We start from the raw sequence: 57,671 nt of genomic DNA on the forward strand, positions 1-57,671 counted from the left end.
TTATTACGGACCACATCCAGCGCCACCATCGTCGGCAGGCCGGACGTATCGAGAATTTCCGGGGTCGGCAGCGGCAGTTCAGCCAGAAGTTTATCGGTCCGTGACGTTTCCGCTGTCGGCGAGGGAAGGGTGGTTGTAGCCGCCTTTCCGCTCGCGCAGATGACCAGACCATGATGGATCCGGGTCAGCAGCGCATCGGCATGCGAATCACGCCACAGCAGTCCACCACCGGCGATGGCAATGACTGACAGCCCGATCAGAACGTTCCGACGGCAGGAACGGGTCAGGAAAGACCCCTTCCGTTTCTGGTCGTCTATGGAGTCCTGTATGTCAGGATCAGGCATGAGCCTCTTCCTTTTTACGTTCACCCGCCATCGCCGCAGCCCTGTCGAGATCGACAGACAGCACGCGACTGACACCGCGTTCCTGCATGGTTACGCCGTAGAGCCGGTCCATATGAGCCATTGTAAGCTGATGATGTGTCACCACGAGAAAGCGTGTTCCTGCTTCGTTGACCATATCGCCAAGCAGCGCGCAGAAGCGGCCGACATTGGCATCATCAAGTGGAGCGTCGACTTCGTCCAATACGCAGATCGGAGCCGGATTGCAGCGAAAGACTGCAAAAATCAGAGATAGGGCCGTCAGTGCCTGTTCGCCACCCGAGAGAAGTGACAATGTGGCAAGCTTCTTACCCGGGGGCTGGGCATAGATCTCCAAGCCAGCTTGCAACGGATCGTCGCTGCCGACAAGACCTAGATGAGCACGTCCTCCGCCGAACATGCGGGAGAACAGGGACTGGAAGTGATGGTCCACCTGCGTGAAGACCGCCATCAGGCGCTCACGTCCCTCCTTGTTGAGGCTCCCGATCGATCCGCGCAGCCGGGCTATGGCGGCTTCGATCTCGCCATGTTCGCGTCGGATGACTTCGATCTGCTGCTCGGCTTCCTGCGCCTCGATATCGGCGCGTAGGTTGACCGGACCAAGCTCTTCCCGTTCACGGGTCAGGCGGGAAATCTTGCGTCGAAGCCCGGTTTCCGCGGATTCCGTGAGATCTCCGACCGGAGCCGTGGGAGGTTCGGGCGTCTCGGCCAGAAGCTGATCGAGAATGGCCTGAGCCTGCTCGCTCTTGCCTTCACTACGGAGCAGATTTTCCCGAGCGGTCGCCAATTCGCCTTCGGTCCGACGGCGTGTTTCCTGCGCGTCCTTCAGCCGGTTCTCGGCAGATTCTCTTGTCGCGTTGGCCGTCGCAAATTTTTCCTCGGCTTCTGTCAGCGTGGCCGCAGTCCGCTCACGAAGCTGGCGGGCTTCATCAGGCAGAGCCGTCAGGGTCTGATGGTCGGCGGAGACAGCATCAAAACGAATTTGAGCCTCAGCTAACTGCTCTTCGGCAGCCTTGGCGCGGCTGGTCCATTCCGACAGAGAATCCCGAAGTGCGGTTTCCCGACTGGTCAGTGTACCGACCTCAGCGAGAAGAGCGGCGCGCGCTTCTCGACCAGCCTGCTCTTCGCGACGCAGCTCAGAAATCTTTTCACGTAATGTTTCAATCGGGTCTGAAGCCTGATCGTCGAGCACTGTCGCCGCACGGGCTGCTTCTGCCGCCTCAAGCGTTTCGGCTGCTTCGTTCAGTTCGACACCAAGTGCCGCCAGACGAGGTTCCGTGGCCGACAGGCGCGAGCGTATCTCCAGCGCCTTTTCCTGCATGGCGCGATGAGTGGCTTCTCGCCCGGTCATTTCCTGACCAGCCGCCTCAAGTTTTGCGCGAGTAGCGGCAGCCGCCTGTTCAGCTTCCTGAGCCGTTGTTTCTGCATTTTTCAGTGCGGTAGCAGCCGATACGGGATCGGACGAGGCTTCCAGCGCCAGACGAGCCGCTTCGACAGTTTCTTCCGCCTTGACCCGTTCGGAATCGAGGCGGGCCAGTTCGGGCAATATGGTGCCAAGACGGGATTCGGCATTTCCGTGGCGTGTCTCGGTTTCCTGCTGCGCCCGTCGCGTCTGCTCGAAGGCTGCATCCGCCTTGCGACGGGTTTCGCGTGCGGCAGATTCAGTCTGAGTGGCCTTCTGGTCGCGAGCCTTGGCTTCCTCATGTGCCGTGCGAAGTGTTTCCGGTGCTGGAAGCGCCTGCTGTGTGGCCTGTGCGTCTGCGACGGCCTGTTTTGCAGCGACAAGAGCCTGTGCTGCCCGTTCACATTGCGGGCGCACGGCGTCCAGTCTGGCTCGGGCGGCTGCGTGACGGCGTGAAGTCTCTGCTTCCGTCGTCCGCACTTTCCCAAGGGCTCCTTCGACCGCAGCACGGTCCATACGAGCCTTGCGGACAGCTTCAGCCGTCGCATTGCGTGCCTGAGCAGTCTCGGCTGCTTTCTGCTCCACTACGGGAAGATCGGTCGCTTTCTCGTCGAAACGAAGTTGCGTTTCCTTGAGGATGCGACGCTGAGCCAGTCTTTGCGCCGCTGCACTCGGCTGACCGGCGGTGATGCGGTAGCCGTCCCAGCGCCAGAAAGCGCCATCACGCGTGATGAGTGACTGTCCGGCCTGAAGTGCGGAAACCAGCGAATCGCCTTCCGCCACGGTTGCCACGAGCCCGGCCTGTCCAAGAGCACGGGCGAGGGCAGGCGGCGCTGATGCAAGAAGAGATAAAAGCGGCGTTGCTTCTGGTGGCAGCGCTGGCGGTGCAGTCAGTGGCCCCAGTGATGTCCATGAGCGTGGCGCATCTGGCGCGACAGCCGCATCCGGCGCATCCAGTCCCTCAGCCAGCACCGTTGCTAGGGCGATTTCCAGTCCATCTGGAATATCCAGTTGTCCGGAAATGGGGCTGGCTTCGTCATCCTCATCATCGGCACCGAGAGCCTGCGACAACCCTTCGATCTGCGCTTTCAGACGGGTCAGTTCGGCTTTCAGGGCTCCAAGTGCGGCTTCGGCTTCCTGTGCGTCTTTTGCTGCTTGCGTGGCGGCCTCTTCCGCGTTGGTAAGAGTCAGTTCCGCATCAGTCAGGCGTTTTTCTTCCGCCGCACGAGCGCTCTGGGCCTGCTCCAGAACGGAATCCGGCACGGCGTTCTGCTCAGCCGCCGCCAGTTCCCGGGCGAAAGTTGCGGCTTCCTGCTCGGCGCGTCGTAGAGCAGCTTCGGCTGACTGAACGGCTGCTGCGACTGAGGCGCGGGTGGCATTGTCCTCCTGCATACTTCCACGCGCTTCGACCAGCGCAGTGGACGCTGCGGCCCGTTCAGTCTCGGCTGCTTCCAGTGCGGCGACAGCCTGTGCCCGTGCGGCTTCTGCATCGGTCACGGCCTGCGCCAGCGCGTTCCTTTGCGTATCAGGGATCAGTTCGCGTTCTGTCTGCTCCTTGCGCTGAGCCAGTGCGTCACGGTCCTTGCAAAGACCGTTGAGAGTGGCCGTTGCCGTTGCAAGGGCCTTCTCGCATTCGATGTGTCGGGTTCTGGTTGTTTCCGCAGCGTTACGGGCGATGGAAAGAGCGACCTGTGCTTCAGACCGTTTCTGTGCAGCTGCATCCGCCTCTTCCCGGCAGGCTGCCAGAGTTGCAGCGGCCTGCTGAACGGAAGCCTCTGCCTCCGTCAGCACATCCTGTGCAGGCAGTTCAGCCTGCAACGTTTCGATCTGCTTTTTCAGCGCGGCATGATCTTCGGCAAGACGGGTATGGCGCAGGGTTGCAGCTTCAAAAGCGGCCTGCGCCTGTTCGGACCGCGTGCGCGCCGCAGTCGCCTCGGTCATCAACCGTTCCAGCGTTTCAGAGGCGTCCTGTAACGTCGCTTGAAGACCGGTGAGCTGGGCTTCCGCTTCCGCCTGTCTGTCGGGCAGGCTGGCTCGAGCGGCCTGAACAGCCGCCATATCTTCCTGCAGGCGTGTGAGTGTAGCGGATGCGTCTTCAAGTCGGGACTTGGCGGCATCCCGATCTGCTTCACTCTGCCGGAGCCGTTCTGTGGCGGCTTCTGCAGCTTGCGCGGCGCGTTGCTCTTCAAGCGCCACGCCTTCCGCTGCGACTCTCTGACGTTCCAACGCTGTGCGGGCAAGTTCAGCGGCTTCACGAATGGCCGGAAGCGCCTTGTCGGCTTCATAGTCCGCAAGAACCGCAGTTTCGGAGGCTTCTTCGGCGGCAATCAGGACAGTACGGGCCTGCACGGCAGCCAGTTTGGCCCGTTCAACCTGCTGTCGGGCACGCGCATGGAGCAAAGCCAGCAGGGAGACTTCGGCGTCACGCAGATTGGCGGACAGTTCCCTATAGCGGGATGCCTGTTCGGACTGGCCTGTCAGTCCCTCCAGCCGGCTTTCCAGCTGGGTGCGGAGGTCTTCGGCTCGGGTCAGATTGGTTTCGGTGGCGCGGAGCTTGAGTTCGGCTTCATGCCGCCGCGCGTGCAGACCTGTGATACCCGCAGCTTCTTCCAGAATGGTGCGTCGCTCTTCGGGGCGGGCACCGACCAGCATGGCGACACGGCCCTGACTGACCATGGCCGAAGACCGAGCGCCAGAGGCGAGATCGGCAAACAGCGTCTGGACGTCGCGGGCGCGAATGGCCTTGCTGTTCAGGCGGTAATCGCTGCCGGAACCCCGCTCGGCGCGGCGAGACACTTCCAGATCGTCCTGTTCGGCGAATGGGCCGGGGCCAAGCCCCTTGGCGTTTTCCAGAACCAGCGTGACTTCGGCGAGGTTGCGGGCAGGGCGATTGGTCGTTCCGGCGAAGATGAGGTCATCCATCTCGCCACCACGCAGCGAGCGCGCCGAGCTTTCACCCATGGCCCAGCGCAGGGCTTCGACAACATTGGATTTACCGCAGCCGTTCGGCCCGACAATACCGGTCAGACCGGGGAGAATATCCACGGAAACCGGGTCGGCAAAGCTTTTGAAGCCCGCGATACGAAGCTGGACGAAGCGTGCGCTCATCCAGCCCCCCGGGCAGATGCGTGAGTGTCAGACACGATGGTTGTGGCGTTCGCCGTCAGAGCGTCAGTCTGGCTGAGGGTTCAGCCGCCAGCCGCAATGACTTTTTTCTCGAACGCATCATAGGTCAGCTCACCCTGACGATAGACCTCGTTATTGAAACGGAAGGCCGGGGTGCTGTCGATCTTGTAGTCTTTCTCGGCGCGTGTCTGCTCGGCGAGAATGGCGTTCTGGAACGCGACGTCGTTGACGGCAGTGTCAAATTCAGCCGGTGACATGCCAGCAAGACCGGCCATCTTGCGAAGCTGTTCTTCCGGATTGACGTTCTCGCCATAAGCCCAGCGGTCGAGATTGGAGAAGAGCGAAGTCATGAAGGGCTCATACCGCTCAAGCGGCAGACTGCGGGCGACCTGCGTGGCCATGAGGGCCGTGCGATCAAGCGGGAAATCGCAGAAAACGTAGCGGATGCGACCTGTGTCGATCAGTTTCTTACGAATTTCCGGAAACACATCCAACTCGAAGCGGGCGCAATGCGGACAGGTGAAGGAGAACCACTCTTCAACCACCACCTTGGCGTTCGGGTTGCCGAAGGCGCGCGGAGCCATGCGGGGGTCGGTTGTATCAGCGGCCAGTGCCTGACCGAGCAGATTCGGTGCGATCGTGGCCGGAACGGCGAGTGCTAGCAGGGCACGGCGTGTAAGCGACATGACATGGAACTCCGCAAAAACTGGGCCACTCAAGAAAACTGCCGGAGGTCATGACCGGTCTCATGGGAGAACGTCAAGCCCGCACGGACCATCAATAGTCGTGAAATGTTACAAAGTATTGTCGTTGTTCTGGTTTTCGCCGCAATTCTGGGGCAAACTCGGAGAGTTGGTTCCGCTACGGTGGAACCTGATTTTTGAAATGGCGCTGTAATGAAAAAACTTCTCTCTCTTTCCCTCGCGGCCGTGATGGCTGTCGGTGTGGTTCCGGTCGCGCACGCCAGCGAACCCGGCGGTTGCATCAAATACGGTGCTGCTGGCGCTGTAGGTGGCCACGTAGCCAATCACCACGGAGTGCTGGGTGCTATGGGTGGCTGTGTGACCGGCATGTATGTCCGTCACCGCTACCGCAAGGAATCCCGTGCCAAGGCCGCTCTGTATGACAAGGAGCATCCGGGCGCAAAAGGAACCTACGCCGAAAAAGCCACGGCCTATGACGTGGAACATTCAACCCAGCCGGGAACAATGAACCCCAGCAACAGCGCTCCGCAGAACAATGGTCCGGCTCCTCAGGGGCAGCCTGCTCCAGACGCGACCCATATGTGATGCCAGTCTGTGTGGCGGCTTCGGCTGCCACACAGACTCACTTTTACTGAGTGTCCGGCGTGCGAATGGCGTGTTTCTGCCCGTTCGGATCGCTGACCGCGCTCAGGGACGGCTCAACATAGTCCGGTCCCAGCGGAACCTTCCCATATCCCCCCGGAATATCGAGCACGTATGTTGGCCAGGCCAGGCCGGTCACGCGCCCTCGCAAACCCGCGAGAAGTCTGCGTCCTTCCTCGATGGGAACATGGAAGCGGGCCGTGCCGGGGGCAGGGTCAAGCTGGTGCAGATAGTAGGGCTTCATCCGGCTCTCAACCATGGCCCGGAACAGGTCTTCCAGCGCGGCTTCGCTATCATTGACGCCACGTAGAAGAACCGACTGACCCAGAACGGGAATCCCTCTGCGCTGAATTTTTTTCAGAGCTTCACGTCCAGCAGCACTGAATTCCCGCGCATGATTGGCGTGAACCACCATCCACACCGCCTTGTCCGCATCCATGGCGTCCAGAAGCGCGTCCGTGATTTTCTCGGGCGCGGCCAGCGGGACGCGACTGTGAATCCGCAAGGTCGTGACATGCGGAATGGACGCCAGTTCCCGCATGATATGCTCAAGCCGTCTTGACGAGAGCATCAGCGGATCACCGCCCGTCAGAATGACCTCCCGAATGGCGGAGTTTTCCCTCAGCCATTGAAACGCGACAGCCAAAGCCTCTTCGTCGAGAAGACCGCCATCAGGCCCGACATGCTCGCGCCGGAAACAGAAGCGGCAGTAGAGCGGGCAGATCAGCAGCGGTTTCAGCAGGGCGCGGTCGGCGTAGCGATGGACGATCCCCGGCACGGGTGACAGGGCGTCGTCACCGATTGGATCGGCGAGTTCATGCGGGGCCGTGACCAGTTCATCCGGGGAGGGAATGACCTGCAAGCCGATGGGGTCATCCGGTGTTTCGATCAGATCCGCAAAAGCAGGCGGAATGGCAGTGGCATATTTCTCCGCAACCTCTCCGATGGCAGGCATGGTGCCGTGCGTCACAAAGCCGGCGTTCACAAGTTCTTCCGGTGTCCGGAGTGTTCTTGTGTGGGCTGAATTGAGACCGGCGGCAGAGAGGCGGGAGAACGACATGAGCCGCTTCTAATGGTTTCGCAGGCTTTCCCGCAATATTCAGGCAACGAAACTGTGGTTGGCTTGCGGCAGTCCGACGGCCGCGGCATCAGTCGCTGCATGAAAAGGCGAGGGAGCACAGGCATGAGCGAGAACAGGGCACAAGAGGATACCGCACGCATCGCGGAACGCCTGCCGCTGCTACGTCGTCGTGCCCTGATGATGCAGGCAGCGAGAGCGTTCTTTGACGGCCGGGACTATCTGGAAGTTGAGACACCTTACGCGGTGTCCACTCCCGGTGAGGAAGTGCATCTCCACGTGTTCGCCACGGAACGGGAAGCGCCGACCGGTGAACGGGAGGCTCTTTTCCTGCACACAAGCCCCGAATTTGCGATGAAGCGCATTGTCGCGGCGACGGGGCAGAAAATTTTTCAACTGGCGCGGGTCTGGCGCAATGGAGAAGGCAGCGCCCTGCATGCGCCCGAATTCACCATGCTGGAATGGTATCGACCGGGTGCGGGTCTTGATGATCTGATGGACGAGACGGAAACGTTTGTTCGCACACTTCTTCCTCCCACCGTCCAGCGTGATGGATGCGTGATCCCGATTACGGAGCCGTTTGAGCGGCTTACCGTTGCGGAGGCCTTTCAGCGTTATGTTGGCGCGGATGTTCTGGCGACAGCCGATGATGCGGAAGCCTTGGCAGCACAGGCTGGCGCTGTCCTGAGGGCGGATGAAGCGTGGGAAGATCTTTTTTTTCGACTACTGCTTGAGCGGGTGGAGCCTGTCATCGGGCGAGACAGGCCGACCTTTCTCACCCACTGGCCCGCCAGTCAGGCGGCTCTGGCGCGTCGCTGTCCAAAAGACCCGCGCGTAGCACTCCGATTCGAGCTGTATATTGGAGGCGTCGAACTGGCGAATGCCTTTGAGGAACTGTCCGACGCCAAAGAACAGCGGGAACGTTTCGATAGTGACAGGAAAAGGCGGGCGGCCTTATATCCAGAGCGACCAGACTGGAAAATGGACGAAAATCTTCTGGCTGCGTTGCCTTTCTTGCCGCCAACATCGGGTATCGCGCTGGGATTTGACCGGCTGGTGATGCTGGCGACCGGAGCGCCGCGTTTGTCAGATATCTTGTGGATGGGCTGATTTCGCGCAAGCATCCTGTCCCAATAAACTGTAGCTACCCTCTCCAGCCGGACTGTGCGGGAGAAATGATCGGGGAATTTGTTATGATCATCCGGCGTATAGGCACGTCTCTGACGCTTACCTCTCTGATGCTGGTCTCCCTGACAGCCTGTTCAGGTCCAACAAAGGAGCAGCGTCGCCAGCTCGATGCTCTGGTGGGCAAGACGGAAGTAGACGTCGTGCGTGCCTTTGGCGTGCCGACACGGACCTTTATGGCCAATAACCACCTATTCCTCGCCTACATAGACAACCAGACCGAGTACTATCCCGGCAGCATGGGCTGGGGTTGGGGCTGGGGCGGTCCAGGTTGGGGCGGTGGCTGGGGTGGTTGGGGCGGCATGGGAGGCTGGGGTGGAATGGGCGGTTGGGGCTGGGGCATGGATGGTGGCTTCCCTCCAAGCTATTACAACTCCGTCTGCCAGACCACGTTCGAGCTGTCTGACGGACTGGTTCGTGGATGGACCATGCGGGGCGATGGTTGCTGATTGTCTCCACTTTCCAGAGACTTGAAAAAAGGAGTAAGTCTCCTTTGCGGTCTGGCGAGGGATTTACAGATACGAAACCCGGACCCCATAGAGAGTAACAGGATAGCCACCCGCCGAGGGCGGGGGCGTGGGATTTGGAACGGGGATATATCAGGATGCGGCCAGAGCGGGCAGTGCAGTGGGGCGCAGCAGGCGCTGCTATGGTGATGGCGCTGTCCGTCGGAGGATGCCAGAGCAAGGCACGACAGGATTCCTACAAACAGGTAGGCAGCGTCTGTTCCTTCATGGCTCCAACCGTCTCGGGCACCAGAAACTATACCCCGGCCAGCGAGAAAGAAGCGCCTGACAGCCGGATTGCCTACGCAGATCCGGAAACGCCGATTTACTGTGACCGCCCCATTTCGGAATCAGTATCAGCGGCGATTGAACTGGCGAATTATGCTCAGGCGCTACATGTTTCAGGCTATTTCGCTGTTCTGCAGCAAAAAGGCCCTTACACGGTCTTTGCCATCCCCAATGAGCCGCTGGCGAAATACTCCGCGCAGTTCCAGAACGGATTGCTTGATCCGGCCAATCGGGCCTCATTGAAAGCGCTGATTTCCTATACAATCGTTCCGGGTAAATGGCCTGTAAAGAAGATCAAGGATCTTCTTGCCAAGTCGTCTACGCATGCCTTCAGTCTGAATACGCTTGCTGGAATTCCGCTGACCTTTTCGCTCGACCCGGCAACTGGACAGCCTTTGGTCAGCAATGCAGCGGGTGCCAGTAATCATCTGTGGGTGACGGGCGTGCCCCAGTCCAATGGTGTCCTGTATTTTACACAGTCGACGCTGGCGCCTGTCTTTCCGCCTCAGCCTGTCGTGAATCCTGCTGCTCCCAAGGGCATTGTGGCGGCACCCTTGCCCGCGACACACTGATTTCAGTTGCAGACTGGTCCGACGTGACGTGAAAACGACACGTCGGATTGAAACCATCAGTGAATGGTTTCAGACAGGGTGTCTTTCTATCCCGATCAGAACGCAGTCTCTACTCGACTGGTGCGAAGGTCATCTCTGGCTGTGCCTAGGCCTGCTTCCGAGAGGCTTTTGCTGAAGTGTTTTTGAATACCGCATGAAATCGGCTTTGCTGAAAATACAAAAAATATTTTTTAGTATCAGACTGTTGTCTTGATATCTTTGCTTTGTTTCTGAGGTGGATATCGAGATATTTCCAGCGCTCTGATCTGTTCGACGAAGCGATTGGTGACCGGGAAAAGGTTCCAGCAATACACAGAAGCCATCCAAATGATGCAATCGACATCATCCGGATGTGGCTTCTGATACCTGTTGATCAGGCGTTTACGGCGGCCTCAATCCCGGCACGAACAGCATTGAGCGCCGCGTCAGCTGCGCCGACATCCGGACCGCCTGCCTGCGCCATATCACGACGACCGCCGCCGCCTTTCCCACCGAGGGCCGCACTGGCAGCCTTGACGAGGGACACGGCATCAATCCCCTCCGGCAGCGCAGGATTGACGGCCACCACGACGCTGGCTTTCCCGTCTGCTGTCGAGACAAGAGCCACGACGCCTTCGCCAATCTGTTTGCCGATTGTGTCAGCCAGCCCTTTCAGCTCCTTGGCTGGGGTTTCGCCGACATTGCGACCGGCAAAAGAAATGCCCGCGATCTTTTCCACTTTGGTCGCATCGCTGCCACCAGCTGCCAGCTTGCGCTGGAGATCGGAGATTTTTCGCTCCATGATCTTGCGCTCTTCCAGCAGTGTCGCAAGGCGTTCTGGCGCTTCTGCCACGGTCACTTTCAGCATCGCAGCGATTTGGGAGAGGCGCTCTTCATTGGCCACAGCCACGGCTTCTGCTGCGGAACCGGCCACAGCCTCGATCCGTCGAACACCTGCCGAAACGCCAGATTCCGACGAGATCCGGAACAGGCCGATGTCACCGGTGCGGCTGACATGTGTGCCGCCACATAGTTCCACGGACCACGCAGGCTTGCTGCCGTCCGCATCCTTGCCGCCCATGGAGACGACGCGCACTTCATCGCCATATTTCTCACCGAACAGAGCCATCGCACCTTCAGCCGAGGCTTCATCCGGCGTCATAATACGGGTTGTGACAGCCGTGTTTTCCCGAATGCGGGCATTCACTTCAGCCTCAATCTCGTTCAGCTCTTCCTTGGTGATCGGGCGAGGCTGGCTGACATCGAAACGTAGGCGGTCCGGCGTATTGAGGCTGCCTTTCTGCATGACATGATCGCCCAGACGACGACGTAATGCTTCATGCAGGAGATGGGTCGCAGAATGATGCGCGCGAATGGCGGAACGACGGGTGTGATCCACCTTTGCCGTGACTGCCATGCCCGTTTTCAGAGTGCCTTCTGTCACGGTGCCATAATGCACCAGAAGATCGCCGAGCTTTTTCTGGGTGTCGGAGATGGCCACCTTAACACCCGGTGCTTCGATCTCACCGGTGTCGCCAACCTGTCCGCCGCTCTCGCCATAGAAAGGTGTCTGGTTGAGAAGGATGGCGACTTCAGTGCCCGGTCCAGCAGATTCAACACTGACGCCACCCGCGGCAATAAGCTGGACTTCTGCCTGAGCTGTTTCAGTGCTGTAGCCAAGAAATTCGGTCGCGCCGAACTTGTCGCGTGCCTCAAACCAGACAGTCTCGACGGCTGTATCACCGGAACCGGACCATGCTGCACGGGCGCGATCCCGCTGCACTTTCATGGCGGCTTCAAAGCCCGGGACGTCCACCAGATGACCGCTTGAGCGCAGGGCGTCTTGCGTCAGATCAAGTGGGAAACCAAACGTATCATACAGCTTGAAGGCAACATCGCCCGGCAGGGCACCGCCAGCTGGCAGTTTATCGGTTTCTTCCGTCAAAAGCGAAAGGCCACGTCCAAGCATCGCCTTGAAGCGCTCTTCTTCACCGCGCATCGTCTCGCGGATCAGGGATTCCGTCTGTCCGAGCTCTGGATAGGCCGCCCCCATCTGCTGGATGAGGGCAGGAAGCAGCTTGTAGAAGACAGGCTCCGACGTGCCCATCATGTGTAGATGGCGCATGGCGCGACGCATGATGCGACGCAGCACATAACCGCGGCCGTCCTTGGAAGGCAGGATGCCATCCGCGATCAGGAACGCCGAGGAGCGCAGATGATCGGCCACAATGCGGTGGCTCGCCTTGAACTGGCCGTCAGCAGCCTGGGCCGTCACCTCTGCGGAAGCCTCGATCAGGGCTCGGAATGTGTCGGTGTCGTAGTTATCGCGCTTGCCCTGCATGATGGCGGCAAAGCGCTCAAGTCCCATGCCGGTATCAATCGAGGGACGGGGAAGCGGCGTGCGCGTGCCCGGTGGGTCCTCGAAGAATTGCATGAACACGAGATTCCAGATCTCGACAAAACGATCTCCGTCTTCGTCGGGAGAACCCGGAGGGCCGCCGAACACGTCGGGACCGTGATCGTAGAAGATTTCCGAGCAGGGGCCGCACGGTCCGATATCGCCCATACGCCAGAAATTGTCCGAGGTCGGTATGCGGATGATGCGTTCATCTGTGAGACCGGCAATCTTGCGCCACAGGCCTGCTGCCTCCTCGTCTTCCGAGTAGACGGTGACGAGGAGTTTCTCTTTCGGAAGACCGAAGTCTTTCGTGATAAGATTCCAGGCCAGCTCAATCGCGCGGGGCTTGAAGTAATCCCCGAAAGAGAAATTACCCATCATCTCGAAGAAGGTGTGATGCCGGGCTGTATAGCCGACATTGTCGAGGTCGTTATGCTTGCCTCCGGCCCTTACAACCTTCTGTGCCGTTGTGGCGCGGGAGTAGGGGCGTGTCTCCTGACCTGTAAAGACGTTCTTGAACTGCACCATTCCAGCGTTGGTGAACAGCAGCGTCGGGTCATTACTGGGAACCAGTGATGACGAGGGGACGATCTGGTGGTCGTTGGACGCAAAATAATCCAGAAAAGCGGAGCGGATTTCATTCGTTGTTGGCATGGTGCGGAAAAGCGTCCTGTGGCGGCGGCTGCCGTCTGTCATTCACGAATAGACGGTGAGCAAGTTCATTGTCTGGTTGGGAAACTGTAGCGCAGACGTGGCGGGCAGGGAAAGATGGCTAGGGATGACGACCGGATGATGGCGTCTCATCCTCCAAAGGCTGTGGGAGTTCTGCATCAGCCATGCCGGCTGAAATTTCTGCGAGATCCATCACCGACTTTGGAGCCCGTTCGCGGAACACGAGTCTTTCACTTAGTTTGAAATTGGCCGTCATCCCAGCAAGCGCGCCTGCAGCGAGCGCCACAACGGGATGGTGCACGCAAAAGGGTGACAGAAAGAAAAGTGCATAAACCGTGCCGCGATTCAGCAGAAAGCCAAAGCTGTTGGCCGAGAGAAAACGCAGCCACTGAAGAACGGGATGATCGTGACGCCCGACGTCTCCGAAAGTCCAGAAGCGATTGATAGCCCAGTTAAGACTGGCGGCTACAAAATAGGCTGCAAGGGTGGCTGCATTGAGCCCGATGATATCCCGCAGCCCGTAAACGGTGCCTGTATCCCAGAGAAACCCGAGACTGCCGACTACTGCGAATCTAAAAAGACGCAGGAATGAGGACTTTCGGTCAGCCATAAATTGTTCCTGAGTACAAATAAGACACAAAAAAAAGGGTGCCTCGAAAGGCACCCTTCTTCGTAGCGTTTCCTGAAAGATCCGGAAATGGATCAGTGCAGGATGATTTCCACGCGACGGTTCTGAGGCTCACGAGTGTTCGGGCCTGTCGGAACCAGCGGGTGGGCTTCGCCGTAACCATGGATGTCGATAGCCGAAGCCGGCACACCGTCACGGATCAGCTCAGCTTTGACGCTGTCTGCACGACGGATCGAGAGACCCATGTTGTACTTCGCACCAGCAGCGCCACCACGAGCCGACGAGTTATCGGTGTAGCCGTTAACTTCGATGCGGGTCGTCTGAACGTGCGTGGAAGCCTGAGCTGCCTCTGCAACGATCTGGCGAGCGCGAGCCGTCAGGTTGGCCTTATCCCAGTCAAAGAAGACGAGGTAGGTACGAGCTGCCTGCGGAGCAGGGGGAGCAACGTAAGGCTGAGCCGGCGGCGGCGGGGGAGCCGTGTCGAATGCATAACGCAGACCGACGATGAACTGGTGGTTGAAGCGATGATCGAAGCCAGTGTTACCACTGCCGATCTTCGCGCCGCCAGGAGCATACGCTGTGGTCTTGAACGCACCGTCAGAGTAGGTCTGACCGATCATGCGGTATTCGGTTGTAACCTGCAGACCCGGAACACCCGTGTCGTAAGCCGCACCAACGATACCCTGATACGCGAAGCTGCCGTTCGTTCCGCCCAGACGCGAGCGTGAGCCGTTGGCGAAGTTCGAGTCAGTCGGGTTGTAGTGCTGCCACAGGTAACCGGCACCAACACCGACGAACGGTGTGACAGGTGCATCGATACCGAACTGCTTCAGGTCGATGTCATACAGGACGTTGACAAGGCCACCATAGGACTGGTCGCTGCCACGCGTCTTGTTGTTGGCGACACCAGCACCGTTGCGGTGGTTGATTTCGGAGTAGTTGTAAACACCCTCGACCTCAACGCGCAGACCGTTGCCGAAGCCCCAGCCGAATGCACCAAAACCGGTAAAGCCGTTCTGGTGACGGTACTTGGAGCTGACCGTGCTCTGTGAACCCGGATCCCATGTGCTGGCATGCTGGGTCTGTGTCAGATCATAACCACCGCCGACGTTGACGTACGGTCCGGTGATTGTTGTTGCGGAAGCAGCGACCGGCGCTGCTGCCATCAGTGTTGTTGCGAGTAACGCACTGCGGAGACGCATTTTTTCGTCCTCATTTATCAACTGTTTGGGCTGGACCGATGAAGTGCGGTCCCTTGCCCCTACAGGCTGTCTAAAAGCCCTATAAAACGATGGGTTCCGTGAATGGAACCCACCTGATGAGGCTTTCGCCTATTACACGCCATAAGCGTGATTTATATGCAACAGTTCATGTTTGGGACATGAACTCTGTATTGTTGCAAATGGGGTATGACCTCTCGTTTTTCTCCGGCCCGGACGTCTGTACATGGCCGGTTAATGAGAGTTTTGTAACGACCTATGTGGCTTTCAGATGTCAGTTCCACGGCCAGCGTGTGTCTGCATCGCATCTGCTGCACATCCATCTTCCACAAGAACATCATGAACCGCCTGCGCCGGAACATCCCGGCAGGTAAACGCCTGACCGATTCCCCGGACCAGAACGAATTTGAGTTTGCCATCCTGCATCTTCTTGTCCCTTGTCATATGGTCAAGAAGCGTGCGGGCCTCAAAGGTGCGGCCAAGCTGGGAAATTCGCGCTGGCATGCCCGTTTCATCGAGATGAGCCGTGACCCGATCAAGGTCAGCCTGAGGGCAGTAGCCCAGACGAACGGAAAGCATGAAAGCCAGACGGAGGCCGATGGAGACTGCTTCTCCATGGAGAAGCGTGCCATTATAGCCCATCTCCGCCTCAAGAGCGTGACCAAACGTGTGGCCGAGATTGAGAAGCGCGCGGCCGCCTTCCGGTTTCTGCTCGAACTCATCGTCAGTCACGATGGCTGCCTTGAAAGCACATGCTCGCTCGACGGCTTCAGCCAGTGCATCAGGGTCCTGTGAAATGACAGACGCGCCATGTCGTTCACACCATGTGAACAGATCCGCATCGCCGATGAGACCAGCCTTCACAATTTCGGCATAACCGGCCCGGATCTCACGGACAGGTAATGTTGCGAGGCTGGAAACATCCGCCAGCACCATCGCGGGCTGGTGAAATGCGCCGAGCAGATTCTTGCCCCAGGACGTGTTGATGCCGGTTTTGCCGCCGACCGAAGAATCAACCTGTGACAGCAGGGTGGTGGGCATCTGAACAAAAGACAGTCCACGCAGCGTGGCGGAAGCGACGAATCCTGCCAGATCTCCGATCACACCGCCGCCAAGAGCGATGACTGTGGTCTTACGCTCGACTTTCCGTTCCAGAATGGCGTCTGTCACACGCTGGAATTCGCTCAGCGACTTCGACTGCTCACCCGGTGGAACCACGATCGTCTGAACGGCGAAGCCTGAGTCGGCGAGAGATTCCAGCAGAGGATGGAGATACAACTCGGCCACAGTCGTGTCGGAGATCACGATGACACGTTTCTGTGGCAGCACAGTCGCAAGCAGGGCCCCTGCACGTTCTATCAGGCCGGTGCCAATGATGACTTCGTAAGGGTTGCGCTCAAGCCGCACGGGGAGGCGACGTGGGCGGTGATTGAGAGCCAGCGCCTCGATGACGCGGGTTGTGGCGTTGTCCACGTTGTCTTCTCCACATTGCACGATGATATCAGCTTCAGCGTAAACCGGATGACGGATGATCATCAGCCGTTCCAGCACGTCGCGGGGTTTGGTGCCGTTCAACAGAGGTCTGTGCGTGCGTCCGCTCACCCGTTTCAGCAGGACATGCAGCGGGCAGCGCAGCCAGACCGAAATAGCGCGCTCCCGAATAAGAGCGCGGGTCTGCTCGTTCATGAAAGCGCCGCCACCCGTGGCGATCACGCGGGAGGGGCCATCGATCAGGCGTTTCAGAACCCGTCGTTCGCCGTCACGGAAAGCCTCCTCGCCGTACAGACGGAAGACATCGTTGATCGAACAGCCTGCAGCCCGCTCGATTTCGGCGTCGGCATCGACAAATCCGAGTCCGAGGCGCTGGGCGAGGCGACGGCCTATGGTTGATTTTCCGGCTCCCATCAGGCCGATTAGCAGAATGCTTCGGCCGCAGAGAGGTCCAAAGCCGGTGCTGCTGCGAACCGCGTCCAGATTGAGCGGCAGGGCAGGCGCGGGCTCCGGGACCGTGTCCGGAGGCGGGGAGGGAGGCAACGCAGGCGTCTGCTCAGGCAGGACTGCATTCCCCCGTTCAGGTAAGAATGGGCGTGACATGGCAGTTATCGTAACATAGAGCGGGCAAACACACGTCATCATGGGAACGCGGCGGATATTACCGGCTGCGGGACTGAAAGAATCGAGGCTGAAATGCGCCGAATCGTCCTTATCGCAGCCGGAGCCGCTGCTGTTGTCATCTGTGGTGGCATTCTCTCTCTCGGAGTGTCGTCGGGTCCACCGGCAACACAGCAAATGGTTCACAAGGAACTCTCTGTGGCGAGCCTGACGGCAGCCTCCCAGCCCGCGCCTGTCTCCGTGGTGCCGCCGCAGGCTGTGGTCCCGGCTCCGACGCCCGTGCCGCCTGCGGCACCTGTGGCTTCCCCGGCAGCTGCGCCCGCAGCAGTGGCACCAACACCAGCGCAGTGAAATTGAACAGGCCGAGTGCACAGATTCCGTGAGAATGGCTTGCCAGTGTGAGGCTACGAAAGCCCGTCTCAATGACGCTGTTTCAACGGCAGGGACTGGATCGTGACTGACGATTCAGTCGATTCGTTTCTTGAGATGCTGGCGGCTGAAAGAGCCGCAGCACCAGCAACCCTTGCTGCCTACACACGGGATCTCGAACAGTGTAGCGAGGCGCTCGGTGCTGAAGGCGAGACGCTGGCTACGGCTTCCGTGGAGGCTCTGCGCCGGTGGGTCGCTGAAATGGCGTCAGATAAACTGGCGCGTCGTACGATTGCTCGCCGGATTTCCTGTATCCGCCAATTTTATCTCTTTCTGCTGCGTGAAGGGCGGCGGCCGGATAACCCTGCCAGTCAACTCGATGCGCCATCGCCGCAGCAGACGCTTCCCAAATTCCTGACGGAAACCGAAGTGTCGGCCTTGATCGACGCTTCCACTTGTTCACCGGACAACAGTCCCGCACAGCGGCGCCGTCTGTTGCTGGGTCGCGCCGCACTGGAGCTGCTTTACTCGACCGGATTGCGAATCTCTGAATTGCTCGCGTTGAGACGGGACATGTTCCGCGAGGACGTCCGAATGCTGATGGTGCGCGGCAAGGGCGGGCGGGAACGTCTTGTCCCTTTGTCCGACCCGGCCCGCGACGCTGTTATGGTCCTGCTGCTGGAAGATGAGGCAAAGAAAAGTCTCTGGCTTTTTCCCGGTCGCACTCCCTTGCGTCCGATCACCCGACAGGGTTTCGACAAGATTCTGACTGACATCGGTTCGCGGGCAGGAATCGATTCCGCACGATTGTCGCCCCATGTGCTGCGTCATTCGTTTGCGACTCATATGCTGGCGCACGGAGCGGATCTTCGGGTGCTACAGATGCTGCTGGGGCATGCTGATATCGCAACCACCCAGATCTACACTCATGTACAGGCAGACCGCCTGCGGGCTGTCGTCGAATCGCATCATCCGCTGGGAAAACCTGCTGTCGAGGCGGGTGACGCAGATGGGCAGAGTCTCATGCAAAAAGAGGCTAGCGGGAAAAAACCGTAAGAAAGAGCTGGTGAGGGAAATCAGCACGCTTGGAATTGTCTGTGAGTGTGCTATCGGCGTCGACCATGCGTCAGTTTCTGGATTTCGAAAAACCGGTCGCCGAGCTTGAGACCAAGATCGATGGCCTTCGCAGCACCGCCGCCGCAGCCGATGGCGGGAGTGATGGCGTCAGCATCTCTGATGAGATCGGAAAGCTTTCCGATAAGGTCGAGAAGCAGCTTCGCTCGCTCTATGCCAAGCTCACCCCGTCGCAGAAGGTGCAGGTTGCACGTCATGCGCAGCGGCCCCACACCCTTGATTACATCAAGGGACTGATCACCGATTTCACGCCACTTGCCGGTGACCGTCAGTTTGGCGATGACAAGGCCATTATTGGTGGTCTGGGTCGTTTCAACGGTCAGTCCGTCGTGGTTATCGGCACCGAGCGCGGTTCTGATCTGGAAACCCGCTTGCAGCATAATTTCGGCATGGCGCGTCCGGAAGGCTACCGCAAAGCCATTCGTCTGATGGAAATGGCCGGGCGTTTCCGCCTGCCGATTCTTACATTCGTGGATACGTCTGGCGCATGGCCCGGCATTGACGCGGAAGCGCGTGGTCAGGCGGAAGCCATCGCCCGGTCGATCGAAACCTGCCTGACGGTGCCTGTGCCTCTGATTTCGACCATAATTGGCGAAGGCGGTTCCGGCGGCGCTGTTGCTCTGGCTACGGCTGATCGGGTGCTGATGCTTGAGAACGCCATCTATTCGGTGATTTCACCGGAAGCATGTGCTTCGATTCTCTGGCGTGATCCGAAACAGGCAGCAACAGCAGCCGAAGCATTGCGTCTGACGGCTCAGGATCTGAAGAAGCTTGGCCTGATTGACCGGATCATCGAAGAGCCGGTGGGAGGCGCGCAGCGTGATCCTCAGTCGATGATCGAGAAGCTTGGTCAGTCGATTGCGGAAGAGTTAATGCCGTTGCTGAGTGAAGGCGCTGCGGTGCTTATTGCCCAGAGACGTGAAAAGTTTCTGGCGATGGGACGTAGTGCGCTCAGTTAAGTTCCCAAGCTGATCAGCCATAAAGAAAGGCCCGGAACATTGTGTCCGGGCCTTTCTGCGTTTTATGGCATTCTGAAAGTGCGGATCAGGCTTTGGGTTCGCCCTCTATCGGCGTTTCTCCGGTCGCTGCGATGAGGTCGTGGATTGCCTGCGAAGCGGCTGCGAGATTAGCCGGGTCGGAACCTTTCGCTACAAGAGCGACGCCGCCACGACCGTCGGCCCTTTTGAACGGATAAGAACCGAGATCCAGATCCGGATAGCGATTCTGCACCGCTTCCAGAGCAGCGGCGATGACGCTCTCATAGATGCCGAGCGCGTACCATGTTTTTGACTGGATCGGCTGTCCCCGTCGGAGCGTCGGACTGACGGCATGGAACATGGCCTTCATGATGGAGGGCACACCGGCCATGACATGCACATTGCCGATGGAAAATCCCGGTGCGATGGAAGCTGCGTTCTTGATCGGCGTTGCGCCGCGCGGCAGCATCGCCATCCGCTGACGGGCCGTCGTGAACTGATCCTTGCCGTAATGGTCTTCCAGCAGCGCAGCACTTTCCGCATGCAGTTCGAGCGGGACACCAAACGCTTCAGCCACGCAGGCTGACGTGATGTCGTCATGGGTCGGACCAATCCCGCCGGTCGTGAAGACCTGATCGTAACGCGCCTTCATCTCGTTGACGGTGGCGATGATCGTCTCCCGCACATCCGGAATGATGCGGACTTCCCTAAGTGGGGCACCGATATCACCAAGCTGGATTGCCAGAAAACGGATATTGGCGTCCTGCGTGCGCCCGGAAAGAATTTCATTGCCGATGACGATAAGAGCGGAAGTGGGATTCATGACCGGATATCTCGTTTTCTCATACACAGTGAAGACAATCAGGCGTCAGGCAGTCAAAGAAGATCACGCAGAAAGGGAATAACAGGAATATCGGCGGGCGGCATGGGATACTGGTCCAGTTCCTCAGCCTTCACCCAGGCCAGTTTCTGTCCCTCGCGCCCTTCCGGATGGCCCTGCCACTGTCGACACAGATAGATCGGCATCAGCAGATCGAATTTTTCATAACTGTGGGACACGAAGGTGAAAGGCGCAAGGCAGGCGCGGCTGGCGTCAATGCCGAGTTCTTCATGCAATTCCCGGATCAGAGAGGTTTCCGGAGCTTCACCCGGTTCCATTTTGCCGCCTGGAAACTCCCACAATCCTGCGAGCGTCTTGCCTTCGGGGCGTCGGGCCAGAAGAATTCGGTTGTTCGCATCAATCAGAACGGCTGCCACCACCAACACGAGGCGGCGTGGTTCTTCCGCCTGTCCAGTCGATGAGTTGTTTTCTGCAACGGGATCGCTCTGGTGAGCGGTATCGAAGCTTTCACGGGATGCGCTGAACAGCAGGACATTCACATTGCCGCCGCGTGCGGTGAATGTCTGGGTGGCCGTGCCTGTCTGCCTGAAACCGAGCTTGTTCAGCACGGCGACGGAGGCGACGTTATCCTGCGCGACAGAGGCTTCGATCGTGTCGACAGGAAGGTTCGCAAAAGCCCAGCTACAGAGACGGTCGGCAGCCAGAGTGGCGATGCCCTGTCGCCAGTATTCCCGCCCGATCCAGTAACCCAGTGAGCCGCGATAATGGCCGTCAGTCTGGCTCAGCGTCAGGCCGATGCACCCGATGACCGCGCCTGCCTGATTTTCGATTGCAAAGTGATATGCCGTTCTGGCTTCGGCCTGCTGGACAGTGCTGGCGATCCAGCGTTCGGCCAGATCGCGAGGGTAGGGGAACGGCAACCGACTGAGCATCCGGATGACGTTCCAGTCGTTGACCTGCGCGTGAATGGCCCCCGCATCATCAGGACGGAGGCCTCTCAGGCAGAATGTTCCAGCCATCAGCCTTGGCGGTTCGACCGGAAAAGTCACTATTGCCTCGATATTGTCAGGAAACGGAAGGAGTTGCGGCGTTATCTTTCTGAGGTTTCCTGCTTCGCTGACGTTTCCGTTTTGGCGGTGTCGCGGTCCGTGGGGAAGATGTCACCGTTTTTTTGCCAGAGCCGTCAACAGCGCTCTGGCTTGTCGGCGCGTTTGCGGCTGTCGTGGAAGCGACAGATTTGGCCGCTGGTGTCGGTGCATCCGGAGCTTGTGCAGGGGCTACGGGCTGCTCAGTCTTCCTGCAGGACGTTCCCGCACAGGCTGCGGGCGCATCCGTCTTGCTGGCATCCGCTGGAACACCACATTCGGCCAGAAGCGCGCGTAGACTGTTGATGACCGGGAAGACCTCAAGATTGTGGTCGCCGCCCAGATCTTTCCATGCCTGCTGCTCAAGCTCGACGATTTCACGGTCTTCCGCAAAAATCCGCTCGGTGAACGCAATCAGGAAAGGCCAAGCGAGATCGAGCAGGCCCGGAATGCCCGGACGTTTTACTGACAGAAGACCGAAGGTGCGGTTCGTCAACTGGTCCTTGTCCTGTGGCGTGTAGGCGATCCACAGATCCATCACCGGCGCTTCATCGCCCGTCTGGATATGCAGTGTCTGATACGGATAGGTCGTGCGGATCGTCATGACGTCACGATCCTGATGCTTTGCTGAGGCATCACGACGCTCGCCGAAGATCAACGCCTCGCCAAGCGGCTGCTTGCCACCGGTGCGGGCAAAGGAGTAGCGCGCCTCGACAAGGCCCGGCTCACGCTTCTGGCCGAGGAAACGGGGACGCATCTGGCCCATCTGCTTCATGTGCATGAACTGATGATTCATATCCATCAGGTTCTCGTGCATGAAGCTATAATGGCAGCCGACTTCCTGACCAAAGCGGCGCGTCTTGTAGGCCGGATCATCGACGCGGGCGAGCGTGGCGGGGAGATGTACTGTCTTGGCTTTCTCAGGATCGCCGGGAAACACGAAGATCAGGCCATCCTGCTCGATCACAGGATAGGTGCGCACGCCATTCGGGAGCTTGCCCTTGCCGAGATAGGGCACGTCAATGCATCGACCGGAGCGGCCATATGCCCAGCCGTGATAGCAGCACTGAACAGACTGCCCTTGCACACGCCCTTTACTCAGGGGAACCTGTCTGTGCGCACAACGGTCCTCAAGAGCGAAGATATTGCCTTCTTCAGGCCGGATCAGTGCGATGGGCTGGCCAGCGTATCGCACGCCGATCGTCTTGCCGCGCTTCAGTTCACGCGACCAAGCCACAGGATACCAGAAGTCGGGGTCACAATGGACACGCCGCAGATCGACAGTCTGATTACGCTTTGCTTCAGGAGCTGTTTCGCAGGAGGTTTCGAAGTCTTCTGACAGTTCGGTCGTGGTTGGCTGATCCATCGTATGTCTGCTCACATCTCATAAAGCACAGCATGCACTGTTTTTCGTAACGGTATAAAAAATAAAGTCATTTTCCTATAGCACTTCCATCCTCGCGGTGAAGTGAGGCAGATCAACAGGAAAGATTTTGTAAACTTATTGACTCCCGCTTTTCAGCGATGCCGTCAGGTCATCCATGAACTGTGCCGCGACACGGCCGGAGCGATTGCCTCGCGTGACAGCCCATTCATTGGCGCGAGCACAGAGATCTTCGTCCGAAATCGCCAGCTTGCGTTCTTTTGCATAGGCTCTGACCATATCGAAATAAACGTCCTGCGCACAGACATGAAAGCCCAACCAGAGACCAAAACGGTCAGACAGCGAGACTTTTTCTTCTGTCGCCTCGGAAGGATTGATCGCTGTCGCCCGCTCATTCTCGATCATGTCACGCGGCATGAGGTGGCGGCGGTTTGATGTGGCGTAGAACAGCACATTTTCCGGTCGTCCGGCGATGCCGCCGTCGAGCACCGATTTGAGCGCCTTGTAGTCCGCATCCTCGCGCTCGAAGGACAGATCATCACAGAACACGATGAAGCGGCGGCTGGAAGTGCGCAGCAGATCCATCAGGTCGGGGAGAGTGCCGAGATCCTCACGTTCGATCTCGATAAGGATCAGGTGCTGGTCGGGAGGAAGCGTTGCATTGATTTCGGCGTGACACGCTTTCACAAGGGAGGACTTCCCTGTGCCGCGGGAGCCCCACAGCATCGCGTTGTTGGCTGGGAGGCCTGCTGCGAAATGCGCCGTGTTGTTCAGGAGCAGCTGTTTCTGGGAATCGACCCCCTGAAGCAGTTTCAGAGCGACGTGCGATACGGTGCGGACAGGAGAAAGTCTGCCGCGCTGGGGCTGCCAGATGAAGGCGTCCGCACTATCCAGACCGTCCAGTGATGCCGTTGCCGGTGCAAGACGTTCCAGCGCGGAGGCGATACGTTCCAGAACGGGCATGATATCTGTTGTCATCTTCATTTCCGAAAAACAGGCCTGAGACAGAAGGCTGTGACATAAAGCAATGGTTGACGCGTCGCGCCCAAAATCTATGGTCCCGGCGTATCAGTCGGCTATGGCTGACCGCAACCCGTCGGACGAAAAGTTACTGCAATGAGTGATTTCCTTATTTCCCCTGCTTACGCTCAGGCTGCCGGCGGTGCCGGAGGTGGCCTGAGCGGCATGTATCAGCTGCTTCCTTATGCTGTGGTTTTTGTCATTTTCTATTTCATGATGATCCGCCCGCAGCAGCTCAAACAGAAAAAGCTGAAAGAGAGTCTGAAGAACATGCGCCGTGGCGATCGGATCGTCACGTCGGGTGGCATCATCGGAGTAGTGCGCAAGGCTTCTCCGGAGATGGACGAAATTGACGTCGAGATCGCTCCGAACGTCTCTGTGAAGGTTCTGCGTTCCACAGTTTCAACCGTGCTTTCCAGCGTCGAAAAGCCTGCCAACGATACCGGGACAAGCGCCGGCAAGGCCTGATCGGGAAGGGGAGCAAAGTAAAAAGGCTCCCCTCTCAGCCTTTCGAAGATAATGAAAACCTAAATCGCTCCTTCCTGAGCTGAAAGACGGCGGGATGGCTGTCTGGATTTTGCTTTGGGTGGCGCACGCCATGCGTCTGTCAGCGCCACCAGAACCCCTCCAACAGAGGCGGACGCCACCCAGCCGATGACGCCTGCTGATCCCGCCAGCAGTGTGGACAGGATCAATCCCAGCACAGGCAGGATTGCCCTGCCTGCCTGCATGAGTTGCTGTACTAGCCTGGAAGGTGACCAGTTCCGCCGTCTCTGCCAGCCGCTCTGAAGACGGGCATGGCAACCGAGCGCGAGGCTCCACAGCACAAGATTCAACAGCAGCGACGCTGTCAGCATGGTCATGACACAATCTCTTTTGAGAAGGATGGTCCAGACAGACTGGCGGTTGCGCCGGTCTTGCGTTTCAGCACGACCGAAAGACGCAGGGCGATCAGACCCAGAACCACTGCTGTCAGATCAACGGCGGCATAAACGGTCTGGTCTTGGCCCGCGATCCATTTCCAGCGTGTGGCAAGATCAAGAACGGGAAGCAGGCAGAGGAGCAGCGACAGCAGACTGCTCTGCTCGATCCATCCCTTCATCACCTTGCGTCCGAATGCCCGACCAAGCGCATGGACAGTCAGAGCACCCCACAGGACGAACAGTGTCGAGCCTTCAATCGTGACACGGGTGGGGAGACCAGCCGGAAGAAGCCGGTTCATCCAGAGCACGCCAGCACAGGCCAAAGGCATGCCCAGCACGGTGCCAAGAGCCAGACCTTCCGCGATCTCCATAGGCAGAGAGTTCTTTTGGGTGGCTGTGCGACGACGCTTGATGAGGAACATCACAAGCCCTGTGGCGAACATGACATAGCCAGCGCAGCCCGAGATGAAATAAAACCAGCGCATCGGGACAGGAGCCCAGCGCGCCATATGCAGTCCACTGAGAAACTGAGACGTCCGGGCCGCCGGACTGTTCTTGCTGACCAGTTCGATGCGTTCGCCTGTTACGCGGTCATAATCAATATGATCCCGACTGATGCCGATTTTTGTGTTGTCAGCCCGCACAACGGTCACGGTCTTCGGAGAAAACTGGATAAAGCCCAGCCTGTCCGCACCAAATGTTTCTGCCGCATCGGTCAGCAGAGGCGCCAGCGGCGGTAAAGAGGGCATCTGGTGATGGCCATTGCGTCCCGGTCCGCCGCGGTTTGGACGCTCTATGGCGGTATTGGGGAAGAAACGATTCGCATGGATCAGGACGCCTGTGTAGGCGATCATGAACATGAAGGGCAGGAACAGCACGGCGGCGATCACATGCGCGTCGATCCAGGGGCGGGGACTGCTGGACTGCGGACGGAAAGCCACGAGATTGGGCAGCAGGGCTTTGAGATGGATGATGACACCCGACCCAAGCGTGGCCAGCATTCCCACGGCGAGAACCTGCACAAAGATCACGCCAAACATGCGGCCCATATAAAGAGTGTAGTGGAAGGAAAAGAAGAACAGTCCTCCCACTGTCTCTCGGAGGGGAACGTTCTGTCCGGTCTGCGGGTGAAACGTCTCGCTCTTGAAGACGTCATGATCCATGTAAGTCACATGCAGCAGAGGATCGCGATCTGAAGGCAGGCTGAGAAAGATGCGGTTTTTCTTGCCTTCCTGCGCTGTCACAGCGGCGGCGGCCTTATCAAGCGCTTCGGCGGAGGGAATGCCGGGCTGAGCATAGGGCGTTTCCGGCTGCATCCAGTGTGTGAGTTCCGTGTCGAAGACCGACATGGTTCCGGTCACGAAAATACAGACCAGAAGCAGACCTGCGATAAATCCGATCCATGCGTGCAGCCAGCCCATGCGCATGCGCAGGGAGGGCACGCTCTGTTTGTGAGGGGTTGTCATCGCGTTACTGAGGTCCGAAGGCGGCGAGTGGAAGCGCGATGAGCATGGTGGCGGCTATGACCGCAACCGCTGCCAGCAATCCCCCCCAGAGTGAGCGTGTTCCGAAGATCGTCAGCACCGTGGTGGGCACCACGATGACCGCTCCCACCTGAGCTACGAAAAAGGAATCCGGCCGTGGCATATGCAGCAGGTGAGGCAGAAAGGTTGCGACGACCAGCCCTGCCGGGTAGGCCAGAAGGGCTGCAATCAGCAGGCGGGGCAGGTAGTAGGATGAGAAAGCCATAGCAGAGCCGGTTTCTGTAAATGAGAGTTATTCGCAATTGATACGGGGTATGTTCATATCCTGTAAAGCGGATAATGCAGGAAAACAGCCCTTCGAATTGTTGAAAAATGTTCCATGCCAAAATCTGTAGGCGGCATTGCGTCTCTCCGCCTTTTCTCTGACACCAGATGAGTCAATGTGTGGTTATCGTTTTCCTGGAGAAATTTATGACTATTCGCGCCTTTCTGACTTCAGCCCTCGTGACCGCCGCAGTCTGCGCTCAGCCTGCCTTTGCTGCTCCTGTGACAGCGGGACAGGTTGATCAGGATTTCGGGCGTCTCTCGCAGGAAGGTCTCAGGGCTTTTGCCGATGTGGATGTGGCCCGGAGGGCGATCATCGGGAAAGATCAGAAGGTCGCAACCGATGCGCTGGCCGATGCAAACCAGACACTTACCCGGGCGACACAGGATAATCGCCAGTTTCTGAAGGCCGAGAACGAGTTGCACCCTGCGGCTGCCGTTCCCGCCGGTCACCCCGGCAAACTTCCCTCCGCAACGGCTGCAGCAGATCCTGTTCTCTGGCTGCCGGTGCTTGGACAATATGTCATCTCATCTGAACAGAAGCAGTCTCCCGGACAGCAGCAGGCGATTGCCGAAGCAAATGACCTGATGAAGAAAGGGAAACCGAAAGCGGCTGCCGAAGGGCTGGAAAAAGCAGGCGTGGACGTTCAGTTCGTGCTCGCGATCGCACCGCAGCAGACTTTCACGGCTGACGTTTATCGCGCCTCGGTTCTTCTGGAGGGTGGAAAAACTGATGAAGCCGTTGCCGCTCTGACGGAGGCGCAGGAGTCGCTCCGTTTTGTCAGTGAAGACAATGTTCTGGGAACAGCGACAAAGAAGTCGACTTCATCACAGCCGGCCCAACAAACTCCGGCGCAGTAAAAAACGGACTAATGTCACGCCCGGGAGGCAAGGCAGCGCCTCCCGAGAATCCATTCAGATAAATCTCTTTTACCGCCTGACCTGAGTTCTGTCGGCAGGCCGGGCTGGAGGCTCAGTTTTCTGCCGTCATAGGGGTGAGCAATCACGCCTTTCCACGCTTTCTGTTCAGACGACGCTTCACGCCATCCAGAGCGCTCGCCAGATCCAGCACGCCGAACAGGTGCAGGGACAGCAGATAAAGCAGGCCGCCTATCGGCACTTCACAAGACAGCAGTACAGCCAGCCAGAATGTCACATGGGACGCAGGCATCGTAAGCAGGCTGTTCAGCCCCAGCAGAGCCAGCGCCATGACGATCGAAGCCATCCCCATCAGGGCAATCCGTCGCAGCATGGAAGCGTCGGGGCGGAGGGCGTCGCGACGGATCAGGAGAGCCGCTAGCACGCTGACATTCACGATCGCTGCAAGACTGCTGGCGAGGGGCGGCCCGATATGAGCGAGCGGCTTCATCAGCAGCAGGTTGAGGATCAGGTTGATCGTCAGGGTGAAGAAACCGATTTTGACCGGTGTGGACGTATCGCCGCGCGCAAAAAAAGCCGGAGCCAGAACCTTCGCCAGAACGAAAGCGGGTAAGCCAAGCGCATAGGCCCGGAGTGACTGGGCGGAAAGCGCTGCGTCGAGCAGACTGAAAGAACCGTGTGCGAACAGAACCTGCATGATGGGCGTGCCGAGAACGAGTAGGCCAGCCATGGCGGGCAGGGTGAGCATCAGCACATAGTCCATGGCGCGGTTCTGCGCTGCATGGGCAGCCTCGATGTCGTCTGACGCCAGATGCCGGGTCAAGACCGGCAGAAGCGTCGTTCCGGCAGCGGCTCCAAGCACGCCAAGCGGCAACTGGTTCAGGCGATCGGCAAAATACATCAGCGAGACGCTGCCCGCAGGGAGCAGGGTGGCGATGATCGTATCGATGGTCAGATTGATCTGCGTGACGCCGCTGCCAATCAGACCCGGCAGCATCCGCCGTCCAAGCTGGCGGATCTTGGGCGTGATGTGCGGAGGTAGCGGTGTAAGGTCAAAACCGGCTTTCCGGGCCGCATACATCAGCAGACCAAGCTGGACAAAGCCGGACGCTGTTACACCCCAAGCAGCCGCGTGCGCGACATCAGGAAAGAACGGTGTCGCAAAAAGAACGGCGGCGATGCCCACGACATTGAAGGAAAGATAGGCCGCCGCAGCCATGCTGAAACGGTGCAGGCCATTTAGCACGCCGGATACGAGCGCCGCTGCACAGATCAGCACAAGATAAGGGAAGGTGATGCGGCTGAGCGAAACGGCCAGTTCATACTGCGCGCCGTTTTCTGCAAAACCCGGCGCGATCACCCGCAGAACGGCGGGCATGAAGATCTCACCCAGCACGCACAGGATCACCAGCCAGGTCAGAAGGACGCCGAACACCTGCCGCGCCATGGTGCGGGCCGTGTCATCTCCTTCCGTCGCCAGCTCCGATGAAAAGAGCGGCACGAAGGCGGCGTTGAACGCCCCTTCTCCAAAAAGCCGCCTGAACATGTTGGGGAGACGGAAGGCCACCTGATAGGCATCCTGCATCGGCCCGGCCCCCATGAAGGCGGCGAGAAGCTGATCGCGGACAAGGCCGAGAATGCGGCTGAGCATGGTCCAGCCGCCGACAGTGAGGAACCCTTTGAGCATGAGCGCTTATAGGAGCGTCCAGCGGTTATCGGGAAGATGGCTTGTGAAGCAGTGTGAAGAAAAATATGTACGGAGCGTGCGTAAAACCGGTCTGCGATTGGTCTGTGCTTTTCTGCATGAGAGAGGGCGCGAAGTCATGGGTTGCCCTGTCTCCGAGAGATGCTAGAGCTTGAGACTGCTTCCTCACCAGTTGCCGGACAGGAGCGGACCCGGAGTCATCATGCGGCCGATCAGACGTTTTCCCATCAGTTCCACGTCAATCGTAAGGATCGTGGCGTTTGTCGCCGGCGTCTTGATGCTGGTGGCTGCGGCACGCTTTGTCGCTGAACTGCCTTCCGTCATGCCCGGCAATGCGGCCGGCATACTGGTTCTTGTCACTCTGGGAACAATTTTTGTGCTGGCGGCCATCTGGCTGGGGGGCTGAGGTTCTTGGCGTCTGCTGCTGGTGAGAAGCCGGAGCAGACGAGAACCAGTTCTTAATGCCGTCCCTTGTCCCCGCTCTTTTTCGATCCGTCGAACTCATGCGTCTTCATGCAGGAAACAAAAGCATCGAGCGTCCGCGAACTGCCTTCCAGTGGGATCGGGTCGCCATCGGCAGAGCCAATCCGGATTGTCAGGCTTGGTGCTTTTTTGAAAGCCTCCAGAGTGTCCAGTAAGGCATCAGATTCAACACGCGCTGAGAGAGTGCCCGTTTCCGTTGATGTCATGGGGAATGTTCTGGTGAAACTTCCCGCAGTCAGCGTCACAGACAGCGACTGTCCGGCGGAGGCGCTCTCATCCGCTACCTGAATGGAAAGCTCTTTCCCTGTCGCCCGGAATTGGAGCATCGGCCCGCTGGCCTTCAGGATGCAGGCATCCACGTGCTCGCCACCATCGGACGAGTGGTGAAGGGCTACCCATGCTCCATCCATCCTCTCCGGCGTGGTGACGGCTTCCTGTGCATGGGCTGAAAAGCAGAACAGTAGTCCTGCAACAATACCTGCGCGCCGCATTTCATTCTCCGAAAAAGTATTGGCAGGCTCTATCACCTGACCTTGTCACTCGGTAGTCACAATATATCGTTTTTACAAAACGGAACACTTCGCTCCGGCTGGCGTTATTCCGCTTCAGCGTGTCAACGCAGTCGGAGATCTTCTATGGAAACTGTTCACCGTCCGAAAAGCGCGGCGGAGTGGGCCACATTTGCTGTGGCCGTTCTGATTGTCCTGCTTGGACTGCCTTTGCTCATCATGGGAGCGCAACTCGCGGTTCTGGGTGGGTCTCTATATTACGTGCTGTTCGGAGCGGCGATCATCGCAGGTGGCATCCTGATGGTGTTCGGGCGTGTTGCCGGAGCGTTCCTCTATCTTGCCGCATGGCTCTGCACCTGGCCCTGGGCTTTCTGGGAAGTCGGAATGGATGGCTGGGGACTTCTGCCCCGCCTGTTTGGACCAAGCCTCGTCGCTATTGCTGTTCTGCTCACCATTCCGGTTCTGCGTCGCATCGAGCGCGAGACATCTCTCAGAGGACATGCGGTATGATGCGTAAAACCACTCTGCTGGCGGCAACCATCATGTGCGGGCTGCCGTCTCTTCTTGTCCCTGTGACGGCATCATGGGCTCAGGTTCCATCCAAGAATGAAGATCCACCGGGTGAGGGAAACGGAACCAGCCGGAGCGCTTTGCCGCATCCGGGAAGCTGGTATGGCGCGCCTCCTCCAAACGCTCCTCAGGCCAGCGGTGTAAACGCGGGAAATATTCCGGACGGTCCTCCGGCTCCTCCCAGCGAGGCGACTCCCGCAGTCGAGCAGGCCAGCAGCAATCCGGCTCATGATGACTGGGCGGCTTATGGTCGGGACAGCAGCGGCACCCGCTATTCGCCGCTTGACCAGATCACCCCTGAAAATGTCAGCCAGCTGAAGCAGGCGTTTATCTATCACACCGGCAGCAAGCCCGGTCCGGGGCAGGCCAACAAATGGGCCGCCGAGACCACGCCGATCAAGGTTGGTGACGGACTCTACATGTGTTCCGCCATGAACGACATGATGCGGATTGATCCTGCCACGGGCAAGGAAGTCTGGCACTTCAAGGCTGGCGTCAAATACGAAAGCATCCCCTACACGGCGGCCTGCAAAGGCGTGACGTATTATACGTCTTCGACCATCCCGGAGGGACAGCCCTGCCATAATCGTATTCTCGAAGGCACGCTGGATATGCGGCTTATTGAGGTCGATGCGGAAACCGGCCAGAAGTGTGAGGGATTCGGCTATCATGGCGAAGTCAATCTTATGAAAGGCATGGGAGAGTCGGTGCCGGGCTTCGTCTCCATTACCGCCCCCGTGCCGGTCGTGAATGGTGCTGTTGTGACCAATCAGGAAGTGCTTGACGGTCAGCGTCGCTGGGCGCCATCCGGTGTGATCCGTGGATACGATGCAGAAACAGGACGCTTTCTGTGGGCTTGGGACGTCAACCGTCCCAACGAACATGGTGAGCCGAAAGAGGGGGAGCATTACAGTCGTGGCACGCCGAATTCCTGGGCGGCCATGACCGGCGACAATGATCTTGGGCTGGTCTACGTGCCGACAGGCAATGCTGCGGCCGACTATTACAGCGCCATGCGTTCTCCCGAGGAAAACGCTGTCTCCTCTTCAATCGTCGCCATCGACGTCAAGACCGGCTCACCGCGCTGGGTCTTCCAGACCGTGCACAAGGATGTCTGGGATTACGACATGGGCTCGCAGGCGACCATGATCGACATGCCGACGGCGGACGGCACTGTTCCGGCGCTCATCGTGCCGACAAAGCGTGGGCAGACATTCGTGCTGGATCGTCGCACCGGCAAGCCGATCCTGCCGGTGGAGGAGCGTCCTGCTCCGACAGCCACGGATGTCCCGAACGATCCACGGTCCCCAACCCAGCCCTGGTCGGTTGGCATGCCGCGTCTCGGTTTTCCTGATCTCAAGGAAAGCGACATGTGGGGCATGACGCCTATCGACCAGCTTTACTGCCGTATCCTGTTCCGCAAGTCGAAATATGAGGGTGAATTCACTGCTCCCGAGATCAGCAAGCCCTGGATTGAATATCCGGGTTACAATGGCGGCAGTGACTGGGGCAGCATGGCGTATGACGCCAAAACCGGCATCCTGATCGCCAACTGGAACAACACGCCCATGTATGACCAACTGGTCAGCCGCAAGAAGGCCGACAAGCTGGGGCTGATGCCGGTGGATGACCCCAACTACAAGCCCGGCGGCGGCGGTGCCGAAGGNNCTGATCGCCAACTGGAACAACACCCCGATGCGGGACCAGCTTGTGGATCGTAACAAGGCGGATGAACTGGGTCTTCTGCCGATCGACAGTCCGCATTTCAACGCCAAGGCAGGTGGTGCCGAAGGAAACGGCGCGATGGCTGACACGCCTTATGGCATTGTCGTGACACCGTTCTGGAACCGCTTCACCACCATGATGTGCAACAAGCCGCCGTACGGCATGATCACGGCGATCGACATGCACACCAGAAAGGTGCTGTGGCAGCATCCGCTGGGCAGCGCCCGCGCCAATGGTCCGTGGGGGCTTCCAACCTATCTGCCGCTGACAATAGGCACGCCGAACAATGGCGGTCCGGTGATTACCGCCAGCGGACTGGTGTTTGTAGCGGCCACGACCGATAATCTCATCCACGCTTTCAACCTGAAAACAGGCAAGGAAGTCTGGAATGCTGTCCTGCCGGGTGGTGGGCAGGCTACGCCCATGACGTATGAGTACAAGGGCAAGCAGTATGTTGCGATCATGGCTGGCGGGCATCACTTCATGATGACACCGATCAGCGATGAACTGGTTGTCTACGCTTTGCCTGACAATCATTAAGGCAGATACCGTTCAAATAGGCGTATTTGAACGGGAGAAGACAGGAACCGGAGCTTTTTCATCAAGCCTGTGTTTGGTGGAAAGGCTCTGACTCCGAAATGTCATGGACGCGCATGCCCGCTGCCGGAACATGGGACAGACCCTTCTTTTTTGGCGATTAAAAACGGTTGCCCGTTCAGTCAGCAGAATACCAGCATGGGATGGGTTGCAGAGGTGATGCGGACAGGCGTCATGCCGCGCGCATCGCCATCGCTCTGTATTGGAATTGAAGGCGAGGCATTTACGCTGATTTCAGAAGCCTGAAGACAGCGGATACAGGACAGGTGTTCGACGCGACCGAAAAGAAGCGCCGCAGCAGTTCTGAGAGCCGTCAGCGGACCGTTTCCGTTCATCAGCAGAACAGAAAAACCGGTTTCGTGTTGTCGTGACAAAGACAGAAGACGGAACTTACCCCCATAAAAACGTCCCTTGGAAACCAGAACGCCCTTACAGGAAAAGGGCACACCATCGACCAGCAAAGCGAAATCCGGGAAACGGTAAGCAAGGAGTTGGCGGTAGGTCTGGAAAACATAGGCTAGTTTGCCAAACCGGCGCTTTGTGTGAGGGGTGACGCCATGCACGACCGCTCCGTCAAAACCGACCCCGGCCATTTGCAGAAACATAAAGCGGTCACTGTCTGTCTCCAGCCAGCCGGGCCAGATCCAGCGTGTGCGGGCTGTTGTGATGAGAGAGACAAGTTGCGGGATTTCTCCCGTGATCCCCAGCTCCATCGCCAGAACATTGGCTGTTCCAGTGGGAAACAGGGCGAGCGGGATATTGGTGCCATCAAGGCCGGTGGCTATTTCAGCAATTGTTCCGTCACCTCCTGCCGCCACAAGGCATCCTTCATACCCTTGCTCTGCCAGTTGCCTGGCGAGATGCGTGCCGTGTCCCTTGTAATGTGTTTCCAGAAGATCAGTGGCGATGTTGCTCGCACGTAATGCCTGCGCGAGACGCTGGACAAGGTCGAACCGCCGTTTTCCGGATGTGGGATTGTAGATGATGGTGGCGCAGGAAATTGAAACGCTCACTTTTACCATCCGAGCATGACATCGCCGAAAGTTTCAATATTTTCGACCTTGCGTTCCATCCTTGGTGTTAGTTCCGCCGGAGCAACATGATGTCTCTCTGTCTGGTAATATTCCAGACCGATTGTCGTCAGGTGATCGAAAGATGAGGTGCAGTCGGTGTCAAAGAGAGTGCAGCCGAGAAACATGTTGGGTGCCTGACTGATACCCAGCATGTCCATGATGGTTGGAGCCAGATCAAGACTGTTTCTGCCGGAAACCTCGATCGGTCCCGTTTTCGTGCTGTCTTTCTTGTAGATGATGAGGGGAACTTCATCGACAAAATAAGGACTTTTGGTCTTGAATAGCTGTTGAAAATCCGGTGTTGGAAAAGAGGCGTGATCGGTGGTGAAAACAATGATGGTATCATCAGCAATAGGACTATCCTGAAAAGAATTCAGGAATTTTCCGAACTGGGCATCCATATTGTGAAATTTGTTAAGATAGGGATTGGAGCCGTCGCCGTATTTTATTTCCGGACTGTCCAGCCCAATATGAGTGCCCACAGTATAGAGACCGTAATAAAATGGTGAGTCGCTTTTGTGGAGTTCTTGGACATTCTTCCACAGAAGTCTAAAGGAATCACCGTCAGAAAGATCTGTCAGAACAGACCATTTGACTCTTTGTTCGGGCGGAACATCGTCTTGCGTGTAGATCCGGTCAAAACGCAATGCGTCAAGAACCTCTGCAAGACGACTGTTCTTTGTATTGGAAAGCTGGAAGTAGGTGCGATATCCGGCAGAACGCAAGATGTCCGGCAGTGTCGGAAGATGAGTGAGATCGAGTTTGTCGTATTGCGCCTTCGCAAAAGTATTGCGTTCATCATGTGTGAAATGCGCACCTCCCTGCATCTGATAGAACGATGTCTGCTGCCCCCATAGTCCACGGAATGTTGCGGCTGTGTGATTGAAATAACCTGTGAAATACAGGGAGTTCTCCATGAAGCCCCACAGGTTGGGAGTCAGGGATGGAGAGAGGACGGCTCTTGAAGTTCCTTCGACAAAAATGACGATGACATTGTATTTCTTGCGGGGGAACGGGTTGTTATTGTTGTCTGAGTAAAGAGCGTCTTTTTTGAGCGGCCTGATATCTTCCGACATGGAAAGACGTGTCTTCCATGTCGTCAGGTGTTCACAGATAACCAGTGAGACGGGTTTGTAAAATTCGTAAAGAGCAGAGTTATGGAACAGGAATATAACCGGGATTACACAAAGCCAGCCATATATGACGTCAGGAATATCGGAAAAGGTTGAGAACAGGGTGCAGGCCACCACCAGCGTGGTTGAAAAGGCTAAATTTTCCCATCCGATGACATTGGCTTCGGTCAGATTATCAAGTGTGAGAGGGGAAAGAGCATTTCCCGACATCAAGATCGAAGCAAGCTGGCAGGACAGTACAAGTCCGTAAAGAAAACGGATGAATAGTGCACATTTATGCAAGCGGCCTTTCATGAGGCCAGTTATCTGCAGAATAATGAGAAACTCACAGACATAGGCCAAAAACCACCGGTAGTTTCCGCAAGGCAGACAAATCAAGGCGATGATCAGAATGGTGCAAATGGTAGAGAAGCGGCCGATGCTGGAACTCATTCCGGACACTCTGGAGCAGGAAAATAACGCATTGCGATTCCGTGAGACGTTTATTGTTTCAGTTTTATGACATCTCGACGCTGGAAATCAGTATGGCAAGCGTTATTTTGTGGGATTGCTCACAAATGGTCTCCTTTTTCTGATGGGCATCCCGGTATGGCAAAGGTAGAGAGAATTTTTACAAACTATATTTTCTGAATAGCCAGATTTCTTTTCGGTAGAAAAATGTTTCTGGAATATTTTGTAGAGTCCGGAAGTGTGTATTCATGAAACCATGAAACAAAAAATGGCTCACAGATATATATCTGTGAGCCATTATTCTGCTGCCAGATTTTTGAATCTGGTTATTCTATATGGAAATGATAGAGTTGTTACAAATATTTAGTATGGGACTTGCCCACTTCATTTTTCGACGCCACCAGAACGGCAATCAGGCCGTTCGAGACAAAACGGGCGATGCGGGTGACCATGGCACGAACTCCTGTTTCGTTGGGGCTTAATCCTGTACTGAATTTAACACTGATAACCCTTCTGGTAAACGAAAATCGTAATCCAGACATGAAAAAATAACATGACTGTAACAGAAGGTATCATCTCGTGTTCAGCAGGATCCTTGTGGTCGGTATAACGTCTTTCCTTCGGCACCAGTTCCCCAATTGGTCATCAGAAATCACGGTCAGCTGATCGTATTCCTTGTTGCCGCCTGCCTGCCATTTCTCTCTCAGTGCAGCAAAAGACAGCGGTGTCGTCAGCGCAATACCGATATCGACAATGGCTGTTCGGGCATGAATGACGGCGAGGCGAGGGGGACCGATACTGACCTCACAAGCCATCAGACCAAGCTCCTCCTCCGTCTCCGCAAGAAGCTGGTCAGCAAGCGAAAGTCTCTGTCCTTCTTTCCGCATTTCAACGGTTCCGGCAGGGGGGGATTGCCAGAAGTCGCCAAGATACAGGGATGCAGGATGTCGTCTGGCCAGAACGATGCCGTCCGCGCAGCGCAGCAGACCGCAAACGGCAAGTTGGTGGAGTGGCGTTTCTCCGAATATCGTCGGGTCTGCCATTTGCGCCAGAGCCCTGCGATATTCCGTCCAGTATCCTTCGATGCAGTCTGGAGTGATGCTCTTCATGCAGAAAATGCGGCCATTGAAGAGTTTGGGGCGACGGGCACGGGCATCGTCCCAGATTGTCTGAACACGATGTTCGATGTCTGGCGTGAGGGTGGGTTCGGTCTCATTGACGATCAGACGAACATCCGGATGGAGTTCCTCGCAATGCCAGCCCTGTAAATCATGAGCGAGATTATGCGGTGTTTCATCGGTATCTAAAAATGCTGGCATTTCAACTCTTTTAGGCAGGGATGTTCACGACAGAGTGTTGGCGCTTTCGGAAGGGATCGCTAATTTTTTTTAGAATCGTAACGAAAAGGGCTGTCGAAGCGACAAGAGGTGGGGTTTAATCCCTGAAGGATCGATCTGGAAAGATGACGATGACGCTGAACGTCGCGCTGACTCACAAGACAACGTATCATTATGACCGCCCTGTAATGATGGGGCCTCAGGTCATTCGCCTCAGACCTGCGGCGCACGCCAGGACAAACATTCTGTCCTACGCGCTGACCATTGAACCGAAACCTCATTTCATCAACTGGATGCAGGATCCGTCGGGCAACTGGCAGGCGCGCGTCGTGTTCCCTGAGCGTGTCACGCACTTTGATGTCACCGTCGATCTTGTCGCAGATATGGCGACCATCAATCCGTTCGACTTCTTTCTGGAGCCGGAAGCGGAAGAATGGCCGTTTACATACGATCATGTCCTTGATCAGGAACTGGCTCCCTACAGAAAACTGGAACCAGCCGGTCCGCTGCTCAAGGCGCTGATTGCTGAAACTCCCAAGGAAAAACAGCGTACTGTTGATATGCTGGTAGCGCTCAATCAGGCGGTCCAGAAGCGCATCAGCTATATCGTTCGCATGGAGCCCGGTGTCTGGTCTCCGGAAAAGACGCTTGAAGAGGGCAAGGGCTCCTGCCGTGACAGCGCCTGGCTGCTTGTCCAGCTTCTCCGCAATCTTGGCTATGCCGCCCGCTTTGTCTCGGGATACCTGATCCAGCTCGTCGCGGATGAAAAGCCGCTTGAAGGGCCTTCGGGACCGACTGAAGATTTCACAGACCTGCATGCCTGGGCGGAAGTCTATCTCCCGGGCGCGGGTTGGATTGGTCTGGACGCGACGTCGGGGATGCTGACGGGTGAGGGACATATTCCCCTCGCTGCAACGCCTGAACCTGGTTCGGCAGCGCCGATTTCCGGTGGTGTCGAGCTGTGTGAAACGGAGTTCGGCTTTGAGATGCGGGTGGAGCGTATCGCTGAAACGCCACGCACGACCAAGCCGTACGACGAGCAGACATGGGAGACCATTCTCGCAGCGGGTGAGAAGGTCGACCGGCAGCTTGAGGCGGGTGATGTCCGGCTGACAATGGGTGGCGAGCCGACCTTTATCGCTGCCGATGACATGGATGCGCCCGAATGGAATATCGAGGCGCTTGGCCCGACCAAACGCGCTTACGCCAATCGTCTGCTCCGTCGCCTGATGTCGATCTGGTCGCCCGGTTCGACCTATATGACCCTATTCGGTAAGCATTATCCCGGCGAACAGCTTCCCCGCTGGGCACTGACGACATACTGGCGCCGCGATGGAGAGCCGGTCTGGCTGAACCGCACTTTGTTGGCCTCGGATGACGACACCGATAACGCCACGGAACATGACGCACGACGTTTTGCCCAGTCACTGGCGGCCAGATTGCAGGTCGACCCGGAACTCGTCACACCGGCATACGAAGACATTCATTACTATCTCTGGAAAGAGCATCGTCTTCCGGCCAACGTGCTGGCGGAAGGCTCCAAGCTGAACGATCCGCTGGAGCGTGATCGTCTGGCGCGCGTTTTCAGCCGGGGACTGTCGCGTGAATCCGGCTCGGTCCTGCCTCTGCGTGTTGTTGTGCAGGACGGCGTACGCCGCTGGCAGTCTGGTCGCTGGTTCATGCGGGGTGATACGATCTTCCTTGTTCCCGGTGATTCGTCCATCGGCTTCCGTCTGCCTCTGCAAAGCCTGCCTTGGGCCGACATTGACGACATCGATCAGTCTTTCCCTCTTGATCCTTTTGCGCCGCACCCGCGTCTGCCGCCTCATCCGGCTTTCGCGCGACGCACTCCGCACGCTTATGGCGCTGCTGTACCTGATCTCATCAGCCGGTCTGGAACGCCTCCCGGACGTCCGATGGCAGAGCTTTCCGATCTTCCGGCGCTGCCGCCCTATCCGGTGCGTAAGCCGTGGCGGATCAGCACCGAGAAGGCGCTCAGCGAGCATCTGCTAGAGATCAATCGCGAGGAACCGGATGTTGTTCGCACGGCACTGACGGTAGAGTCCCGCGACGGCATTCTGCATGTCTTCTTCCCGCCGCTTTACGCCGTGGAGGACTGGCTGGATCTCTGCGCCGCAGTTGAGGCGACAGCCGCTGAGTTCGGACGCAAGGTCGTTCTGGAAGGTTATGCGCCGCCTCGTGACCCACGCCTGCTGTCCTTCTCCATCACCCCTGACCCGGGAGTGATCGAGGTCAATGTGCATCCTGCGGCAAGCTGGGATGAGCACGAGACCCGTAGTCGCCAGCTTTATGAGGAAGCCCGCAACGTCGGACTGATTGCGGAAAAGTTCATGCTGGACGGGCGGCATGTTGGCACGGGTGGCGGCAATCATGTGGTGATGGGCGCGGCCAATGCCGAGGACAGTCCATTTCTGCGGCGGCCTGATCTGCTCAAGTCGCTGGCCGGGTTCTGGCACAACCACCCATCGCTATCGTACCTGTTCAGTGGTCTGTTCATTGGACCAAGCTCGCAGCATCCTCGTATCGACGAGGCGCGACAGGACGCTCTGTACGAACTGGAAATCGCGTTCCGGCAGGTCAATCGGGAAGTGTTCACGCCTCCATGGCTGACGGACCGGCTGTTCCGCAATCTGTTTGCGGACATCACCGGCAATACGCACCGTACCGAGTTCTGCATCGACAAGCTCTACGCGCCGGAAAGCAGTTCCGGACGGCTTGGACTGATGGAATACCGTGCATTCGAAATGCCGCCCCATCACCGTATGTCGGCAGCACAGGTGCTGCTCATGCGTGCGGCGATCGCGGCGTTCTGGAACAAGCCTTACGAACGGCGACTGGTACGCTGGGACACGCGCCTGCATGACGATTTCATGTTGCCGCATTTTGTCAGGCAGGACTTCGGTGACGCCATTGACGAATTGCGGATGCTGGGTGCGCCGCTTGAGAAGGAATGGTTTGAACCCCACTTCCAGTTCCGTTTTCCGGAAATCGGCTCCATCACCGAACTGGGCATGACGCTGGAATTGCGCACGGCGCTTGAACCGTGGAACACGCTTGCAGAGGAACCTGCGGCGGGCGGCACGGCGCGTTATGTCGACAGTTCTGTCGAGCGTGTGCAGGCTCTCGTTTCCGGATGGGTGGACGAGCGTTACATTCTTGCCTGCAACGGACGCGCCGTGCCGCTGACCGGCACACAACGACAGGGTGAATATGTCGGCGGCGTGCGTTTCAAGGCGTGGAATCCGCCCAGTTCCCTGCATCCGACTATCGGAGTGGAATCACCGCTCGTGTTCGATATCTATGATACATGGACCGGTCGTAGCGTCGGTGGGTTGACCTACCACGTCACACATCCGGGTGGCCGGAATTATGAGACACGACCTGTCAACGCCAACGAGGCGGAAGCGCGTCGTCGTATTCGTTTCTTCCCGTTTGGTCATACGCCGGGCTCCATGACGGAACCGCATGTGGATCGGTCGATGGAGCAGCCGAGAACGCTGGATTTGAGAAGGTTTTGAAGGGCGGTCAGGGGCGGGGCAGCTTGTGATGTCCCGTCAGCCTGATTTTTTACTGCCGATACGGAATGCAAAGGCGGCTTCGTCCATTTTAAGGAAATTAGATTTTTGAAATAAATATTTTGTAAACACCGCTCATATAGGACTTTCTTGTGTCCTATTTGAAAAAACTCTTTGTAGGTGAGATTTCTTTTCTCAAGGCGAGACAAGGTAGTGTCGCCATTCTTGCGGCTGCAGCCATGTTTACGACAATGATTGGGGTATCTGTCGCAGTCAACGTGGGGACAATCATCAATACGAAAACCAGACTTCAAAGTATTGCTGATGCAGCTGCGCTCAAGGCAGCGAAGGCGGCGAATGAAAGTCTGGCTTCGGGAGGGAGCAATGCCGCAAGCAATGCTCAGACTGTAGCGGAAACTGTTGCTCAGGCGACAGTGAATGCAAATGCTTCTGGAGCTGGATTGTCGGATATCCCGACCGCAACTGTAGCGTATAGCAGCAATGGATATTATTCCAGTACTGTAACGGTAGGCCTGAGTTCTGAACCCAAGTTCATTCTGGCCAATTTGCTTCCGGCCATGAGCGGGTCGGTCAGTGTATCATCGACAGCAAGTGTGACGGCTGGACAGTCTTATGTGCAGATCATCTTTCTTGTGGATGTTTCAAACTCCATGACAGTTGGTGGTACGCAGGAAGTCATCAATACGTTGCTCAATACACCAGCTCAATGCGCTTTTGCCTGCCATGATACTCATGGCTATTACGACAGTATCAAATCAATAAAATGTACAACGCAGACAGGATCTTCCCAGACTTTGCCCGCCTGCAATATGCGTGCATATGCGCAAAGCAACGGGCTTGATCTGAAAATTGACTACGTACGCTCTGCTTTGGCCAATCTGGCCTCGCAAATATCTGATTTATCCGAAAACGCTTCAAACCATTTTCTGATCAGTATGATTACCTTTGGTACGCAAATTCAACAGACTCTTGCGCCAACTTCTGACCAATCCAGCATTTCATCTGCCTTGTCTTCCGTGGATGCCGAAGACGCTACTCCTTATATCAATAGCCATAATAGTATGTCTGGTATGTATGGTTCCCAAATGGACGTTTACAACGGTGGCTATACGAAAACAGCAGATGCTCTGAATTACGTTGCTTCTCATCTTACAAACGTCGGTGATGGTTCTTCCGCAGACAAGATGACGACCTATGTGGTGTTTCTGTCTGACGGCACTTCCGACACATACATTAACAACAACGCGTTAGCGTCCCGAAATGTAACAACTGATTTCGGATCAGGTTGCACAACTCTTAAGAGTATGAATGCAAAGGTTTTTTCTATCTGGACTCCCTATTATGTTGACAGAAGTTCTGCGTGGTTCAATCAGTATTTGGGATCTTTTCCAGATAGTGGAGCTGGATCCATGGAAGCTGCCGTGCAGGATTGCGCCACAAGTGATGATTACTATTTCAAGGCGAGTGATGGTGACGAAATAAAACAGGCCTTTTCGTCTGTTTTTAATAAAATCGTTACTGACACGTCTCTCAGACTTACCAAGTGACGGAAATCTCACAAAAATAATTTTTGTTGTCCTGTAGGGAGGACAAATTATCCAACGCAAACTGGCAACAAAATCGTCTTGTATGCGTTCATCGACTTATCGATGTGGATGAAGGTCAGGCTACCATGAAGCTGTTCAGTTGTCAGAGTTGCGGTCAGGTTCTTTTCTTTGAAAACACCCACTGTGAAAGCTGCGGCCACAGGCTCGGTTACTGCACCGAAACGAGCAGGCTTCTGGCGCTTGAACCTGCTTCAGATGAGAATGGCTGGCTCGCCGTAGGAGAAGGGGTTGAGGCACCGTCCCGCTTTCTCTGTACAAACGCAGAATATGATGTCTGCAACTGGCTGGTTCCAGAAGGAAGTACCGATGCGCTGTGCGTGGCGTGTCGTTATAACCACGTCATCCCCGATCTGACCAAGGAAGGAAATCAGGAGCTATGGAGGCGACTGGAACAGGCCAAACATCGCCTGTTTTATAGTCTGCTACTGCTCAATCTTCCCATGCCGACCCGTTCCGAGAACCCGACAGGCGGATTGGTGTTCAATTTCCCTGATGACCCGGAAAACGGGCAGGGGAAAGTCATGACCGGCCATGATGAAGGGGTCATCACCATTGCCTTGCGTGAGGCGGATGATGCCGAACGTGAAAAAATGCGTGTCGAAATGGGAGAGCATTATCGTACGCTGCTGGGACATTTTCGGCATGAAGTTGGACATTTCTACTGGAACATCCTTGTGCGTGATGCGGGCAATGAAGAGGCCTGCCGTGCCATGTTCGGTGATCACACGCAGGATTATGGAGCGGCTCTTCAGCAGCATTACGAGAACGGTCCGCCGGCTGGCTGGCAGGAAAATTACGTCAGTTCCTACGCCACGACGCATCCGTGGGAAGATTTCGCGGAGACATGGGCGCATTATCTGCACATCGTGGACACACTTCAGACGGCTGTTGCCTTTGGTGTAGCTGTAAGTCCGGCGGTAGCGAAGGATGGCAGCCTGTCGCAGACCTTTAACTTCGACACCTATGCAGCGGCCAGTTTCGATGAGTTGCTGGTGGCCTGGCCTCCGCTGACTCTGGCAGTGAATGCGCTGAATCGTTCAATGGGGCAGCCGGATCTGTATCCTTTTGTGGTTACCCCCATCATCGCGGAAAAGCTGCGGTTCATACATGATCTTGTGCATGGATTACCTTTGACACCTGTTGCGCCCGCGCCACAGTAAGTCCTTGTTTTGCCTGATTTCATGAAGGAACCCCCCTCCATTCTTCACTGCAGGATTGCGTGGGTAGAGTGTGACACCCTAGAACCGATCGGATGAACGGCGCGATTCCAATTGATGAGATGGTGAATGGCCAGGGAGGCGTACGCCCCCAGTGGCGACGCCTTCTGAGCGCCATTTCTGATCTGGGGCATCAGGAACTTCGGGCGCGGCAGCAGCAGATTGCCTTGGCCTTGGCCGATCAGACCGGGGCTCTGTCATCCTCCTCATCTTCCGGCATGGGAGAAACGCTGGAAAATCAGGGCTGGAACAGTTTTATCGGAGCGGAGTGCGATCCGATTCCGCTGTTGCTGAAGGCAGATGAGTTCAGCACGCTTGAAGCTGGGATCATCCAGCGCGCCCGTCTGCAGGAAGCTCTGTTGCGAGACGTTTACGGCGAGCGGAATGTGTTGGTCGATCACCTCCTGCCTCCGGCGCTGGTCTGGGCCAACAAGGGCTTTCTGCGCTGCGGAACGGTCGATGCCCTGCGGTCGGTCGGACATCAATTCATATCGTCTTATGCCGTGGATCTCGTGCGAGAAGCCGACGGGCAGTGGCGTGTGCTGGCCGATCGGGTCCGACAGGGCAACGGGATTGGCCTCGCTCTGGAAAATCGTCGACAGATGACGCGGGCAATTCCCGAACTGTTTGCTGGCGTGGCGTTGCAGAGGCTTCGTCCTTTTCTTGAGTGCTGGCAGGACAGCGTTCAGAAGACAGGCGGCGGGGAGACAGCCAATCCAGCGTTGTTAACCCCCGGGCCATCCAGTCCTTTCTGGAGCGAGCACGTTATCCTTGCGCGGGAGTTGGGATGCACGCTGGTGGAAGCGGGTGATCTCACGGTTCGGGAAGGAGCCTTGTGGCTCAAGACTGTGCGCGGCCTGAGAAAGATCGATGTTCTCCTTGTCCGGCAGAACGGCGATTCGATTGATCCGCTCGAGCTGGAAGGGACGGGTTCGGCGGGCGTGTCGGGCTTGCTCGATGCGGCGCGCAACGGGTCTGTCAGGTTGATCAATGACCCTCGGGCCGGGTTTGTCGAAGCTCTTGGTGTGCAGTCGTTTCTGCCTGATATTGCCTCACGGCTCTTCGGGGAAACGCTCCGTCTGGAAAATGTGGAGAGTCTCTGGCTTGGACAGCCGGACAATCAGATTTTTCTTGAGCGGCTTCTGTTCGAGCGATCTCAGTCTCCTCAGGCGACCTCCGATTACTGGGCCGTTGCGTCCGCCATCGGAGAGGAACAGCCGGTCCAGCGACTGGCAGCGCTGGATGAGAAGCAGCGCACACAACTCTGGGAAAAGGTCTGTAAGGAACCGTGGCGTTATATCGCCTGTCGCGAACCGCTGGCGTCCCTGTCCCCCTGTGTCGGTGAGAAGGAAATCGTACCCCGGCCCATCGTTCTGCGCATGTTTGCGATTCAGGATGAGAATGGCTGGTCGGTTCTGCCTGGCGGTGTGTGCCGAGTGTTTGATGCCGGAGAGGCTGTTACGGCCGGTCCGATCGGAGAGAATCAGATCACCAAGGATGTCTGGGTGATGGTCGATGAGAATTTCTCTCTTCAGGAAACGTCATTTTCCGCTCCCTATCCTCTGGCCATCCGCCGGGCTCAGGGTGACCTGCCCAGCCGGGCTGCCGATGATTTCTTCTGGCTTGGGCGTTACCTTGAGCAGATAGAAAGCGGGGCCCGTCTCCTGCGTGTTATCATGACGCATATGTCTGGCACGGAGCCTTCTCCGAGAGAACTGGCGGATATCGCTGTTCTGATGCGGCAGATGCGCGCCATGGGGCTTGTGCAGGAAGCGCCAGTGCCAGCCTACGGTTATGCGGGGACGGTTCGTGGACTGTTCGCCATTGGCGGTTCTGATGGTTTTTTTGCCCGTGTGCTGAGAAAGATCATCCGTCTTGTGCCGGAACTGGTTGATAGGCTGACACAGGACGTCCGTGATTTCATCTCCCACCGGGGAGGCGAGATCCTCAAGATGATTGATCAGCGTCCCCGCCGGACTGATCCTGCCCGCATGCTGGATCAGCTTTCGGGGCTGACAAATGATCTGTTGCTGTATTCGGCAACCTTGTCCGGGTTTGCCGCGGAAAGCATGGTTCTGTCCGGCGGTCGTCAGTTTCTTGATCTGGGACGCAGAATTGAGCGTGCGTCTTCCGTGCTGCTCATCTGCTCCGGCGTTCTTGAACAGCCGGATGTGTATCAGCGTGGACGTATGGAAGCTGCGCTGCGTCTGATGCTGCAACTCTGCGACAGTGTGATCACCTACCGTTCCCGCTATTTCGGAGTGGTTCAGCCTGCGCCCGTGCTGGATCTCCTGCTGCTTGATGAGGACAATCCCCGTGGTGCGGCCTATCAGCTTGCCGCCCTGCGTGACTCTCTGGCCGGACTGGCTTCGGACAGTCCTTTCGTGCCTGAAGCACAGCGATCCGCGTCTTATGAGTTGGCGGATATGGCAGAAAATATCCGCGCAACGCTGGCTGAAATCGTGGCGTCGGTTGTCTCCGCCTCCAGTCAGGATGCAGCCACAGCTGCGTTACCTCCGGCTCTGAAAGATATGCAGGCAGCTGTTCTGCAACTTTCCGAACGGATAGGCCGAAGCTATTTCTCCGTCCTCAATTCACCGCGGCTTGTCGGTATCGGAAATGAGACCGCCATCGATATGGATGGAGCCCTGACATGATCTATCGTGTCCGGCACACAACGTCCTACACCTATGGACATTCGGTGGATCTGGCGGCCCATATCCTGCATCTGACGCCGCGTGACTGTCCGGGCCAGACGGTTCTGCGCACTCAGTTGGAATGTAATCCGCCTCCCATCCGGCGTGAATCGGGGACCGATCATTTTGGCAATCGGATCGTGTGGCTGTTTCATGAAGCGCCACACTCTCATTTTGATATTGTCGCCCTGTCGGACGTCGACGTGCATTTTCCCGAACCTCCGCCTGCCGACAGCACGCTGGCCTGGGAAGAGATAGCGTTTCTGGCAGCGCAGGATGCTGATGTTTCACAGTATCTTTTCGGCGGTCCAATGGGTGGGCCTTCCCGACTCGTGGGAGAGTATGTGGCACGGGATTTTCCTCCCGGTCGGCCCGTGCTCGAAGGGCTGCTCGCACTGAATGAGCGGGTCTATAAGGAATTCCGCTTTCGGTCCGGAGTGACAAACCTGCGCACAACGCCGGATGAAGTCCTTCAGCGTCGAGAGGGGGTGTGTCAGGACTTCACCCACCTCATGCTGAGCGGGTTGCGCTGGCTGGGGCTGCCTGCCCGTTACATGTCCGGGTATATCCGGACAAGACCGATTGCGGGGCAGAAGCGGCGGCTTGGTGCTGATGTTTCTCACGCGTGGGTTGGTGTCTGGTTTGGGCCGGAGACGGGATGGATCGGTCTCGATCCGACCAATGGCATTGTCGTTCGCGATGAGCATGTAATTCTCGGCTGGGGCCGGGACTACGCCGATATCAGTCCGGTTCGTGGATTGATTCTCGGTGGTGGTGGCGATGTGTTGCGTGTCGGGGTGGATCTTGTTCCCCTTGATGAATGGGAACGCGACCCGGCGCTGATGAAACTTGGAGCCTTTCCAACACGGGAAACGGTCTGAGAAGTTTTCATTCCGGGCAGTCGCTTTCAGCGGTTCTCAGGGAAACGAAAGCTCGACGGAAACAGGACAGTGGTCAGAAGTGTTTTTGGGTGTGTCTCCCGCGCCCTTGAATGTCATGACCCGCAGGCTGTCGGGAATAAGCCAGTTTCTGGCCTGACCACCCAGAAGAATATGATCAATGAAATATTCACCACCCCAGCATGGGCTGGCTTTTCCTGCGGTTGTCAGAAGGAGTGGGGAAGGCTGTGAAAGCGCATGGAAAAGTGGATCGTCCGGCGTGATTCTTCTGTTGAAGTCTCCCATGATAGCAAAGGCTTCTCCCTCATCCTGTCGTTCCAGAATCCAGTCTGAGAGGATTTCGAACTGACGTCGCAAGGTCGGACAGGCATGTTTGCTTTCGCTTGGGGGATTGTCCCAACATCCCGTTTTAAGATGCAGAACGAGAATACGGAGAGAAGCTTTTCCGTCTGAAACCGTTACATCCAGACCGCTGCGTAGAGGATGCGGAGCAGAGGGAGGATAGACATTCAGATCGGTAAGGTCGGGGTGTTGTTCAACTGAGAGAGAATTTCTTACAGCGAGACCCACGCGCTGCACGACCGGATCATTGGTCATATAAATATTATACCGGGTCGCAGGGAAAACGCGGGCGGCAATCTGCGGACCGTCAACTTCCTGAAATCCAAAGATATCAGCACCGACACGACGTGCATAATCACTCAGACGCTGAATATCTTCAGGCGACCGATGATAGATGTCTTCCGGTAATGCTGGATCAAGAGCGGCACGCGGTGTGAGCCAACTCATATTCCATGTTGTAATGCGAAGTGGCTGGCAACGCCCTTTCTGTGGAAAAAGCATCGCCAGCCAGACTAGGCCCAACAAAACACGCGATCTGGACAGGTGTTTCCCCATCAGAAGGATCGATCCTGTCATCAGGGAAGCGTAAGGTCAGGCGGGTGTTTTGGCCTCTTCAAGATGGTCAATGGCTTCGTCAATCGAGATGGTCCTGCGGGACTGTTCGTCCAGAACCAGCACTTCACCTGTTCCGATATCATAGAACCAGCCCTGAAGGATCAGCTTGTTCTGCGCAAGAGCTGCAGCAACAGAAGGGTGCGTGCGGAGGTGAGAAATCTGCAACAGCACATTCTGTTCCGCGAGACTGCGGACAGCAGCTGGTCCAACATCGGTGCTGTTGAGCGCGCCGATAACAGCTTTTGCCGCTTCTGCATTGCGGAGCCAGGATTTGACCGTAGGCATCTTGTCCAGCTTGGACGGATCGGGGTCGAGCAGTCCCATCATGGCGCCGCAGTTGGAATGACCGCAGACGATGATGCTGGAAACGCCGAGTGCCTGGACAGCATATTCAATCGCCGACGAGACACCTCCGAGCATTTCGCCGTAAGCCGGAACGATGTTACCGATGTTACGCAGAACGAAAAGGTTGCCGGGATCCGTCTGGGTGATGAGAGTAGGGTTTACCCTGCTGTCTGCACAGGTGATGAACAGTGTGCTGGGTGATTGTCCCTCTGCCAGCCCTTGAAAAAGATTCTGCTTTTCAGGGAAAACTTCGGTGTTGAACTTTTCAACACCGCGCAGAAGGGCAATGAGACTTTCTCTGGCGCTGGTGGCTGCCATTGTGACCCTCTCTATAATAAGGAAAAAGCTGCATATCCTGACGTCAGCGTAGCACGCCGCGCCTGTGTTTTAAAACTCCGAAGGGTCGCCAGGTTTCCGGCGATAGGAAAAGTTATTGCGGTGCAACAGCTGTGACATAATGCACAGGAAGGCGTTGACAACCTGGCAATGGTTTCGCTTGTCCTGTCCGGCGTATCCCGCAATGTTTCTGGTGAATTTTACGGGATAAAGGAGCTTTTCACGGATAGCTGGGCCCGCAGGCCGTGGAACCGGAACGGAGGCCCGGAGCTGGGGGTATGTATGGGAGCGCGTCCGCTCGCCTGAAACAACGGAACGATGAACGTCGCACGAGAGCATCGTCCAGCAAAGTGAGCCGAAGACGTGGCTGACATGATCCGCCCAACATGACGGAGGGAACAAGGGTCATCATTGCTGCGGTGCCTGTTGCCTTGCAGGCAGGTGAGCCGTTTGTTCTGACGGATGGACAGGGAGGGCTGCCTCATGCGCAGTTTTTCGGCACAGAAGAGGCACAGATCCGTGAGACCCTTGAGGCGCTGATCGTGACCCGCAGACGTGTTTTTTCCGCCTGCGCCGAACAGTTGCCGACCAGAATGCAACGAGCGCCGGATGGCAGGAAAACCTTGGAGATTCCGTATCTTGTCACCACGCAGACTGGTGGAGACGCACGAGGTTGGTCATCCTGTTACGATTTTTTACCTTGGGAGGATCAGAGGAACCATCAGGGTGTCACGCTCAAAAACCGGCTTGGGGAATTTCTGCTCACACAGGTCTCTCCACCGACGACGTCCGAGCAGGTGGGAGCGCGTAAAAAAATATGCGTGCTTTTTGCGCTTGAAGGTGCTCGATGGCGCCCCGAACTGGCCGCTGAGCGTTGTAAAATGCTCATTGCGTCCGGATATCTGCCAGGCGACGGGCAGATGGATATGATGACGCTTGCAGGCAGCAGATTTTATAAATGGTTGGCGCAGGGATTGGGGCATCTCCGCAAACCACTCAAATCATTGTCCATGCCGGTGGAACTTATGCCAGAGCGCTTCACCATTCCGCAGTTTCAGGCCTCCATGGAAGGCGTTCTTGGTGAGGCGCTCGATAAACAGGCATTTCGCAGGAATGTTTCGAATTGCGGACTGATTGAAGAAGCTGGCGGCGTGAGTGACGAGATATTTGGTCGTCCCGCCAGATTGTTTCGATTCAAAAACGATGTGGCCATTGCCCGTACCGCCCAGAGCATGTCGTTGGTTCTGCCACTATCGGAAACACTGACTGAGACAGAAACGATCGAAAACCTGCTTTTTTCTCACAGGAAAAGAACAAAAAATCAGGATGAGGCCAGCGAGGAAAATTAGGCCTCAATCAATGGCTGATACAGTAACCCTTTACTGACTTTTCTCTGGGAAAAGGGAGGGCTGCCTTATTCATGAACCCGGCGGGAAAGGGCAGTCTGATTGCGCGGCAGGTTTTTCAGGCGGTGCAATGTCGGAAAGATGGATTTCGACTGGAACTATAAAAACCGGCACGGCAGAGAAAAGGATGTGGCATGGTTGCGGCTCATACCGTCAATCTTGAAAAACTGCGTGGACAGCCGCTGATTGTCGGTGCCGGAATTGCTGGAGTGCTTGTCGCTCTGCACATGAATGACGCGCCCTGCATCCTTATTGCGGGAAGAGAGCCTCAGGTCTCAGATACAGGCGCGGATAGTCTGTTTTCCCTGCTGAAAGAAACAGGCTCTTCAACGGAAAGGGCTGCCCGCACGCTCCGGGCAGGGAAGGGGCTGGCGCGGCTTGATGTCGTGCAGTGTGTCATGGGTCGAATGGATCAGGCTTTGGCTGGTCTCGCAAAGTTCGATTTCATTAGAACGCACGGATGGCCGGATACTGAAAGCGCTCTTTATGCCATCCTGTTCGGCATTCTTGCGAAACGAAAGAATGTCACGATCATCCCTGCGACGGCATTACGTCAGCTGGTTCTTGTAGAAGGCCATGTGCGGGGCGCAGTTCTTGCGACTGGTGACAGGACAGGCATTCTCGATACGAATGCGGTGATCATGGCGGGCAGCGGAGCGTGTGGTCTCTTTGGAGATGATCTCGGCTCATCCCATGGAACCGGTGCATGTATGGCGATCGCGGCGAGAGCTGGTGCGACATTGTGTGACATGGAGTTTGTCCGGTTCGATCCTTTTGCCCTGTCGATCGAAACTACAGGAAAAACGAGCTTCGCCGTTCCGCCGCTTTTATGGGAAGAGACCGTGTCTCTTCTGAATGAAAGCGGGCATCGGCTGGATGTGACAGGAAAAGATTCGGATGGTCTCGCCCGTCTCGTCCAACAGAACGAGGATGCGGGACACTCGGTTTTTCTCGATCTGAGCAAGCAGTTTTCTGGCCGGGGCGTGGTTACGGGCGATCATCTGGATCACTTTCTGAAACAGTGTGGAAGTGTCGGCCTTGATCCTCGTAAGGAAGCCTTGCCGGTAAAAGCTGCGGCGGCTTTCCATATTGGTGGAATCATGGCCGATATTGCTGGTCGAACTTCCATTGCGGGTCTGTGGGCCTGTGGCGAGTGTGCGAGCACGGGGCTTCATGGCGCATCAGCATTGCCGGGCAATGCTTTGCTGGAGATGATTGTCTGCAGCGAGATGGTCGCCAAAAGCGTGTTAAATGAAGCGAAAAACATGCAAATCGACGTGTCGATGATACCTCCAGACCTCTCTGTGCCTAACGGGGTCGCGGGAATGTTGCGACCGCTTGTAAAGATGGCGCTGGGGCCTGTGCGTGAAGGAGCATCCCTGCGGCAGGCGCTATTCCGCGTTTCCCGCTTGGCATCCTGCGACGATGCGGCGCTGGTGGCCCAAATGATGATGATTTCCGCATGTCAGAGGGAGGAAAGCAGGGGAGCGCACTTCCGTTCGGATTTCACGGCAGAGGCGAGCGTGGCCCATCATACGGACCTGTGCGAAAAATCGCTTGCGGCTATGGTGCGTTCCATCGCCTACAATGTGCATGATCTGAATACGATGGATCTACAGACGCACTGATAACGATGGATTGCCGTCCGTCAGCCTTCGGAATTTGCAGTGAACAAAGGCAGAAACTGTTCCGGCGTCTGCCAGACAGCATCGAAAGACTCACCCGCTGCAGTAATGCCCAGTGCGAGAAAATCCGCCGTTGCTGCAAGTGTCCGGAGTGTTTCAGGATGAGTGAGGCCGGTGGTTTCTGCCGCAGGGTTGTATGCCGCGACCACGGGCAGTTCCATCATTTCCCGCCACCACGTCAGAAGGGCGAGGCCTTCCGGCTCGGGCTCGACGCCAAACGGACCAAAAGCCACATAATCGGCACCTTTTTCACCTGCCAGCATCGCCAGATCCCGACTGAAATCACACGCGGCTCCAAGCTGGAAATTGTCCCCCAGTATCTTTCGTGCCGCAGCGACATCTTCCGCCCCAACATGGGCGCCATCACACCCTGTCTCGCGCACCAGTTCGGGGAAACCATCAAGCATCAACGCAGCGTCATGCCGATCCACGATCTGTCGGATATCGAGAATCGTCTGCTTCATTTTTTCGGGAGAAGTCTCTGCAAGTCTCAGCCGCACGGCGGCTACAGGGAGCACTGTCAGGGCATGGTCGAGCTGGCCAGCGAAGGAGGACGCTTCCAGCAAAGGAGGCGTGACAAGGTATCCCTCACAGGGTTCTGAGAATCGTCCCGTGTCGGGCTGCTTGCTGCTCATTTCAGTCTCCGGGAACGGGGTGTCTGTGAAGAGGCTTATTCCCCGGAAGGACATGCGATGCCAAGAGGGAAAGGCTGAATCCTGTCAGGTCGCTGAAAAAGAACCGTCGCACCGAGGGAGGCAGCCAGCATCTCCACAGCTTTTCTTTGCGGGGATTCAGGATCGAACACGATATGCTTCTGCCCCTGTGTCAGGGCTGACACGGCGCGACCTGCCTGACTGCCGCAATCGAGAATATCAACGAAGGGCAGGGAGATTGGGTTCTTCTCTTGAAGATCTCTGAATTGAGCCATCATGGTCATCCACCAGGGGACGCCCATGAAACCGGCTGCTCCCGGAGGAGAGAGGAGGATAACGTCTGAACATCCGCTCGCTTGTGCTACCCTGATCGCGTCACAGGCTTCTCGCAAAGAGGAAACAGGAAAGATGCAGCCGGGTTTGCTCTCATCGTTTCCTGTGGAAAGATGCTGGCGGATTTGCCGGATCATGCTTGACGTTCAATCCTTTGCGGGCGATTTCTAAACAAAATTGCAAAGATATACATAAGGCGGAGTCACGTGCGCATATGAGCGAGAACAAGCCGGACAACAATAGGCCTGTCGATCCTGTTTCACGACTTCGTTCCGCGCTGGACAGGATCGCCTTCGCACTTGAACACCGCAGGGAAGAAGCGCAGCCTTTTGTTCCTGAGACTGTGGTCGAGGGGCCGCAGCCTGATGTTCAGAAAGCGATAGCGACGCTTGATGCGCTGATGGTCGACGTCAAAAATATCCTCGGCGATCTGGCTCCGGCTCATCCACGGGAAGAGCCTGTTGAAACCTCGGCTGACTCCTCGCTGCATGAACCCTCTCATGGAGAGCGCGGTATGGTGGCGGATGAGCAGAACATACATGATGGCTGGAGCCATACTTCCGATCACGATGCGTCACAGCATGGCGAAGGACACTGATTCATGCCGCAGGTAACAGTCCGCATCAACGGGTATGCCTATCAGATCGGGTGCGAGCCTGGAGAGGAACGCCATCTCCTCGATATGGCGCAGGAAGTCAGCAAGCGGGTAGCCCGCGTCAGGGCGCTTGGCTTCAGCGGCGAGGCAAAGATCCTTGTTCTGGCGTCCCTTTTGATGGCCGACGAACTCTCGGATCTGACGGCTGAACTGATTTCCACCGAGGCCAGCAAGGCGATTGCGGCCGGTGAAGCGGCTGCAAGAGAAAACGCGCGGCTTATGGATGAACTTTCTTTATTGGCCGAACGTGCGGAAACCATTGCGGCGGCGCTTGAGGCGCACTAGATTATGTTTGTGGAGCTGCCCGGTGCGTCAGGCAATTCATCCCCTGGGCCGATAAGCACTTCCTCGGGAGCTGGCTCTGTCGTGATCTTGGTCATGGTATTCCGGCGCCCACCTGCACTAGCAGGTCCTGGAGGTTGTAAAGTCCAACGGCCAGGGTGGCCCCACACAGTTTTCCCGACTCCATGACAGGTTCTGGAGATCGCCCTGAAACGGCCAGCGACAAGCGCGCCATTCGTCTGGCGATGAAGGTAGCGCTCAAGCAGGCTGATCCATCCGCTTCCGCCATATTATGTGACCGGCTTTATGTCCGGCTTCGCACACATGCTCCCTCACGGATCGCCAGCGTGTGGCCGATGCCGGGCGAGGTCGATCTGCGCCCTCTCTCTCATCGGTTGCATGAGCAGGGTTGGCAGATTCTGATACCCGAGACGCCCCCAAAAGGATCGCCGCTGCTTTTTCGGCAATGGGATCCGAATTGTCCGATGCGGGAAGGGCGATTCGGAACCGTATGTCCGGATGGTCCAATTGATGTGCCGGATGTTGTGCTGGTGCCAATGCTGGCTTTTGATCGGCGCGGATACCGGCTTGGTTATGGCGGCGGCTATTACGACCGCACGCTCGCGGCTTTGCCCGATGCCTGCGCGATAGGCTATGCTTTTTCTGTACAGGAAGTGCCCCATATCCCGGTGGGGCCGTTTGATGTGCCGTTGCCAGTTATCGTCACCGAAAAAGAAGACATCATCCCTGCGGAGAACCTTCAGCCGTAAGAAGGCTGTCCGCGTTATTACATTCCCGTCCATCAGCGTTATGGAAGCCGGAGATTATTGTGAGAGTCATGTCGTGAGAATTCTGTTTCTGGGAGATATTGTCGGGCGGAGCGGCCGCGATGGTGTGACGACACGCCTGCCGGAACTGCGTCGTCAGTTGTCTCTCGATCTGGTGATCGTCAACGCCGAGAACGCCAGTCACGGTTTTGGACTTTCGCCCGGAATTGCACGCGATCTGATGGGATGTGGCGTCGATGTCATCACGCTCGGCAATCACGCATGGGACCGTCGTGATCTTATCGGGGAAATCGACGGGATGCCTGCGGTTGTAAGGCCGCTGAACTTTCCTCCCGGCACGCCGGGACAGGGCAGCACGGTGGTCACGCTTGCTGATGGACGTAAGGCGCTTGTGGTCAATGTCATGGGGCGTCTGTTCATGGACCCACTTGATGATCCGTTTCGTCTGACGCTGGAACTGCTTGCCAAGCATCGCCTTGGTGTCACGGTACAGGCAGCTGTTGTTGACGTGCATGCGGAAGCCAGCAGTGAGAAATGGGCGCTCGGCCATGTGCTGGACGGCAAGGTCTCGTTGGTGGTGGGCACGCATACGCATACCCCGACCGCTGACCACCGTATTCTCACAGCAGGAACAGCGTTTCAGAGCGATGCGGGGATGTGCGGTGATTATGACAGCGTCATCGGCATGCAGAAAGAGGCAGCCGTTGCGCGCTTTGTCCGCAAGATGCCGGGGGAGCGTCTGCAACCCGCGGAAGGAGAGGCTACGATCTGCGGTCTGATGGTCGAGACAGATGATGTGACTGGTCTCGCCCGCAGGGTAGCCCCCTTGAGGCAGGGCGGTATGCTATCGGGAGCAATGCCGGATTTCTAATTCGGTCTGCTCCCGTTTCGGATTTCTTACTTGCCTTTGACAATGCCCAGACGTAGCGAAGGATCACCCGTGAAGGTTGATGCACCGGTGTGGGAAAGTTTCAGTCCGGTATCGAGCCAGACTTCCCCACCCAGATCACGCCAGCGTTTGCAGAAGGTGAAGTCCTCGCTGAGATAAGTGCCGGTTTCAGGGTCGATCATGCAATCGAAGAGGGCATAGGCGTCTGTCTCAACGGCGGATGAATTGTCCTGTCCAACCGGTGCGTCGATCCGTTTGTAACGCGTTTCTGGATAGGCTTCGATCATACGCTGCACGACCTGTCGGGAAATCAGCATGAAGCCTGTTCCAGCGTAACCCGCCTTGACCAGCCCCGCATCCGTGCCGTCGCCGGGGTGCTGTTCATGGAGCGAGGCGCTTTCACCGACATAGCGCAGGGATGCTGTTTCCGTTGGCTCGCCTCTCTTGGTGAGAACATTCGTCAACGAATCCCAGTAGCGATCCTTGAGGGGATACAGCCCGGCGACGAGATCCTTTCCGGCAGCGACAAGACGTGGCACGGCATCCGGTGCGAAACCGATATCGCTATCCACAAAAAGAATGTGCGACGCGTCGCTTTGGGTGAAGAACTGATGCAGCAACGTATTGCGCGAACGTGTGATTAGAGCATCATTTCCCACGAGGGAAAGAGTCAGCTCGATCCCATGATGCTGCGCCATGGCCATGCAGCCGATGATGGACTGCATGTAAGTCTGCGTGACCAGTCCACCGAAACAGGGAGTGGCGATGAAAACGTGAGGGGAAGTATGGGAAACGTGCACTCATCCGACCTTGATCTGTTCGGATCAGATTACCTTCAGGATATTGCAGATCGTTTAATGTGCTCGATAATATTTTGGTAATTTCTTTTTATATTGAGTAACTTTTTCAATTCAGTTTCATGAAGGATATGCAGCAGGTCATTTCTCAAAAAACGGTGACTATATTGCCTCCATTGAGGAGAGGTGGAAAAGGCTCTCTTGGACTGCCATATAATTCGTTTCAGTTCGTTATCATCTTTTGGCAGTGAGTTCTGGTCATGAGGCAATGTCAGCGAAAATAAAAATTCAGGATGGGCGGGATGTTCCTGGAAATCCTCTCGCAAGACGAAGAGTAACGAGTGCTTTTCTTGCTGATATCCTGACAGCCGCATGCCCGATCCTGTGGAGTGGAGCCTTTCTGTTCTCCTCTCAGGCACAGGCGGAAACTACCGATCCGGATATCATTGCGCTCCGTCGGGAAGTCGCTGAAATGCGGGCGGAGCTGAGAAAGATGCGTCGCGTCATTACCAGCACGCATCCTGCTGTTTCCCAGCGTCATGGCGTTTCTTCCGCATCGCATGCTCATGACTGGAACGGTGTTCCTGAACCGGGAATACGTTTCGCTGCGGCAAGGGAAGCACCCGTCTTCGCTGGGCCGCCTGACATCAGGAGAACGCCCCCCGATTCGGGGATTGTGTCGTCATGGAAGGACTTCAAGGCGGCGACGGCACGGTCTGAAGTCGTTCAGGTCGGAGGGATGAAGGTTGGCTTCCCCAATGGTCGCCCTACCATTGCGACGCAAGATGGCCGGTACGCCTTCTCGACCGGTCTGGGGTTTCAGGAAGATTTTGGCGGCTATCTCGGGATGGCTCCTAGAGGAGGAGAACCAAAGGGGCGCTTTCCCGGTTTTACGGAGAACGCACGGCGGATGCGTCTCTTCCTCACCTTTCGCTACAAGGACTGGGTGGCGAATGTGACGCCGGATTTCGGTTCGGGCGTGGCGGATGGCAAACTCGGAATATACGAAGCCAACCTCAATTACGCCGGTCTGCGCAACACGGAACTGACCGTGGGATACTACGAACCGCGTGAATCGGAAGAAAGCGCCGAGCGTTCAGGTGGTCTGACGCTGCTGGAACGTCCTTCGGTCATCGACATCGTGCGTAATATCGCGGCGAATGCCTGGCGATTCAGTGTCGGAGGCCTGCATTACGAGAAACAATGGTTCGTGAGCGCTTGGTTTACCGGGCAGCAGTTCGGCGACAGGAGCACTGACGCCACCATCAGCGACAGCCAGACGGGGGCGGTCGCCCGCGTTGTCGGTCGCCCTTATGTCAGCCGGGATGTGGACGTCATGGTTGGCGTCGGCACATCTGACAGCTTCAAGAGGAACGAGAGTGCGTCGGGACGCGTGTTCAAGATGTCGCCGCCGACAGGCAACGTGCCGCTGTCGCAGGACCACCTGCTGACCGCCAGCATCCCGAACGCCAATTCTGTCTGGTCAGTTGGTCCGGAACTGGGGGTACGATGGAAACGGCTGCTGGTGAAAAGCGAATATTTCCATATCGGCGTCAACCGATCTCCGCTCGCGGGCCTTGCTCAGCCTTCTCTTGGGTTCGACGGATGGTATGTCACGGTAAGTTATACCCTGTTC

Annotated in this window: 46 protein-coding genes, 1 other RNA gene and 4 pseudogenes (1 of these 51 running past the window's edge); 26 read left to right on the plus strand and 25 right to left on the minus strand. The window is 57.0% G+C overall.

The window, feature by feature from the left end; genetic code table 11:
- The 3 genes and pseudogenes from B3759_RS06065 to B3759_RS06075 all read right to left on the minus strand — a co-directional run.
- Positions 1–344, minus strand: a pseudogene (locus B3759_RS06065) (hypothetical protein); the annotation flags it as partial.
- On the minus strand, positions 337–4,890 hold the full coding sequence (locus B3759_RS06070; RefSeq protein WP_291364646.1) for an AAA family ATPase: 4,554 nt from the start codon (positions 4,888–4,890) through the stop codon (positions 337–339). The gene B3759_RS06070 and the pseudogene B3759_RS06065, both read right to left, overlap by 8 nt.
- A gap of 80 nt (positions 4,891–4,970) precedes the next feature.
- The gene (locus B3759_RS06075) at positions 4,971–5,594 is read right to left on the minus strand and encodes a DsbA family protein (protein WP_291364648.1); all 624 of its coding nucleotides are present in this window, start codon (positions 5,592–5,594) and stop codon (positions 4,971–4,973) included.
- A gap of 210 nt (positions 5,595–5,804) precedes the next feature.
- On the opposite strand from B3759_RS06075, the gene B3759_RS06080 reads away from it, so the two are divergent.
- Positions 5,805–6,197, plus strand: a complete 393-nt coding sequence (locus B3759_RS06080) for a hypothetical protein (RefSeq protein ID WP_291364650.1) — start codon at positions 5,805–5,807, stop codon at positions 6,195–6,197.
- A gap of 43 nt (positions 6,198–6,240) precedes the next feature.
- Here B3759_RS06080 and B3759_RS06085 read toward each other — a convergent pair whose 3' ends face one another.
- The gene (locus B3759_RS06085) at positions 6,241–7,314 is read right to left on the minus strand and encodes a lysine-2,3-aminomutase-like protein (RefSeq protein WP_291364652.1); all 1,074 of its coding nucleotides are present in this window, start codon (positions 7,312–7,314) and stop codon (positions 6,241–6,243) included.
- A 123-nt stretch (positions 7,315–7,437) separates the two neighbouring features.
- Between B3759_RS06085 and epmA the strand changes: the two genes are divergently transcribed.
- The 3 genes from epmA to B3759_RS06100 all read left to right on the plus strand — a co-directional run bounded on the left by epmA (position 7,438) and on the right by B3759_RS06100 (position 9,883).
- On the plus strand, positions 7,438–8,442 hold the full coding sequence (gene epmA, locus B3759_RS06090; protein WP_291364654.1) for an EF-P lysine aminoacylase EpmA: 1,005 nt from the start codon (positions 7,438–7,440) through the stop codon (positions 8,440–8,442).
- A gap of 83 nt (positions 8,443–8,525) precedes the next feature.
- Positions 8,526–8,966: a hypothetical protein gene (locus B3759_RS06095; RefSeq protein WP_291364656.1), complete on the plus strand. Its 441-nt coding sequence runs from the start codon at positions 8,526–8,528 to the stop codon at positions 8,964–8,966.
- A gap of 155 nt (positions 8,967–9,121) precedes the next feature.
- Positions 9,122–9,883: a fasciclin domain-containing protein gene (locus B3759_RS06100; protein ID WP_291364658.1), complete on the plus strand. Its 762-nt coding sequence runs from the start codon at positions 9,122–9,124 to the stop codon at positions 9,881–9,883.
- A 412-nt stretch (positions 9,884–10,295) separates the two neighbouring features.
- Here the strand turns inward: B3759_RS06100 and alaS are convergent, their stop codons facing one another.
- The 4 genes from alaS to aroB all read right to left on the minus strand — a co-directional run bounded on the left by alaS (position 10,296) and on the right by aroB (position 16,913).
- On the minus strand, positions 10,296–12,953 hold the full coding sequence (alaS, locus tag B3759_RS06105) for an alanine--tRNA ligase (protein ID WP_291364660.1): 2,658 nt from the start codon (positions 12,951–12,953) through the stop codon (positions 10,296–10,298).
- 118 nt (positions 12,954–13,071) lie between these two features.
- Positions 13,072–13,581 carry a GtrA family protein gene (locus B3759_RS06110; protein WP_291364662.1) on the minus strand — a complete coding sequence of 170 codons (510 nt, stop codon included), beginning with the start codon at positions 13,579–13,581 and terminating at the stop codon, positions 13,072–13,074.
- Between the two features lie 92 nt (positions 13,582–13,673).
- Positions 13,674–14,801: an OmpA family protein gene (locus tag B3759_RS06115; RefSeq protein WP_291364664.1), complete on the minus strand. Its 1,128-nt coding sequence runs from the start codon at positions 14,799–14,801 to the stop codon at positions 13,674–13,676.
- 285 nt (positions 14,802–15,086) lie between these two features.
- Positions 15,087–16,913 (minus strand): 3-dehydroquinate synthase, encoded by a 1,827-nt coding sequence (aroB, locus tag B3759_RS06120; RefSeq protein WP_291364666.1) that lies wholly within the window; start codon positions 16,911–16,913, stop codon positions 15,087–15,089.
- A gap of 93 nt (positions 16,914–17,006) precedes the next feature.
- Between aroB and B3759_RS06125 the strand changes: the two genes are divergently transcribed.
- The 3 genes from B3759_RS06125 (at position 17,007) to B3759_RS06135 (ending at position 19,393) form a co-directional block, all read left to right on the plus strand.
- Entirely contained in the window at positions 17,007–17,282 is a 276-nt protein-coding gene (locus B3759_RS06125; protein WP_291364668.1) for a hypothetical protein, read from the plus strand.
- Positions 17,283–17,384: 102 nt separating this feature from the next.
- Positions 17,385–18,356 carry a tyrosine recombinase gene (locus B3759_RS06130; protein ID WP_291364670.1) on the plus strand — a complete coding sequence of 324 codons (972 nt, stop codon included), beginning with the start codon at positions 17,385–17,387 and terminating at the stop codon, positions 18,354–18,356.
- 65 nt (positions 18,357–18,421) lie between these two features.
- Complete coding sequence (locus B3759_RS06135) at positions 18,422–19,393, plus strand: acetyl-CoA carboxylase carboxyltransferase subunit alpha (RefSeq protein WP_291364672.1); 972 nt, start codon at positions 18,422–18,424, stop codon at positions 19,391–19,393.
- An 85-nt stretch (positions 19,394–19,478) separates the two neighbouring features.
- Here the strand turns inward: B3759_RS06135 and B3759_RS06140 are convergent, their stop codons facing one another.
- The 4 genes and pseudogenes from B3759_RS06140 to B3759_RS06155 all read right to left on the minus strand — a co-directional run bounded on the left by B3759_RS06140 (position 19,479) and on the right by B3759_RS06155 (position 23,699).
- A complete protein-coding gene (locus tag B3759_RS06140; RefSeq protein WP_291364674.1) occupies positions 19,479–20,234 on the minus strand; it encodes a competence/damage-inducible protein A in 756 nt (251 codons plus the stop codon).
- 53 nt (positions 20,235–20,287) lie between these two features.
- Positions 20,288–21,271: an 8-oxo-dGTP diphosphatase MutT gene (mutT, locus tag B3759_RS06145; protein WP_291364994.1), complete on the minus strand. Its 984-nt coding sequence runs from the start codon at positions 21,269–21,271 to the stop codon at positions 20,288–20,290.
- A 298-nt stretch (positions 21,272–21,569) separates the two neighbouring features.
- Positions 21,570–22,703 (minus strand): annotated as a pseudogene (locus tag B3759_RS06150) (Rieske 2Fe-2S domain-containing protein); the annotation flags it as partial.
- A gap of 135 nt (positions 22,704–22,838) precedes the next feature.
- Positions 22,839–23,699 (minus strand): ATP-binding protein, encoded by an 861-nt coding sequence (locus B3759_RS06155; protein ID WP_291364676.1) that lies wholly within the window; start codon positions 23,697–23,699, stop codon positions 22,839–22,841.
- 138 nt (positions 23,700–23,837) lie between these two features.
- On the opposite strand from B3759_RS06155, the gene yajC reads away from it, so the two are divergent.
- Positions 23,838–24,209, plus strand: a complete 372-nt coding sequence (gene yajC / locus B3759_RS06160) for a preprotein translocase subunit YajC (RefSeq protein ID WP_291364678.1) — start codon at positions 23,838–23,840, stop codon at positions 24,207–24,209.
- Between the two features lie 59 nt (positions 24,210–24,268).
- On the opposite strand, the gene B3759_RS06165 is transcribed toward yajC, so the two are convergent.
- Genes B3759_RS06165 through B3759_RS06175 form a run of 3 tightly spaced genes read right to left on the minus strand, consistent with a single transcriptional unit; the run spans position 24,269 to position 26,413 of the window.
- Complete coding sequence (locus B3759_RS06165) at positions 24,269–24,604, minus strand: hypothetical protein (protein ID WP_291364680.1); 336 nt, start codon at positions 24,602–24,604, stop codon at positions 24,269–24,271.
- Positions 24,601–26,130 (minus strand): PepSY-associated TM helix domain-containing protein, encoded by a 1,530-nt coding sequence (locus B3759_RS06170; protein ID WP_291364682.1) that lies wholly within the window; start codon positions 26,128–26,130, stop codon positions 24,601–24,603. Before B3759_RS06170 ends, B3759_RS06165 begins: the two co-directional genes overlap by 4 nt.
- A gap of 4 nt (positions 26,131–26,134) precedes the next feature.
- Positions 26,135–26,413, minus strand: coding sequence for a hypothetical protein (locus B3759_RS06175; RefSeq protein ID WP_291364684.1), 279 nt, complete (start codon positions 26,411–26,413; stop codon positions 26,135–26,137).
- A gap of 206 nt (positions 26,414–26,619) precedes the next feature.
- Here B3759_RS06175 and B3759_RS06180 point away from each other — a divergent pair, with 206 nt between their 5' ends.
- Entirely contained in the window at positions 26,620–27,333 is a 714-nt protein-coding gene (locus tag B3759_RS06180) for a YfdX family protein (RefSeq protein ID WP_291364686.1), read from the plus strand.
- A 142-nt stretch (positions 27,334–27,475) separates the two neighbouring features.
- Here the strand turns inward: B3759_RS06180 and murJ are convergent, their stop codons facing one another.
- Positions 27,476–29,038 (minus strand): murein biosynthesis integral membrane protein MurJ, encoded by a 1,563-nt coding sequence (gene murJ, locus B3759_RS06185; RefSeq protein WP_291364688.1) that lies wholly within the window; start codon positions 29,036–29,038, stop codon positions 27,476–27,478.
- Positions 29,039–29,258: 220 nt separating this feature from the next.
- On the opposite strand from murJ, the gene B3759_RS06190 reads away from it, so the two are divergent.
- The gene (locus B3759_RS06190; RefSeq protein WP_291364690.1) at positions 29,259–29,462 is read left to right on the plus strand and encodes a hypothetical protein; all 204 of its coding nucleotides are present in this window, start codon (positions 29,259–29,261) and stop codon (positions 29,460–29,462) included.
- 52 nt (positions 29,463–29,514) lie between these two features.
- Here the strand turns inward: B3759_RS06190 and B3759_RS06195 are convergent, their stop codons facing one another.
- Positions 29,515–30,030, minus strand: a complete 516-nt coding sequence (locus B3759_RS06195) for a hypothetical protein (protein WP_291364692.1) — start codon at positions 30,028–30,030, stop codon at positions 29,515–29,517.
- Between the two features lie 144 nt (positions 30,031–30,174).
- Between B3759_RS06195 and B3759_RS06200 the strand changes: the two genes are divergently transcribed.
- The 3 genes and pseudogenes from B3759_RS06200 to B3759_RS06210 form a co-directional block, all read left to right on the plus strand.
- A complete protein-coding gene (locus B3759_RS06200) occupies positions 30,175–30,558 on the plus strand; it encodes a hypothetical protein (RefSeq protein ID WP_010667299.1) in 384 nt (127 codons plus the stop codon).
- Positions 30,558–32,270: pseudogene (locus B3759_RS06205) on the plus strand (membrane-bound PQQ-dependent dehydrogenase, glucose/quinate/shikimate family); the annotation flags it as partial. The gene B3759_RS06200 and the pseudogene B3759_RS06205, both read left to right, overlap by 1 nt.
- 127 nt (positions 32,271–32,397) lie before the next feature.
- Positions 32,398–32,883: pseudogene (locus tag B3759_RS06210) on the plus strand (PQQ-binding-like beta-propeller repeat protein); the annotation flags it as partial.
- A gap of 179 nt (positions 32,884–33,062) precedes the next feature.
- On the opposite strand, the gene B3759_RS06215 reads toward B3759_RS06210, so the two are convergent.
- The 3 genes from B3759_RS06215 to B3759_RS06225 form a co-directional block, all read right to left on the minus strand.
- Positions 33,063–33,953 (minus strand): diacylglycerol/lipid kinase family protein, encoded by an 891-nt coding sequence (locus tag B3759_RS06215; RefSeq protein WP_291364697.1) that lies wholly within the window; start codon positions 33,951–33,953, stop codon positions 33,063–33,065.
- 2 nt (positions 33,954–33,955) lie between these two features.
- A complete protein-coding gene (locus B3759_RS06220) occupies positions 33,956–35,428 on the minus strand; it encodes an LTA synthase family protein (RefSeq protein WP_291364699.1) in 1,473 nt (490 codons plus the stop codon).
- Between the two features lie 740 nt (positions 35,429–36,168).
- Positions 36,169–36,915: a phosphohydrolase gene (locus B3759_RS06225; RefSeq protein WP_291364701.1), complete on the minus strand. Its 747-nt coding sequence runs from the start codon at positions 36,913–36,915 to the stop codon at positions 36,169–36,171.
- 149 nt (positions 36,916–37,064) lie between these two features.
- Between B3759_RS06225 and B3759_RS06230 the strand changes: the two genes are divergently transcribed.
- From B3759_RS06230 to B3759_RS06250, 5 genes are all read left to right on the plus strand, one after another.
- Positions 37,065–40,472, plus strand: a complete 3,408-nt coding sequence (locus tag B3759_RS06230; protein ID WP_291364703.1) for a DUF2126 domain-containing protein — start codon at positions 37,065–37,067, stop codon at positions 40,470–40,472.
- A 149-nt stretch (positions 40,473–40,621) separates the two neighbouring features.
- Positions 40,622–42,037, plus strand: coding sequence for a pilus assembly protein TadG-related protein (locus B3759_RS06235; RefSeq protein WP_291364705.1), 1,416 nt, complete (start codon positions 40,622–40,624; stop codon positions 42,035–42,037).
- Between the two features lie 125 nt (positions 42,038–42,162).
- Positions 42,163–43,257, plus strand: a complete 1,095-nt coding sequence (locus B3759_RS06240; protein ID WP_291364707.1) for a zinc-binding metallopeptidase family protein — start codon at positions 42,163–42,165, stop codon at positions 43,255–43,257.
- Positions 43,258–43,349: 92 nt separating this feature from the next.
- Positions 43,350–45,971, plus strand: coding sequence for a circularly permuted type 2 ATP-grasp protein (locus B3759_RS06245; RefSeq protein ID WP_291364709.1), 2,622 nt, complete (start codon positions 43,350–43,352; stop codon positions 45,969–45,971).
- Positions 45,968–46,891 carry a transglutaminase family protein gene (locus B3759_RS06250; RefSeq protein ID WP_291364711.1) on the plus strand — a complete coding sequence of 308 codons (924 nt, stop codon included), beginning with the start codon at positions 45,968–45,970 and terminating at the stop codon, positions 46,889–46,891. The genes B3759_RS06245 and B3759_RS06250 overlap by 4 nt, the downstream gene beginning before the upstream one ends.
- Before the next feature lie 36 nt (positions 46,892–46,927).
- On the opposite strand, the gene B3759_RS06255 is transcribed toward B3759_RS06250, so the two are convergent.
- Positions 46,928–47,698: an endonuclease/exonuclease/phosphatase family protein gene (locus B3759_RS06255; protein ID WP_291364713.1), complete on the minus strand. Its 771-nt coding sequence runs from the start codon at positions 47,696–47,698 to the stop codon at positions 46,928–46,930.
- A 144-nt stretch (positions 47,699–47,842) separates the two neighbouring features.
- Positions 47,843–48,529 carry a carbonic anhydrase gene (locus B3759_RS06260; protein ID WP_291364715.1) on the minus strand — a complete coding sequence of 229 codons (687 nt, stop codon included), beginning with the start codon at positions 48,527–48,529 and terminating at the stop codon, positions 47,843–47,845.
- 404 nt (positions 48,530–48,933) lie between these two features.
- Between B3759_RS06260 and B3759_RS06265 the strand changes: the two genes are divergently transcribed.
- Together B3759_RS06265 and B3759_RS06270 are read left to right on the plus strand one after the other, a co-directional pair.
- The gene (locus tag B3759_RS06265; RefSeq protein WP_291364717.1) at positions 48,934–49,896 is read left to right on the plus strand and encodes an NrtR DNA-binding winged helix domain-containing protein; all 963 of its coding nucleotides are present in this window, start codon (positions 48,934–48,936) and stop codon (positions 49,894–49,896) included.
- A 191-nt stretch (positions 49,897–50,087) separates the two neighbouring features.
- Positions 50,088–51,581: an FAD-binding protein gene (locus tag B3759_RS06270; RefSeq protein WP_291364719.1), complete on the plus strand. Its 1,494-nt coding sequence runs from the start codon at positions 50,088–50,090 to the stop codon at positions 51,579–51,581.
- Positions 51,582–51,601: 20 nt separating this feature from the next.
- Here B3759_RS06270 and B3759_RS06275 read toward each other — a convergent pair whose 3' ends face one another.
- Both B3759_RS06275 and B3759_RS06280 read right to left on the minus strand, forming a co-directional pair.
- Positions 51,602–52,273: a thiamine phosphate synthase gene (locus B3759_RS06275; protein WP_291364721.1), complete on the minus strand. Its 672-nt coding sequence runs from the start codon at positions 52,271–52,273 to the stop codon at positions 51,602–51,604.
- Between the two features lie 35 nt (positions 52,274–52,308).
- Entirely contained in the window at positions 52,309–52,761 is a 453-nt protein-coding gene (locus B3759_RS06280; RefSeq protein WP_291364723.1) for a hypothetical protein, read from the minus strand.
- 77 nt (positions 52,762–52,838) lie between these two features.
- Here B3759_RS06280 and B3759_RS06285 point away from each other — a divergent pair, with 77 nt between their 5' ends.
- The 5 genes from B3759_RS06285 to B3759_RS06305 all read left to right on the plus strand — a co-directional run bounded on the left by B3759_RS06285 (position 52,839) and on the right by B3759_RS06305 (position 55,220).
- A complete protein-coding gene (locus B3759_RS06285; RefSeq protein WP_291364725.1) occupies positions 52,839–53,222 on the plus strand; it encodes a hypothetical protein in 384 nt (127 codons plus the stop codon).
- Positions 53,223–53,225: 3 nt separating this feature from the next.
- Positions 53,226–53,564 carry a cell division protein ZapA gene (locus tag B3759_RS06290; RefSeq protein ID WP_010666544.1) on the plus strand — a complete coding sequence of 113 codons (339 nt, stop codon included), beginning with the start codon at positions 53,226–53,228 and terminating at the stop codon, positions 53,562–53,564.
- 9 nt (positions 53,565–53,573) lie between these two features.
- Positions 53,574–53,730, plus strand: a non-coding RNA gene (gene ssrS, locus B3759_RS06295) — 6S RNA.
- Positions 53,731–53,746: 16 nt separating this feature from the next.
- Entirely contained in the window at positions 53,747–54,331 is a 585-nt protein-coding gene (locus B3759_RS06300; protein ID WP_291364727.1) for a 5-formyltetrahydrofolate cyclo-ligase, read from the plus strand.
- 73 nt (positions 54,332–54,404) lie between these two features.
- Positions 54,405–55,220, plus strand: coding sequence for a TIGR00282 family metallophosphoesterase (locus B3759_RS06305; RefSeq protein ID WP_291364729.1), 816 nt, complete (start codon positions 54,405–54,407; stop codon positions 55,218–55,220).
- 26 nt (positions 55,221–55,246) lie between these two features.
- Here the strand turns inward: B3759_RS06305 and B3759_RS06310 are convergent, their stop codons facing one another.
- A complete protein-coding gene (locus B3759_RS06310; protein ID WP_291364731.1) occupies positions 55,247–56,038 on the minus strand; it encodes a hypothetical protein in 792 nt (263 codons plus the stop codon).
- A gap of 265 nt (positions 56,039–56,303) precedes the next feature.
- On the opposite strand from B3759_RS06310, the gene B3759_RS06315 reads away from it, so the two are divergent.
- A protein-coding gene (locus tag B3759_RS06315) for an OprO/OprP family phosphate-selective porin (protein WP_291364733.1) crosses the window boundary here: on the plus strand, positions 56,304–57,671 show its 5' portion. It continues 330 nt past the right edge of the window; the window shows 1,368 of its 1,698 coding nt (coding positions 1–1,368); it begins with the start codon at positions 56,304–56,306; the stop codon falls past the right edge of the window.

The organism is Acetobacter sp. UBA5411 (genome assembly GCF_002409645.1).
Classification (GTDB): domain Bacteria; phylum Pseudomonadota; class Alphaproteobacteria; order Acetobacterales; family Acetobacteraceae; genus Acetobacter.

Excerpts from the sequence above, each read along its gene's own strand:
- B3759_RS06230 (WP_291364703.1), top strand. The coding sequence starts at position 37,065 with ATGACGCTGAACGTCGCGCTGACTCACAAGACAACGTATCATTATGAC.
- B3759_RS06265 (WP_291364717.1), top strand. The coding sequence starts at position 48,934 with ATGACGGAGGGAACAAGGGTCATCATTGCTGCGGTGCCTGTTGCCTTG.
- mutT (WP_291364994.1), bottom strand. The coding sequence starts at position 21,271 with ATGGCTGGAACATTCTGCCTGAGAGGCCTCCGTCCTGATGATGCGGGG.
- B3759_RS06200 (WP_010667299.1), top strand. The coding sequence starts at position 30,175 with ATGGAAACTGTTCACCGTCCGAAAAGCGCGGCGGAGTGGGCCACATTT.
- B3759_RS06140 (WP_291364674.1), bottom strand. The coding sequence starts at position 20,234 with ATGAATCCCACTTCCGCTCTTATCGTCATCGGCAATGAAATTCTTTCC.
- B3759_RS06300 (WP_291364727.1), top strand. The coding sequence starts at position 53,747 with ATGACAGGTTCTGGAGATCGCCCTGAAACGGCCAGCGACAAGCGCGCC.
- B3759_RS06250 (WP_291364711.1), top strand. The coding sequence starts at position 45,968 with ATGATCTATCGTGTCCGGCACACAACGTCCTACACCTATGGACATTCG.
- epmA (WP_291364654.1), top strand. The coding sequence starts at position 7,438 with ATGAGCGAGAACAGGGCACAAGAGGATACCGCACGCATCGCGGAACGC.
- B3759_RS06270 (WP_291364719.1), top strand. The coding sequence starts at position 50,088 with ATGGTTGCGGCTCATACCGTCAATCTTGAAAAACTGCGTGGACAGCCG.
- B3759_RS06240 (WP_291364707.1), top strand. The coding sequence starts at position 42,163 with ATGAAGCTGTTCAGTTGTCAGAGTTGCGGTCAGGTTCTTTTCTTTGAA.
- B3759_RS06280 (WP_291364723.1), bottom strand. The coding sequence starts at position 52,761 with ATGATCCGGCAAATCCGCCAGCATCTTTCCACAGGAAACGATGAGAGC.
- B3759_RS06085 (WP_291364652.1), bottom strand. The coding sequence starts at position 7,314 with ATGTCGTTCTCCCGCCTCTCTGCCGCCGGTCTCAATTCAGCCCACACA.
- B3759_RS06070 (WP_291364646.1), bottom strand. The coding sequence starts at position 4,890 with ATGAGCGCACGCTTCGTCCAGCTTCGTATCGCGGGCTTCAAAAGCTTT.
- B3759_RS06110 (WP_291364662.1), bottom strand. The coding sequence starts at position 13,581 with ATGGCTGACCGAAAGTCCTCATTCCTGCGTCTTTTTAGATTCGCAGTA.
- B3759_RS06080 (WP_291364650.1), top strand. The coding sequence starts at position 5,805 with ATGAAAAAACTTCTCTCTCTTTCCCTCGCGGCCGTGATGGCTGTCGGT.
- B3759_RS06245 (WP_291364709.1), top strand. The coding sequence starts at position 43,350 with ATGAACGGCGCGATTCCAATTGATGAGATGGTGAATGGCCAGGGAGGC.
- B3759_RS06285 (WP_291364725.1), top strand. The coding sequence starts at position 52,839 with ATGAGCGAGAACAAGCCGGACAACAATAGGCCTGTCGATCCTGTTTCA.
- B3759_RS06195 (WP_291364692.1), bottom strand. The coding sequence starts at position 30,030 with ATGCGGCGCGCAGGTATTGTTGCAGGACTACTGTTCTGCTTTTCAGCC.
- B3759_RS06180 (WP_291364686.1), top strand. The coding sequence starts at position 26,620 with ATGACTATTCGCGCCTTTCTGACTTCAGCCCTCGTGACCGCCGCAGTC.
- B3759_RS06125 (WP_291364668.1), top strand. The coding sequence starts at position 17,007 with ATGCGCCGAATCGTCCTTATCGCAGCCGGAGCCGCTGCTGTTGTCATC.
- B3759_RS06260 (WP_291364715.1), bottom strand. The coding sequence starts at position 48,529 with ATGGCAGCCACCAGCGCCAGAGAAAGTCTCATTGCCCTTCTGCGCGGT.
- alaS (WP_291364660.1), bottom strand. The coding sequence starts at position 12,953 with ATGCCAACAACGAATGAAATCCGCTCCGCTTTTCTGGATTATTTTGCG.
- B3759_RS06115 (WP_291364664.1), bottom strand. The coding sequence starts at position 14,801 with ATGCGTCTCCGCAGTGCGTTACTCGCAACAACACTGATGGCAGCAGCG.
- murJ (WP_291364688.1), bottom strand. The coding sequence starts at position 29,038 with ATGCTCAAAGGGTTCCTCACTGTCGGCGGCTGGACCATGCTCAGCCGC.
- B3759_RS06255 (WP_291364713.1), bottom strand. The coding sequence starts at position 47,698 with ATGAGTTGGCTCACACCGCGTGCCGCTCTTGATCCAGCATTACCGGAA.
- aroB (WP_291364666.1), bottom strand. The coding sequence starts at position 16,913 with ATGTCACGCCCATTCTTACCTGAACGGGGGAATGCAGTCCTGCCTGAG.
- B3759_RS06135 (WP_291364672.1), top strand. The coding sequence starts at position 18,422 with ATGCGTCAGTTTCTGGATTTCGAAAAACCGGTCGCCGAGCTTGAGACC.
- B3759_RS06275 (WP_291364721.1), bottom strand. The coding sequence starts at position 52,273 with ATGAGCAGCAAGCAGCCCGACACGGGACGATTCTCAGAACCCTGTGAG.
- B3759_RS06100 (WP_291364658.1), top strand. The coding sequence starts at position 9,122 with ATGCGGCCAGAGCGGGCAGTGCAGTGGGGCGCAGCAGGCGCTGCTATG.
- B3759_RS06175 (WP_291364684.1), bottom strand. The coding sequence starts at position 26,413 with ATGGCTTTCTCATCCTACTACCTGCCCCGCCTGCTGATTGCAGCCCTT.
- B3759_RS06225 (WP_291364701.1), bottom strand. The coding sequence starts at position 36,915 with ATGCCAGCATTTTTAGATACCGATGAAACACCGCATAATCTCGCTCAT.
- B3759_RS06190 (WP_291364690.1), top strand. The coding sequence starts at position 29,259 with ATGCGGCCGATCAGACGTTTTCCCATCAGTTCCACGTCAATCGTAAGG.
- B3759_RS06155 (WP_291364676.1), bottom strand. The coding sequence starts at position 23,699 with ATGACAACAGATATCATGCCCGTTCTGGAACGTATCGCCTCCGCGCTG.
- B3759_RS06170 (WP_291364682.1), bottom strand. The coding sequence starts at position 26,130 with ATGACAACCCCTCACAAACAGAGCGTGCCCTCCCTGCGCATGCGCATG.
- B3759_RS06095 (WP_291364656.1), top strand. The coding sequence starts at position 8,526 with ATGATCATCCGGCGTATAGGCACGTCTCTGACGCTTACCTCTCTGATG.
- B3759_RS06290 (WP_010666544.1), top strand. The coding sequence starts at position 53,226 with ATGCCGCAGGTAACAGTCCGCATCAACGGGTATGCCTATCAGATCGGG.
- B3759_RS06165 (WP_291364680.1), bottom strand. The coding sequence starts at position 24,604 with ATGACCATGCTGACAGCGTCGCTGCTGTTGAATCTTGTGCTGTGGAGC.
- yajC (WP_291364678.1), top strand. The coding sequence starts at position 23,838 with ATGAGTGATTTCCTTATTTCCCCTGCTTACGCTCAGGCTGCCGGCGGT.
- B3759_RS06075 (WP_291364648.1), bottom strand. The coding sequence starts at position 5,594 with ATGTCGCTTACACGCCGTGCCCTGCTAGCACTCGCCGTTCCGGCCACG.